At 25.5% G+C, this 57,671-nt stretch carries 52 protein-coding genes, 1 tRNA gene and 4 pseudogenes; 37 read left to right on the forward strand and 20 right to left on the reverse strand.

The genetic code is table 11. The features are described from left to right. The 10 genes and pseudogenes from T324_RS0102265 to T324_RS17975 form a co-directional block, all read left to right on the forward strand. Positions 1–561, forward strand: a 561-nt coding sequence (locus T324_RS0102265) for a hypothetical protein (protein WP_028328777.1), incomplete at its 5' end; no start/stop codon positions are given. 13 nt (positions 562–574) lie between these two features. Continuing rightward, positions 575–840, forward strand: a pseudogene (locus T324_RS16510) (endonuclease). A gap of 81 nt (positions 841–921) precedes the next feature. Continuing rightward, positions 922–1,302 (forward strand): hypothetical protein, encoded by a 381-nt coding sequence (locus tag T324_RS0102275; RefSeq protein WP_051436770.1) that lies wholly within the window; start codon positions 922–924, stop codon positions 1,300–1,302. Continuing rightward, a complete protein-coding gene (locus tag T324_RS0102280) occupies positions 1,299–1,511 on the forward strand; it encodes a hypothetical protein (RefSeq protein WP_028328779.1) in 213 nt (70 codons plus the stop codon). The genes T324_RS0102275 and T324_RS0102280 overlap by 4 nt, the downstream gene beginning before the upstream one ends. 95 nt (positions 1,512–1,606) lie before the next feature. Then, positions 1,607–3,481, forward strand: coding sequence for a methyl-accepting chemotaxis protein (locus T324_RS0102285; RefSeq protein ID WP_028328780.1), 1,875 nt, complete (start codon positions 1,607–1,609; stop codon positions 3,479–3,481). A 145-nt stretch (positions 3,482–3,626) separates the two neighbouring features. Beyond that, positions 3,627–5,466, forward strand: a pseudogene (locus tag T324_RS16515) (methyl-accepting chemotaxis protein). A 198-nt stretch (positions 5,467–5,664) separates the two neighbouring features. Next, positions 5,665–7,492, forward strand: a pseudogene (locus T324_RS16520) (methyl-accepting chemotaxis protein). A gap of 9 nt (positions 7,493–7,501) precedes the next feature. Next, on the forward strand, positions 7,502–8,338 hold the full coding sequence (locus tag T324_RS0102300; protein ID WP_028328781.1) for a hypothetical protein: 837 nt from the start codon (positions 7,502–7,504) through the stop codon (positions 8,336–8,338). Positions 8,339–8,603: 265 nt separating this feature from the next. Then, the gene (locus T324_RS0102305) at positions 8,604–10,244 is read left to right on the forward strand and encodes a Na+/H+ antiporter NhaC family protein (protein ID WP_028328782.1); all 1,641 of its coding nucleotides are present in this window, start codon (positions 8,604–8,606) and stop codon (positions 10,242–10,244) included. A 178-nt stretch (positions 10,245–10,422) separates the two neighbouring features. Continuing rightward, entirely contained in the window at positions 10,423–10,566 is a 144-nt protein-coding gene (locus tag T324_RS17975; protein WP_156920131.1) for a hypothetical protein, read from the forward strand. 168 nt (positions 10,567–10,734) lie between these two features. Here T324_RS17975 and T324_RS18850 read toward each other — a convergent pair whose 3' ends face one another. The 6 genes from T324_RS18850 to T324_RS17980 all read right to left on the reverse strand — a co-directional run bounded on the left by T324_RS18850 (position 10,735) and on the right by T324_RS17980 (position 17,019). Beyond that, positions 10,735–11,244 (reverse strand): methyl-accepting chemotaxis protein, encoded by a 510-nt coding sequence (locus T324_RS18850; protein ID WP_211232572.1) that lies wholly within the window; start codon positions 11,242–11,244, stop codon positions 10,735–10,737. Position 11,245: 1 nt separating this feature from the next. Then, on the reverse strand, positions 11,246–11,722 hold the full coding sequence (locus T324_RS18855) for a methyl-accepting chemotaxis protein (RefSeq protein WP_211232573.1): 477 nt from the start codon (positions 11,720–11,722) through the stop codon (positions 11,246–11,248). A gap of 20 nt (positions 11,723–11,742) precedes the next feature. Further along, positions 11,743–12,576 carry a cache domain-containing protein gene (locus T324_RS18860; RefSeq protein WP_211232574.1) on the reverse strand — a complete coding sequence of 278 codons (834 nt, stop codon included), beginning with the start codon at positions 12,574–12,576 and terminating at the stop codon, positions 11,743–11,745. Positions 12,577–12,881: 305 nt separating this feature from the next. Next, complete coding sequence (aspS, locus tag T324_RS0102320; protein ID WP_028328783.1) at positions 12,882–14,642, reverse strand: aspartate--tRNA ligase; 1,761 nt, start codon at positions 14,640–14,642, stop codon at positions 12,882–12,884. A 253-nt stretch (positions 14,643–14,895) separates the two neighbouring features. Next, a complete protein-coding gene (locus tag T324_RS0102325; RefSeq protein ID WP_028328784.1) occupies positions 14,896–15,795 on the reverse strand; it encodes a cysteine hydrolase family protein in 900 nt (299 codons plus the stop codon). A gap of 132 nt (positions 15,796–15,927) precedes the next feature. Beyond that, the gene (locus T324_RS17980; RefSeq protein ID WP_156920132.1) at positions 15,928–17,019 is read right to left on the reverse strand and encodes a PepSY-like domain-containing protein; all 1,092 of its coding nucleotides are present in this window, start codon (positions 17,017–17,019) and stop codon (positions 15,928–15,930) included. 321 nt (positions 17,020–17,340) lie between these two features. Between T324_RS17980 and T324_RS16535 the strand changes: the two genes are divergently transcribed. From T324_RS16535 to T324_RS0102350, 4 genes are read left to right on the forward strand one after another with little or no spacing between them, the layout of a single operon-like run. Then, entirely contained in the window at positions 17,341–18,117 is a 777-nt protein-coding gene (locus tag T324_RS16535) for a phosphate ABC transporter substrate-binding protein (protein WP_051436771.1), read from the forward strand. A 7-nt stretch (positions 18,118–18,124) separates the two neighbouring features. Further along, a complete protein-coding gene (gene pstC / locus T324_RS0102340; protein ID WP_051436772.1) occupies positions 18,125–19,030 on the forward strand; it encodes a phosphate ABC transporter permease subunit PstC in 906 nt (301 codons plus the stop codon). Beyond that, on the forward strand, positions 19,027–19,857 hold the full coding sequence (locus T324_RS0102345; protein ID WP_028328786.1) for an ABC transporter permease subunit: 831 nt from the start codon (positions 19,027–19,029) through the stop codon (positions 19,855–19,857). Before pstC ends, T324_RS0102345 begins: the two co-directional genes overlap by 4 nt. After that, complete coding sequence (locus T324_RS0102350) at positions 19,854–20,603, forward strand: phosphate ABC transporter ATP-binding protein (RefSeq protein ID WP_028328787.1); 750 nt, start codon at positions 19,854–19,856, stop codon at positions 20,601–20,603. Before T324_RS0102345 ends, T324_RS0102350 begins: the two co-directional genes overlap by 4 nt. Before the next feature lie 95 nt (positions 20,604–20,698). On the opposite strand, the gene T324_RS16540 is transcribed toward T324_RS0102350, so the two are convergent. Together T324_RS16540 and T324_RS16545 are read right to left on the reverse strand one after the other, a co-directional pair. Next, positions 20,699–20,896, reverse strand: coding sequence for a hypothetical protein (locus T324_RS16540; RefSeq protein ID WP_245580610.1), 198 nt, complete (start codon positions 20,894–20,896; stop codon positions 20,699–20,701). A 186-nt stretch (positions 20,897–21,082) separates the two neighbouring features. Beyond that, positions 21,083–22,302 (reverse strand): annotated as a pseudogene (locus T324_RS16545) (phage capsid protein). Between the two features lie 225 nt (positions 22,303–22,527). Here T324_RS16545 and T324_RS18715 point away from each other — a divergent pair. The 6 genes from T324_RS18715 (at position 22,528) to T324_RS17635 (ending at position 25,635) form a co-directional block, all read left to right on the forward strand. After that, positions 22,528–22,653 carry a hypothetical protein gene (locus tag T324_RS18715; RefSeq protein ID WP_281171792.1) on the forward strand — a complete coding sequence of 42 codons (126 nt, stop codon included), beginning with the start codon at positions 22,528–22,530 and terminating at the stop codon, positions 22,651–22,653. A gap of 8 nt (positions 22,654–22,661) precedes the next feature. Next, positions 22,662–22,895, forward strand: coding sequence for a site-specific DNA-methyltransferase (locus T324_RS16550; protein ID WP_051436773.1), 234 nt, complete (start codon positions 22,662–22,664; stop codon positions 22,893–22,895). A 75-nt stretch (positions 22,896–22,970) separates the two neighbouring features. Continuing rightward, positions 22,971–23,165, forward strand: a complete 195-nt coding sequence (locus tag T324_RS0102370; RefSeq protein ID WP_156920133.1) for a hypothetical protein — start codon at positions 22,971–22,973, stop codon at positions 23,163–23,165. Then, positions 23,150–23,449: a hypothetical protein gene (locus tag T324_RS0102375; protein ID WP_156920134.1), complete on the forward strand. Its 300-nt coding sequence runs from the start codon at positions 23,150–23,152 to the stop codon at positions 23,447–23,449. Before T324_RS0102370 ends, T324_RS0102375 begins: the two co-directional genes overlap by 16 nt. An 8-nt stretch (positions 23,450–23,457) precedes the next feature. Then, positions 23,458–24,939: a DEAD/DEAH box helicase family protein gene (locus tag T324_RS16555; protein WP_051436774.1), complete on the forward strand. Its 1,482-nt coding sequence runs from the start codon at positions 23,458–23,460 to the stop codon at positions 24,937–24,939. Between the two features lie 198 nt (positions 24,940–25,137). Next, a complete protein-coding gene (locus T324_RS17635; RefSeq protein ID WP_051436775.1) occupies positions 25,138–25,635 on the forward strand; it encodes a hypothetical protein in 498 nt (165 codons plus the stop codon). 212 nt (positions 25,636–25,847) lie between these two features. Here T324_RS17635 and T324_RS0102385 read toward each other — a convergent pair whose 3' ends face one another. Together T324_RS0102385 and T324_RS0102390 are read right to left on the reverse strand one after the other, a co-directional pair. Continuing rightward, positions 25,848–27,347, reverse strand: a complete 1,500-nt coding sequence (locus tag T324_RS0102385) for a DUF2828 family protein (protein WP_028328790.1) — start codon at positions 27,345–27,347, stop codon at positions 25,848–25,850. A gap of 748 nt (positions 27,348–28,095) precedes the next feature. Beyond that, positions 28,096–28,548, reverse strand: a complete 453-nt coding sequence (locus T324_RS0102390) for a DIP1984 family protein (protein ID WP_028328791.1) — start codon at positions 28,546–28,548, stop codon at positions 28,096–28,098. A 150-nt stretch (positions 28,549–28,698) separates the two neighbouring features. On the opposite strand from T324_RS0102390, the gene T324_RS0102395 reads away from it, so the two are divergent. Continuing rightward, positions 28,699–29,682, forward strand: coding sequence for a D-alanine--D-alanine ligase family protein (locus tag T324_RS0102395; RefSeq protein WP_028328792.1), 984 nt, complete (start codon positions 28,699–28,701; stop codon positions 29,680–29,682). Between the two features lie 52 nt (positions 29,683–29,734). Here T324_RS0102395 and T324_RS0102400 read toward each other — a convergent pair whose 3' ends face one another. The 3 genes from T324_RS0102400 to T324_RS0102410 form a co-directional block, all read right to left on the reverse strand. Continuing rightward, on the reverse strand, positions 29,735–30,559 hold the full coding sequence (locus T324_RS0102400; RefSeq protein WP_028328793.1) for a DinB family protein: 825 nt from the start codon (positions 30,557–30,559) through the stop codon (positions 29,735–29,737). Positions 30,560–30,635: 76 nt separating this feature from the next. Beyond that, positions 30,636–31,163 carry a ComF family protein gene (locus tag T324_RS0102405; RefSeq protein WP_028328794.1) on the reverse strand — a complete coding sequence of 176 codons (528 nt, stop codon included), beginning with the start codon at positions 31,161–31,163 and terminating at the stop codon, positions 30,636–30,638. Then, positions 31,156–31,650, reverse strand: a complete 495-nt coding sequence (locus T324_RS0102410; protein WP_028328795.1) for a hypothetical protein — start codon at positions 31,648–31,650, stop codon at positions 31,156–31,158. The genes T324_RS0102405 and T324_RS0102410 overlap by 8 nt, the downstream gene beginning before the upstream one ends. 602 nt (positions 31,651–32,252) lie before the next feature. Between T324_RS0102410 and T324_RS0102415 the strand changes: the two genes are divergently transcribed. After that, on the forward strand, positions 32,253–33,017 hold the full coding sequence (locus T324_RS0102415) for a sensor histidine kinase (RefSeq protein ID WP_425387417.1): 765 nt from the start codon (positions 32,253–32,255) through the stop codon (positions 33,015–33,017). Continuing rightward, entirely contained in the window at positions 33,014–33,943 is a 930-nt protein-coding gene (locus T324_RS0102420) for a helix-turn-helix domain-containing protein (protein WP_028328797.1), read from the forward strand. The genes T324_RS0102415 and T324_RS0102420 overlap by 4 nt, the downstream gene beginning before the upstream one ends. 107 nt (positions 33,944–34,050) lie before the next feature. On the opposite strand, the gene T324_RS0102425 is transcribed toward T324_RS0102420, so the two are convergent. From T324_RS0102425 to T324_RS16560, 3 genes are all read right to left on the reverse strand, one after another. Continuing rightward, on the reverse strand, positions 34,051–34,344 hold the full coding sequence (locus tag T324_RS0102425) for a flagellar biosynthesis anti-sigma factor FlgM (RefSeq protein WP_028328798.1): 294 nt from the start codon (positions 34,342–34,344) through the stop codon (positions 34,051–34,053). Beyond that, positions 34,334–35,119 carry a 16S rRNA (cytidine(1402)-2'-O)-methyltransferase gene (gene rsmI / locus T324_RS0102430; protein ID WP_038374953.1) on the reverse strand — a complete coding sequence of 262 codons (786 nt, stop codon included), beginning with the start codon at positions 35,117–35,119 and terminating at the stop codon, positions 34,334–34,336. The genes T324_RS0102425 and rsmI overlap by 11 nt, the downstream gene beginning before the upstream one ends. Before the next feature lie 639 nt (positions 35,120–35,758). After that, positions 35,759–36,796, reverse strand: coding sequence for a radical SAM/SPASM domain-containing protein (locus T324_RS16560; protein ID WP_051436776.1), 1,038 nt, complete (start codon positions 36,794–36,796; stop codon positions 35,759–35,761). A gap of 216 nt (positions 36,797–37,012) precedes the next feature. Between T324_RS16560 and T324_RS0102440 the strand changes: the two genes are divergently transcribed. The 9 genes from T324_RS0102440 (at position 37,013) to T324_RS0102480 (ending at position 49,843) form a co-directional block, all read left to right on the forward strand. Beyond that, positions 37,013–37,936, forward strand: a complete 924-nt coding sequence (locus tag T324_RS0102440; protein ID WP_028328800.1) for a hypothetical protein — start codon at positions 37,013–37,015, stop codon at positions 37,934–37,936. Positions 37,937–38,123: 187 nt separating this feature from the next. Next, positions 38,124–40,274, forward strand: coding sequence for a hypothetical protein (locus tag T324_RS17640; RefSeq protein ID WP_028328801.1), 2,151 nt, complete (start codon positions 38,124–38,126; stop codon positions 40,272–40,274). A 112-nt stretch (positions 40,275–40,386) separates the two neighbouring features. Next, on the forward strand, positions 40,387–41,400 hold the full coding sequence (locus tag T324_RS0102450) for a hypothetical protein (RefSeq protein ID WP_028328802.1): 1,014 nt from the start codon (positions 40,387–40,389) through the stop codon (positions 41,398–41,400). 104 nt (positions 41,401–41,504) lie between these two features. After that, positions 41,505–42,611: a glycosyltransferase family 10 domain-containing protein gene (locus T324_RS0102455; RefSeq protein WP_038374955.1), complete on the forward strand. Its 1,107-nt coding sequence runs from the start codon at positions 41,505–41,507 to the stop codon at positions 42,609–42,611. Between the two features lie 196 nt (positions 42,612–42,807). Further along, positions 42,808–43,977, forward strand: coding sequence for an iron-containing alcohol dehydrogenase (locus T324_RS0102460; protein ID WP_028328804.1), 1,170 nt, complete (start codon positions 42,808–42,810; stop codon positions 43,975–43,977). 191 nt (positions 43,978–44,168) lie between these two features. Next, the gene (locus T324_RS0102465) at positions 44,169–45,245 is read left to right on the forward strand and encodes an alpha/beta hydrolase (RefSeq protein ID WP_038374957.1); all 1,077 of its coding nucleotides are present in this window, start codon (positions 44,169–44,171) and stop codon (positions 45,243–45,245) included. Between the two features lie 234 nt (positions 45,246–45,479). Next, entirely contained in the window at positions 45,480–46,325 is an 846-nt protein-coding gene (licT, locus tag T324_RS0102470) for a BglG family transcription antiterminator LicT (protein WP_028328806.1), read from the forward strand. A 113-nt stretch (positions 46,326–46,438) separates the two neighbouring features. Further along, positions 46,439–48,361, forward strand: a complete 1,923-nt coding sequence (locus T324_RS0102475) for a beta-glucoside-specific PTS transporter subunit IIABC (RefSeq protein WP_028328807.1) — start codon at positions 46,439–46,441, stop codon at positions 48,359–48,361. Positions 48,362–48,418: 57 nt separating this feature from the next. Beyond that, positions 48,419–49,843: a 6-phospho-beta-glucosidase gene (locus T324_RS0102480; protein WP_028328808.1), complete on the forward strand. Its 1,425-nt coding sequence runs from the start codon at positions 48,419–48,421 to the stop codon at positions 49,841–49,843. A 100-nt stretch (positions 49,844–49,943) separates the two neighbouring features. Here the strand turns inward: T324_RS0102480 and T324_RS0102485 are convergent, their stop codons facing one another. Continuing rightward, positions 49,944–50,831, reverse strand: coding sequence for a LysR family transcriptional regulator (locus T324_RS0102485; protein WP_028328809.1), 888 nt, complete (start codon positions 50,829–50,831; stop codon positions 49,944–49,946). 126 nt (positions 50,832–50,957) lie between these two features. On the opposite strand from T324_RS0102485, the gene T324_RS0102490 reads away from it, so the two are divergent. The 3 genes from T324_RS0102490 (at position 50,958) to T324_RS0102500 (ending at position 53,599) form a co-directional block, all read left to right on the forward strand. Further along, positions 50,958–51,647, forward strand: a complete 690-nt coding sequence (locus T324_RS0102490) for an ankyrin repeat domain-containing protein (protein ID WP_028328810.1) — start codon at positions 50,958–50,960, stop codon at positions 51,645–51,647. A 169-nt stretch (positions 51,648–51,816) separates the two neighbouring features. Next, complete coding sequence (locus tag T324_RS0102495; protein WP_028328811.1) at positions 51,817–52,755, forward strand: UDP-glucuronic acid decarboxylase family protein; 939 nt, start codon at positions 51,817–51,819, stop codon at positions 52,753–52,755. Between the two features lie 190 nt (positions 52,756–52,945). Continuing rightward, positions 52,946–53,599 carry an Fpg/Nei family DNA glycosylase gene (locus T324_RS0102500; protein WP_028328812.1) on the forward strand — a complete coding sequence of 218 codons (654 nt, stop codon included), beginning with the start codon at positions 52,946–52,948 and terminating at the stop codon, positions 53,597–53,599. Positions 53,600–53,715: 116 nt separating this feature from the next. Here the strand turns inward: T324_RS0102500 and T324_RS0102505 are convergent, their stop codons facing one another. Then, positions 53,716–54,543 carry an EFR1 family ferrodoxin gene (locus T324_RS0102505; protein ID WP_028328813.1) on the reverse strand — a complete coding sequence of 276 codons (828 nt, stop codon included), beginning with the start codon at positions 54,541–54,543 and terminating at the stop codon, positions 53,716–53,718. Between the two features lie 197 nt (positions 54,544–54,740). On the opposite strand from T324_RS0102505, the gene T324_RS0102510 reads away from it, so the two are divergent. Further along, positions 54,741–54,814, forward strand: a tRNA-Ile gene (locus T324_RS0102510). 189 nt (positions 54,815–55,003) lie between these two features. On the opposite strand, the gene T324_RS0102515 is transcribed toward T324_RS0102510, so the two are convergent. Both T324_RS0102515 and T324_RS0102520 read right to left on the reverse strand, forming a co-directional pair. Continuing rightward, positions 55,004–55,321, reverse strand: coding sequence for a hypothetical protein (locus T324_RS0102515; RefSeq protein WP_028328814.1), 318 nt, complete (start codon positions 55,319–55,321; stop codon positions 55,004–55,006). A 160-nt stretch (positions 55,322–55,481) separates the two neighbouring features. Continuing rightward, positions 55,482–57,089, reverse strand: a complete 1,608-nt coding sequence (locus tag T324_RS0102520) for a peptide ABC transporter substrate-binding protein (RefSeq protein ID WP_028328815.1) — start codon at positions 57,087–57,089, stop codon at positions 55,482–55,484. 193 nt (positions 57,090–57,282) lie between these two features. Between T324_RS0102520 and T324_RS0102525 the strand changes: the two genes are divergently transcribed. After that, positions 57,283–57,642 carry a DUF4234 domain-containing protein gene (locus T324_RS0102525; RefSeq protein WP_028328816.1) on the forward strand — a complete coding sequence of 120 codons (360 nt, stop codon included), beginning with the start codon at positions 57,283–57,285 and terminating at the stop codon, positions 57,640–57,642. Positions 57,643–57,671: the final 29 nt, after the last annotated feature.

Consider the following 57,671-nt stretch of genomic DNA (forward strand, 5'->3'; position numbering starts at 1 on the left):
GCTATAAAAAAATATCAAACAGAAATATACAATCTAAAAAACAAATATATAAGCAAAACAATATACATAGCTTTTTTATATATAGTTATTAATTGGGAAGTTTACACACGCAAACTGTTTAGAAAAGTTATTTATAAAAACGGAATAAGCAGATACGAAGGACAAAAATATTCTGAATACAAACAGAAATATATTGATAATATAACACTTGCTTTTAATCAGCTGCTTCAAAAAAGTGAAATTAAAAGTCTTAAAAACAAAGAAATTCAAATAATACTTAATACGAATATGCTTCTTTTTAATATGGAGCTTAATAGAATATTTGATGATATAAAAAACAGACATATAGATGCTGAAAACAATAGAAAAGAAATAAATCTTTCATCAATAAAAACTAATTCTAATAATAAAGAAGTTATTGAAAGCGAGCTTGAAAATATTAATGATTTTAATGAGGCTTTAAGGGAGATTGAAGACAGCATACTAAATAAAGATATTAAAGAATTAAAAGAGTTTATTTTAGGTAATTTTTTGAATATGCTAAAAAATAATTATAAATAAGGATATTAAAAATATGAGTATACGTAATTTTATCAATGAACCTAATGCTAATAAAAAACTTTGTATATATACGAGCATAATAAGTTTTTTGCTAGGCTGTATTTTTGGGTATTTGTTAATCTTATTTGGAGAGGCAGAATAATAACTAAAGAAGAAGCTATAGCTGTTGTTATTATTCTTCTTGGGCTTAATGCTGTTAGTTTCGGTTCTGACTTGAGAGGTTTTTTGAAAATATTAAAAGGCGTAAATAAAAAAAGCGATAAAAATCTGCCCCAATAATTCGATGAATGCGGACAAAGTTATTATTGAGGAGGTTATAATTTTTGAGCATAGCAACAATATATAAAGAGAGTAAAAAAGATGACTGTAATAATTAGTGTTATATTAAACTTCATTAAAAATAAATTATTTGAATTAGCTAAATCTAAATATTTTTTATTAGCATTAATAGCAATTATTACTGCTGTATATATTCTATTTTTAAATATGCAATTAAATAATAAAAATAAAAAAATTAATAATCTTAATAATGAAATTATATCTTTAGAATCCAAAAATTCTGTTTTATACAAAGATCTTGTTTTCAAACAAACTCAGATACATATAAAACAAATTTTTACTAATAGTGATGAAGTAATAGAAAAAATAGCAAGAGAAGATGAAATTAAATTGTCAGATGAGTATATAAAAGCATTAAAAACTATTATTTATGATTATAATAAAGCTATGGAGATAAAATGAAATATATATTAATAATTATTTTAAGTGCTGTTATAGTTTCATGCCAAACTACAAAGTATGTAACCGTTCCATTGTCAGAGCCTCCTAACATTTACAAGCCTAATGATAATATTACAACACAAAAGCAATTGTTAAAAGAATATCAAAGAAGTTTAATAAAAATAACAGAATGGCAAAAATGGTATAATGCACAAATTTATTCAAATTAATTCAACAAAAAACACATTTATATCATTTTAATAATTGATTTTTAGAAAATATTATTTATAATATATCCATAAAAAAACATTATTGAAGTTTTATTATGAAGAAATTAAATATCGCCTCAACATTTAAAGTTGGCAAATTAAACAGTATAATGGTGAAAATACCATTAATAGTTATCATAATGATAATTATATTATCAACAGCAATCATAAGTGTATCTATTAGCCTAGCAACTAAAGAATTAAATAGAGTAACAGCATCAGGTTTTGAAACTTCTGTTAATGGATTTTCATCATTAATAGATAGTATATTATCTTATCAGTCTACACTTATAGAATCATATGCAAACATTCCTACAATAAAAGAATATATGTCAGATCATAGCGAAGAAGTGCAAAATAGAGCTATCAGAACTATGACTGTACTATTTGATAATAATGATTATATAATAGATTTACTTATGCTTGATCTAAATGGAAAAGTAACTGAAAGCTATAATGGAAGCAAAGAATTAACAGGTACAGATATATCAGCAAAATATAATAGATTATGGACATCATTTGTCAGTAAGAATTATCAAACTACATTATCTTACAGCATATATAAAGAGGGAGACAATATAATACTTCCTGTTTTGCAAGGAGTTAAAGATTATAATGATAAAGTAGTAGGTGCTTTTATTGCTTATGTTAATTGGGGAAAAATAATAGATGAAAGTTTGAAAGATTCCAAAGATCAATTTTCTACAGATAAAACTCTTTTTATTATCAATGATTATTTAGAGATTGTTTATCATAATAATAAAGACAGACTATTCAGCAAAGCTACAGAATCATTAGTTATACCAGAAAATGAATCATCAGGACTTCTTTCTTATGTAAGAGATGGAGTAGGAATATCAGCATTTTTTAAGAAATTAACAAATACCAGATGGGTAATGGTTGAAAGAATAACAAATAATTTGTTATATGCTGCAGGAAAAAAGATGATATTTATAGGTATTATAATAGGAATTATAGGAGTAATAGTTTCAGCCTTAATCACAACATTATATATAAATAGAAGTATAAAACCTATAAAGTTTATAGTAAAAGAAGCACATAATATGGCTGAAGGTAATTTTGCTTTGAATACTGTAATAAAAGATAGAAAGGATGAAATAGGTGAATTATCGCATTCATTCCAGATTATGAGAGATAAAATAATAAGCGTTATTACGGATGTTCTTGATGCTTCTACAGAAATAGCCAATTCTGCCTCAGAACTTTATCAAGGAAGTGAAGATTTAGCTCAAAGAACAGAATATCAGGCTTCAAGTCTTGAAGAAACTGCTTCTTCTATGGAAGAGATGGCTTCTACTATAAAATCATCCGCACAAAACTCTGTAGATGGAAATAAAGTTATGATAGATTCTAAAAATGCTGTTGAAGAAGGTGCAATAGTTATATCTAATACAACTAAAATGATAGAAGATGTTTATGATGCTAGTGCTAGAATAAAAAATATTACTAAAGTAATAGAAGATATTGCATTTCAAACTAATATACTTGCACTTAATGCTTCTGTAGAGGCTGCTCGTGCTGGTGACCAAGGAAGAGGTTTTGCTGTTGTAGCAAGTGAGGTAAGAAACTTAGCTCAAAACTCTCAAGCTTCTGCAAAAGATATAACTTTACTTATAGAAGATATATATGAAAAAATCAATAAATCTGCTGAAATGGCTAGACATTCTCAGGAAATATTTAACAATATAGAAATGAAAATAGAAGAGACTTCTAAGATTATGAGTGATATAAGCCAAACAGCTGTTGAGCAGGAAGCAGGAGTTGATCAAGTTAATACTGCTGTTACAAAAATGGACAGTATAACTCAGCAGAATGCCGCTTTGGTAGAAGAAGCTACAGCTGCTTCTAAATCTTTACTAGATCAAGCTAAGCATTTAGAAAATTTAATGTCTTTCTTCAAAATTAAATGATAAAAAGTTAAATATCTTTATTTGATTATTTTTTAGTTTAATAATAATTATATATTGAAAAACAGTTAAAAGTTATATATAATAAATAAGTTTTTAATTGTTATTTTTTGTATATTTAACTATATAATCATTTAAAGAGGCATGCATGAAAAAAATTAACAGCATATCAGTAAAACTTCCATTCATTTTAAATATTGCTACTATAATTATATGTATATTTATAATATTCTCTCTTCTAAGCATTTCCACTAAAGAAATAAGCAGCTATGTAAATAAATATATAGAATCATCGGCAAGCGGATATTGTAATTTTTTAGATAAAACAGTAGAAGAACAAACATTATTGATGGAAAGTTATTCAAGCATGCCTATAATAATAGATTATTTACAGAATGATGCTGTTTGGCTTGAAGGTACTATATATATTACCTTACAAAAAGTACTTAATAATAATAAATATATAACTAATGCTTATATAGCATCAAAAGAATCAGATATTATAATTTCGTATAGCGGCAACTCGTCAAGCTCTTCATCAAAAATATCTGAACAATATCCTGAACTATGGAATAATTTTATATCAAAAAATTATGAAGTAACAATATCAGAAACTATATATAAATCCGATATGAATAATGGATTCTTTTTACCAATAATATGTCCTATTTTTGATTATTATGATACTTATTTAGGGGCATTTATAGGTTTTTTAGATTGGTCTTTAATAATTGAAGATAGTCTTAATAAATTTGGAAACACATTTTCAAAAGACAATACCATATTCATTTTAAATAAAGATAAAGAAATAGTATACCATAATATAAGCTCTGAATTAAAAAATAAAGTTGGAATTAATATTCCAGATAATCAAAATTCAGGAATAATCAAATACAATTATTTTAACATAAATAAATTAGCATTCTTCAAAAAAATGAACTCTATGCCTTGGGTACTTGCTGATGGAATATCCGAAAGGTTAATTTATTCTGCAAGAAATAAAATGCTATTTATAGGAATTATTATAGGTTTATTGGGAATTATTTTATCCGTTTTATTCTCTATATATTATATAAGAAAAACTATTGAACCTATAAAACATATAGTTAAAGAGGCAAAAGAAATATCTATGGGTAATTTTTCTATAACATCTAATATAAAAACAAGAAATGATGAGATTGGTGAATTATCTCAATCATTTGATACTATGAGAAATAGATTTATAGAAGTAATTTCTGAAGTATTAGCTTCATCTAAAGAAATAGCAAATACTGCTGAAGAGGTTCATAAAGGAAGTGAAGATCTAGCTCAAAGAACAGAATATCAGGCTTCAAGTCTTGAAGAAACTGCTTCTTCTATGGAAGAGATGGCTTCTACTATAAAATCATCCGCACAAAACTCTGTAGATGGAAATAAAGTTATGATAGATTCTAAAAATGCTATATTAGAAGGTGGCAGTGTTATAGCTAATACAACAAAAATGATAGAAGATGTTTATGAAGCTAGTGCTAAAATAAAAGATATTACCAAAGTTATAGAAGGAATAGCTTTCCAAACTAATATACTTGCACTTAATGCTTCTGTAGAGGCTGCTCGTGCTGGTGAGCAGGGAAGAGGTTTTGCTGTTGTAGCAAGTGAGGTAAGAAACTTACCTCAAAACTCTCAAGCTTCTGCAAAAGATATAACTTTTGCTTATAGAAGATATATACGATAAAATAAATAAATCTGCTGAAATGGCTAGACATTCTCAGGAAATATTTAACAATATAGAAATAAAAATAGAAGAGACTTCTAAGATTATGAGTGATATAAGCCAAACAGCATTGGAGCAGGAATCAGGAGTTGATCAAGTTAATACTGCTGTTAGCAAAATGGACAGTATAACTCAGCAGAATGCCGCTTTGGTAGAAGAATCTACAGCTGCTTCTAAATCTTTACTAGATCAAGCTAATCATTTGAAAGAGCTTATGAGTTTCTTTAAGCTTTAATAAATATTTTAATCATAAAAACTTAAGAATTTAATATATTATACGATAATATTGCCTTATATATATTAATTAATCTTTAATTAAAGATTACTAATTAACATAATTGACTTTTTTTGTTATTTAAATTATACTATACCCCATTGGTGTTAGTTTCTTTTATTAATTAATATTAATTATTATTTTTTAGTGAGTTTAATTATGAAAAAATTTGATAGTATAGTTGTGAAAATTCCATTAATTGTTAATATAATTATAGTAATATTATCTTTTACAATAATATCCACTTCAATAGCCATAGCAAGAAAAGCTATAAATAATGCAACATACTCAGGATTTGAAACATCCGTTAACGGTTATTCAACATTGCTTGATACAATACTTAACGACCAATTAATAATAATGGATGCATATTCAAGAATACCTGCTGTAATAGAATATATGGAAACAAGAAGCGAAGAAGTAAGAGACAGAGCAATACAAACTATGATTAATTTATTTGATAATAATGATTACATAGTTGCATTAGATTTGATAGATTTAGATGGAAAAGTTATAGAAGCATATGATGGAAATGCAGAAAATGCTGGTACAGATATAAAATCTAGATACCCTCAATTATGGCAAGAATTCGTTGATTCAAAATATGATCATTCTACAAGCGATGAAATATACAAGTCAACTATAAATAATGGATATGTTCTTCCAATACTACATTCTGTTTACAATTTGGAAAATAAACTTATAGGAAGTTTTGTAGCATTTGTTGATTGGTCAAGAATCATAAATGAAACTTTAGAAGATGCTAGAGCAGAATTATCTGAGAAAAAAACCATATTTGTTTTAAATGATGATTTACAATGCGTATATCATAATATTGATTCAAGTATAGGAATTACAGCAAATGAATCTCTAAAAACTCCTGCTGGAAAAATCTCAGGTATATTTATATATACATTTAATGATGTTACTAGAACAGCTTTCTTTAAAAGAATGAAAACTCAGCCTTGGTTTATGATGGCTGGAATTACACATGATTTATTATATGTTGAAAGCAGAAAAATGACTTTAATAGGAATCTTATTAGGAATAGCAGGTATTGTAGTGTCTTCTATAGTATCAGCTTTCTATATAGGAAAACTTATTAAACCGCTCAAAAATATAGTAGATGAGGCTCATCAAATGGCAGACGGTAATTTTATATTCACATCTAAAATAAATAAGAGAAAAGATGAGATTGGAGAATTATCCCAGTCATTTGATATTATGAGAAATAGATTTATAGAAGTAATTTCAGATGTATTAGCTTCATCTAAAGAAATAGCAAATGCTGCTGAAGAACTTCATAAAGGAAGCGAAGATCTATCTCAAAGAACAGAATATCAGGCTTCAAGTCTTGAAGAAACTGCTTCTTCTATGGAAGAGATGGCTTCTACATAAACCATCCGGAAATAATGTAATGATAGCATCAAGAAATGCTGTATTAGAAGGTGGCAGTGTTATAGCTAATACAACAAAAATGATAGAAGATGTTTATGAAGCTAGTGCTAAAATAAAAGATATTACTAAAGTGATAGAAGGTATTGCTTTTCAAACTAATATACTTGCACTTAATGCTTCCGTAGAGGCTGCACGTGCCGGAGAGCAGGGAAGAGGCTTTGCTGTTGTAGCAAGCGAGGTAAGAAACTTAGCTCAGAACTCTCAGGCTTCTGCTAAAAACATCACTTTGCTTATAGAAGATATATACGATAAAATTAATAAATCAGCAGAAATGGCAAGACATTCTCAGGAAATATTTACAGATATAGAAATGAAAATAGAAGAGACTTCTAAGATTATGAGCGATATAAGCCAAACAGCATTGGAGCAGGAATCAGGAGTTGATCAAGTTAATACTGCTGTTACTAAAATGGATAATATAACTCAGCAAAATGCTGCTTTGGTAGAAGAATCTACAGCTGCTTCTAAATCTTTACTAGATCAAGCTAATCATTTGGAAGAGCTCATGAGTTTCTTTAAAGTAAAATAAAATATAATAATGAAATATTTATTATTGTTTATTACAGCATTGATTTTATCATGCAGTAATAATACCAATGAAAATAGTATATCTAATATTATAAGCAAAAATGAAATAGAGCCGAATAATACTATAGAGTATTCTCAATTTATAGATGCGGATACTCATATTAATGCTAGTTTTGATAATTCAAGCGATATAGATTATTATCATATAAGCCCTACTAATGGATTTGCAATGGATTTTAGTATTTCAATTGCAAATAAAGATGCAGCTGTTCAATTAGAATTATTAAACAGCAATAACACTTTATTAAAATTAAATACTAAAGATATACTAAATTATGATTCAGTTATAAATTTAAAAGATATTTTATTTGAAGAGAGCAACTATTTTTTAAAACTTAATTCTGATTTGGAATCAAAATACGAATTAAAATTTACATTTAAAAATAATGTTATAATAAATAATGAAAAAGAGCCTAATAATACATTAAGCAGCCCTGATTACATAAAATCCCCTAATGAACATGTATACGGATATTTCATTAAAAGTTCTTCAAATATAACAATAGACAATATACTAAAACCATATATTAAACCACAAAACATAATAGACATAGATTGTTATAAAATAGAAAATTCTACAGATATAAATACTTCTATAGATATAATTTTGCATGATGCTGATAATGCAGATATGGTTCTATTTGATGAAAATTTTAATTATTTAAAGTATGGAAATAATAATATATCCTCAGATTTTCAATCTGGAAAAGTTTATTATATAGCATTAATATGTTATGGAGATAAATCAATTACAAAAAGATATAGTATTCATTATAAATTTAATTAATATAATTTTATTGTATTGACAAAGCATTATTTTTAATATAAAATAGCTTTACTATTAAAAGTAAAGGTTAATTATAAATGACTAATTTCTTTTTTGATAAAAAGCTAAAAAAACCCTTCTTTCTTTGGGAGTGCTGAATTATTATTTATACAAATATAAAAAATAATTATATAGCTCCCTAGTAAGGGGGTTTTTTTTATTTAAAGGATTTTAGAAATATATGATAACTTATAACCATTAAAAAAATTATTTAGGAGTGAACATTATGGAACATTATGGTTTATTAGGCATCATACCGCCACTTTTAGCTATCATACTAGCCTTAGTAACCAAAGAGGTAATTATTTCTCTTGCTCTTGGTATATTGTCAGGTACTTTAATAATAGCACATGGTAATGTATTTACAGCAATTACAATATTTACAGATAAGGTTGCAGAAATGAGCGGAGACGCTTGGAATATACGCATACTTTTATTCTGTGCATTGCTTGGTGCTTTTGTAAGTATGCTTTCTAAAACAGGAGCTACTAAAGCTTTTGGTTTATGGGCTAGCAAATACCTTAAAACAAAAAAAAGCATATTAATATTTACTTGGTTTTTCGGACTTATAATATTTATAGATGATTATTTTAATAGTTTATCAGTGGGAACAGTTATGCGTCCTGCTTTTGACCAAAATAAAATTTCAAGAGCAAAATTGGCATATATATTAGACTCAACTGCCGCACCAGTATGTATACTTGCCCCAATATCAACTTGGGTAGTAACTGTTATGAGTTATATAAGAGATTCTGAAGGTTTTGAATCATTAAATATGAGTGAGTTTGTTTTCTTTATAAAAATGATTCCTTATTCTGTTTATCCTCTTCTTGCATTAGCTTTTGTTGTTCTTATGTCTTTGGTATTTAAAGATTTCGGACCTATGAAAAGAAGCGAGGATGATGCTTTAAATGGAAAACTTTTCAATGAAGAGTTATACGGAGCATGTCCTGGAAATATGGAAACTTCATCAAATAATAAAGCAAAATGGTATGATATGGTTATAGCTATAGTTATACTTATAATAGTATGTATTACAATGTTCCCAGTAACTACATATATGGGATTAGTTGGAAATGACGGAATAACTACTTTCTCACAAGCTATGTTAAGCGTATCTTTAAATCAGGCATTTTTAGATACTGATGCTTCAAAAGCTTTATTCTATGGTGCGGTAATTTCTCTTATAATAATATATATATACTATATCGCCAGAAGATTGTTAAGCATACGTTCTGCTGGAAACTCTATCATGGAAGGAATAAAATCAATGGTTCCTGCTTTAGTAGTACTTGCATTAGCTTGGTCTATAGGAAGCGTTATAAAATCTTCTCCTGCTGACGGAGGACTTGGACTTGCTGCTTTTCTTTCTGAAGCTGTAAAAGGAGGCGGATTCCCTCTTTGGATACTTCCTGCAATAGGATATTTACTAGGATGTGTTATTGCTTTTTCTACCGGTACAAGCTGGGGAACTTTCGCTATACTTATACCTATAGTTATACCTATAGCTAACGGACTTGCTATGGGTAATGGATACACAGGCGATGCTCTTTTAAATGTACTTTTAATAAGCGTTGGTTCTGTAGTTTCAGGTGCAGTATTCGGAGATCACTGTTCTCCTATATCTGACACAACAATACTTTCTTCTACTGGAAGCAATTGTCCTTTGCTTGAACATGTTGCTACACAAATTCCTTATGCCGGTTTAGTAGCTACAGCAGCATTTATAGGAGTAGTTGTAGGAGGTATTACTTTAAGTCCAATAGCTGCTTTATTAGTAGGATTTATAGTAATGTGCGTACTTGCTATGCTTGCTCCTAATTTTTATGATAAAATATCTAAAATTAAATTATCATCTTCTAAATAATTTTTAAATATAAAAACCTCTGATATGATTAATTTTATATCGGAGGTTTTTTATTATAAAAAATTTTTATCAATATTTTCTATTATAAAATTATTAAACAATATATAAATAGATTACAATTTTTGACGCATGCATTCATTATAATAGAACAAAAATAAATGTTAAAGGAATGTATTTTATGGATATCTTTGAAACTATAATGGATGCGATTGATAATTTTGATGAAGGATTTGAAAATATGCTTCAAGTTTTAAATGAAAAAATTGAAAATATTTGTACGGATGATAGTACAGAAAAAAATAATAAAATAGATAATAATTAAAGTATAAAATTTTATTAACAATCCCCGCCCTTTATACTTTAAAGCTTTATTACAAAATAGCAACTTTTTTATATTTAAAATTAAAACAGTAAAAGCACACCCGTCCAAGTTTTAATTAGTTTTTAAAATTGTATTATTAATTATCTTAACATACTAAAATTATTAAATTTAATGAACTTTGAAGAAAGACATTAAATCTTCTAAATGCTTAGCCTGATCCAATAAAGACTTAGAAGCTGCTGTTGACTCTTCTACCAATGCCGCATTTTGCTGAGTAATATCATCCATTTTTGATACAGCCATATTTATCTGATCAACTCCTGTTTCCTGTTCTAATGCGGTATTACTTATATCATTCATTATCTTTGAAGTTTCTGTTATTTTTATTTCTATATTTGTAAATATTTCCTGAGAATGTCTTGCCATTTCTGCTGATTTATTAATTTTTTCATAAATATCTTCTATAAGTAAAGTGATGTTTTTAGCAGAAGCTTGCGAGTTTTGTGCTAAATTTCTAACTTCAGATGCTACTACTGCAAAGCCTCTTCCTTGATCTCCTGCTCTTGCTGCCTCTACTGATGCATTTAAAGCAAGTATGTTAGTTTGAAAAGCTATATCTTCTATCACTTTTGTAATATCTCTTATTTTAGAACTAGCCTCATAAACTTCTTCTATCATTTTAGTAGTATCTGCTATAACATTCCCCCCCCTCTAATACAGCATTTTTAGAATCCGACATAACACTATTACAATCAATTGAATTTTGTGCAGACGACTTTATAGTTGAAGACATTTCTTCCATAGAACTTGCTGTTTCTTCCAGACTTGAAGCTTGATATTCTGTTCTCCTTGCCAAATCTTCGCTTCCCTGATAAAGTTCATTGGCTGCATTAGTTATTTCTCTGGAAGATATTAATATTTCCTTTATCATATATGAAAATTTAGATCTCATTTCACAAAATGAATTTAATATTTCTCCGATTTCATCATTTCTTAATTCTATATTAGAACATATAGTTAAATTTCCAAGAGATATTTCTCTAGCTTCTTCAACTATATACTTTATAGGTTTAATGGTTCTTCTTATATAGATAAATGAAAATAAAACAGAAATTATTATGCCTATTATTCCTATTATAATTCCATTAAAAAGCATTTTTCTGTTAGCCGAATAAATTAATGACTCTGAAATTCCGTCTGCAATAGTCCAAGCATTGAATTCATTTTTTTAAAAAATGCTAATTTATTTATATTAAAATAATTATATTTAATTACTCCTGCACTTTCGTCTAAAGGTATATTAAAATTAATTTTATTTTTAAGCTCTTCAATTATATTATGATATACATATTCTTTATTATTATTAATAATAAAAATCGAATTTTCCTTTGAAAAAGTATTTCCAAATCTATCCAAACTATCTCTAATTATTAAAGACCAATCAATAAAACCTATAAAAGCTCCTAAAAAATTATTATCATAATCAAAAATAGGATGCAGCATTGGAATTACATATCCATTATTTATATCAGATTTATATATTGTATCAGCTATAATTACATCATAATTTTTAGATATGAAAGTATTCCATAAGTCAGGATATACCCCAGAAACTTTAATAGCTTTTTCAGCATAATCTCCTTTATATGATGTTAAGACAGTTGAATCAGGAGAAAGTATATATGCATTTGTTATATATTTATTATTATCTAAAACCTTTTGCAAAGTAATAAAAATATCAGATTCCATCTCATTCGAATTATTTTTAAGATAATCTATTATTATAGGCATGCTGGAATAACTTTCTACAAGTAATATTTGATCTTCTATAACTTTATCCAAAAAATTACAATATCCATTTGCTGAGGACTCCATATATTTATTAACATAATTCATAATTTCTTTTGTAGAAGCATTGAGCAAAGATAAAATTATAAATGAAGATATGATAACTATGGAAATGCTTAAAATAAATGGTAATTTTACTGATATACTATTAAATTTTTTCATATATAAAAATCCAAAAATATTTTTTATTATATAAAAAATATACTAAAACAGATGCATTAAAATCTTTGATTAAATTAATACTATAAAAATTAAAATTTTATTATATTGATTATTTATTAGACGTTAAAGTAATAAAATAATTCCCAAAATTTAAAATTATGCTTGATTAAACCTAACATATATTCTAATATTAACATAATATTCAAATACCGTCAATATAAAAATATAAAAAAATTTAATTATTTATAAAATATATTAAAAAATCTCCTACTTATTATAAAGATAAAAAGCAGGAGATTAAAAAATTATTCTTCTATTCTTAAATGAAGCTCTTCTAATTGATCATCATCAACAGTAGAAGGACATCCGCTCATTAAACATTGTCCCTTCTGAGTTTTAGGGAATGCTATAACTTCTCTTATGCTGTCTTGTTTTTGTAAAAGCATAACAACTCTGTCTATACCATAAGCCATACCGCACATAGGAGGAGCTCCGTATTTTAAAGCATCAAGTAAGAATCCGAATCTTATTTTTGCCTTCTCATCATCTATACCTAAAAGGCTGAATATCTTAGCCTGTACTTTGCTGTCATAAATACGCTGACCGCCGCCGCCTATCTCATTACCATTCAATACTAAGTCATAAGTATCGCTTCTAACTTTTAAAACATCAGTATCTAGTAGAGGCACATCTTCAGGTACAGGTGCTGTAAATGGGTGGTGAGTAGCTGATATTCTCTTCTCTTTATGATCATATTCAAATAATGGGAACTCTACTACCCATAGGAAATTCAATTTATCTTTATCTATTAAATTTAATTTCTCAGCAACTCTTAATCTTAAATTACCTAAAGCATCAAATGTAACTTTCGGAGTGTCAGCAACAAAGAATAATAAGTCACCTTTTTCTGCTTTTGTAACTTCTAAGATTTTCTTTTGATTGTCTTCAGAGAAGAATTTTACAATGTTAGATTCAAGTCCGTTTTCAGTAACTCTCATCCAAGCAAGACCTTTAGCTCCGAATATGCCGACATATTTAGTAAAGTCGTCAATATCTTTTCTGCTTAATTTCTCTCCGCCTTTAGCATTCAAACATCTTATTATAAATTTGTTGTCTAAAGCATTTTTGAATACTGCGAAATCGCATCCTCTAACAGCATCTTCAACATTGATAAGTTTTAATTCAAATCTAGTGTCTGGTTTGTCGCTTCCGTACATTTCCATAGCATCATAATAATTTAATCTAGGGAATGGTGTAGGCAAATCAATACCATAAACATCTTTAACTATATTAGCAGTAACTTTCTCCATTATAGATAAAAACTCATCAGTATTAAGGAAAGAAGTTTCAATATCAACTTGAGTAAATTCAGGCTGTCTGTCTGCTCTCAAATCTTCATCACGGAAACATTTAGCTATTTGATAGTATCTGTCAAAACCGCCTATCATAAGTATTTGTTTGAATATTTGAGGAGACTGAGGCAATGCATAGAAATCTCCGGCATTTAATCTTGAAGGAACAAGGAAGTCTCTAGCACCTTCAGGAGTACTTTTATTTAATATAGGAGTTTCTACATCTATGAATCCGTTTTCAGCTAAATGCTTCCTAAATGCATTGGTAATTAAAAATCTCTTATATAAATTATCAAATACTTTAGGTCTTCTTAAATCTAAGTATCTGTATTTAAGTCTTATATCTTCCCCAGTATCAATATCATCTTCAAGTAAGAAAGGAGGAGTTTCTGATGTATTAAGCAATTCTAATTTTTCTACCATTACTTCAATTTCACCAGTAGGAATTTTAGGATTAACCATTTCAGCACTTCTAGCCCTAACCTTTCCCTCAACACTAATAACATACTCGCTTCTCAAATTTTGGGCGTCATTATGTGCTTCTTTATTTACTTCCGGATTAAATACTATTTGTACAAAACCAGTTTTATCTCTTAAATCTACGAATATTACTCCGCCATGATCTCTTCTTCTTAAAACCCATCCGGCTAGCTTTACTTCTTTGCCGATATCGTCTTTTGTTAATACTCCATTGTAAGCACTTTTAAAACGCATATTAATTTCCTTTCTAAATAAATGATTTTTAGTTTAAATAACATAATAATTATATTATAAATAAATAGAAAAATCAATGATTTATAATATATAAAAATATAATGTTTACATAATATTTAACATGCCGCATAACTAAATCAGCAAATATTCATAATGTTTTTTAATCGTATTATTTTTAAATTAAAATAATTGAAATCTTCCATACTGATTACATAGATTTTTTATAATATTTATCATCATAGTTTTAAGCCTATTATATATTTATTAATTTTATACCATATTTTTTGGAAAGCTCATGGTATCTTTGCTCGCATACATTGTTATCACCTATAGCACTGCAGCAGTTCATCATTATATTAATTTTTCCAATGATATTTTTATCATTATTGTAAATTTCGCAGAACTGTTTTATAGTTTCATAAACACAGTAATCTTTAGCCTCTCCGCATACATATATATCATCAGCATTTTTTATTTCATAAACCCAAGAATTATCATACTTCATGGAATTTTCTGTAATAACTTCAGCTCTTAAAACCCCATACATTTCCGTAAAAGCATCCTGACCTTTTAATATTTTTTTTACCGATACTTTTTTTGACATCTCAAAAAATAAAAGCATATTTGAAAGCTGTTTCTCTATTAACCATCCGTCTGTATAATGCAGGCAATGATAAGGCCATATCATCAGATTCTGACTGCCCTGTTTTTCTAATGCTCTTACATAATTAATCTGGATATCTCTGTCATAAACAGGTATTATCTCATTACTTTCTATTTTATCCAATGTAACTTCTGTAAAAGGAGATACAACATTGCCAAGCGCATCTTTCCACATAATAGGATGAAAAATAGAATCGTATCTGTGAGTATCTAATGTAACATATATATTGGCTATTCTATCCATATTGCTGTATATAAATCTTGTAATCTTCTTTATATCTTCAATCGCACCATTAACTGCTAAAGCACCTTTTTTAATGTCTACAAAATCTCTTTGAGGATCTACTATAAGCAAATTAATATTTCCTTTTGATAATTCAGCATTATATTGCTGTGATAATTGACATATACTTTGCTGATTAATAGGATTTACTTCTTTTCCTATATACTCTTCATTTACTATGCTTTCATAAGGTATTTTTACAGACATAATGAAACCTCTAAATTTTATTTATTTTTTAATTAGTATATAAATCTTTTTATTAAAATCAAATATATTATAAAAAAAGGAGCCTTTTTATAAAAAAGCCCCTTTAATTAAATAAGTTCTTAAGGAATCGAATTAATCATCAAATTGCTGATATAATAATTTTCCTGTTTTATCAATATAAAGCTCCATCATATTGCTCATTTTTATTTCATAAATATCTATATATTCCATATCTACTGCCCATATTTCAGCATTAGGATAAGTTCTTTTAGCAGTGTCTAAAACAGCCTGAGGTACTTCAAATGGAGCATAGAAATTATTATTTTGAGTATTATTATAACTATCAGCTGCACCATAATTGTTTGCTGCATTATTGTAATTGTCGGCAGCACCATAATTATTAGCGGCATTATTATAATTGTCAGCTGTACCATAATTGTTTGCTGTATTATTGTAATTGTCAGTTGTTCCATAATTATCAGCTGCATTATAATTATTAGCTGCACCGTAATTATTAGGATCATTGTATCTGCCGTTTTGAGCATAATTGTTATTATAAGGATCATTATAATTATTATTTTGTGCCTGTCTGCTTGATTGTTCAGCTGCTTTTATCAATTCCTGTGCCGCTAATTCATAAGGATTTTGAGAAGAATTTACAGGGGCATTATAATTTTGGTATGAATTTGCAGGTGTGTTATAATTTTGATAATTCTGATTATTATAATTATTGTTATTTTGATTCTGTGATGCATTAGGACTATAGTAAGGGCTGTTAGGATTTTGAGATTCTTTTTCAAGCATTTTCATTAATTCTTCATAAGGATTAACTACATTATTTTGACTATTTCCGTAATAACCATTATTATAACCTTGATTATTCTGATTATTATAATTATCAGAAGCAGCATTCATAGCATCCATAACTTCCTGATAAGGATTATTATGTGTTTGGTTTTGAGAATAATTATTATACTGCTGTGCAAAAGTAGGGCTATAATAAATACTGTTAGGATCTTGTGCTTGCTGAGCTAATGTTTTCATAAACTCATTATAATAATTATAATAACTGTTGTTTTGATTGTTATAATTATTTGCTGTATTGTTTTGGGTATTGTAAGGATCATAACTATTGTTGTAATTATTATAAGCATCATATTGAGCAAATAAAACACTTCCTGATATTGCTAAAATAGGTATTGCTTTTAAAATTGAGTTTCTCATAAATACTCCTTATGCAAATATATTGTAAAGCATTTATTAGCTATATTTACATTATAATCTATTTATTATTAAATGTCAATTTTTTTTACAAAAAAATATAAATAAATTTACATTTTTATATAAAAAATAACACTTTTTTAATATTAATCACTCTAAACTACCAACTTTACATAATTATTAAAAAGAATAGCTTCATATTTTTATACCTATTTCTTCAAATTATATTAATAAAAAATAATCATTTCAAAAATAATATTGACTTTATATTTGAAAATGTTAAATTAACTATAATTACAAACATTTATAAGGAAGGATTGTATCATGTCAGACAAATCTAAAACAATTATATCTTTTGAAGGATCATCTTCTCTAGCTCCTATAATATCTTCTATAGGAAAAGACTTTATGCTTTCTAATGAAAAAATATCTATTTCTGTTTCAGCTTCAGGTTCCGGTATCGGAGTAAAAAGCATATTGGATAATAAAGCAAATTTCGGAATGATATCAAGAAAGATAAAAGATGATGAAAAATCTAAAATGCCTAATTACAAGGAATTTTTAGTAATTTCAGATGCTTTAACAATATCCGTTAATGCTAAAAATCCAATAGCAAAAATTAAGGATAATTTAGACAGCGATACCATTAAAAAAATATTTTCAGGCGAATATAAACATTGGAGCGATATTGACTCTTCTTTGCCTCAAAAAGAAATATCAGTTATAGTAAGAGACTCAAACAGCGGAGCTTATGAGGTTTTTCAAAATTCTATAATGAAAGAAAGCAAAATATCATCTAATGCTATTCAGACTTCATCTATGGAAGAGCTTTACAAAAAAATATCAGAAAATGAAAATGCTATAGGTTATGCTTCTTATGGTGTTTATAACAAAAATAAAGATAAATTATTCGCTTTCAAAGTTGATGGAGAAGAGGCTAGCAAAGAAAACATTTTAAGCGGAAAATATAAAATACAAAGACCATTAATGCTTATAAAAAATTCTGATGTTTCAGAAGATGAGAACACTTTTATAAATTACATATTAAGCGATGCTGGAAAAAAAGTTATAGAAGAAAACGGATATATTCCTGTAAAATAATTATTAAATGTTGGAATACTCTTATAATAAATCTAATATTAAAGAAACTGTTTTTTCTTTATTTATAAAATTAATTTCTTTTTTATCTATTATGCTGTTAGCTTTTATTATATTTTTTATAATTAAAGAGAGTATTCCAATATTAAAACATATAGGCTTATATAATTTTGTATTTGGAAAAGTATGGCGTCCCTTAGCTTTCGGAGTTTCTGAGAGCTATGGGATTTTTTATATTATACTTGCCACAATATACACAGCTTTCCTTTCAACTTTAATCAGTTTATTTATAGGCATAGGATTCAGTATATTTTTAACATTTATTGCCAATGACTTTGTACGTTCTTTTTCTCTATCTTTGATGGATTTGATAGTTGCTGTACCTTCTGTTATATATGGATTTATTGGTTTGGTTATAATAGTAAAATTCTTTGAACATATACCAATACTTAATATGTCTGCAGGGGAATCTGTTTTAGCGGCAAGCATATTATTATCTTTTATGATACTTCCATTTATAATATCAACTATTACAGAAAGCATGATGATATTAAAAAAGAGTTATAATGATATTTCTCTTTCTCTTGGAATAGATAAATGGTATATGATATCCGAATTAATTTTACCGAATTCTAAAAATGCAATTTTAGTAGGATTCATACTTGCAATATCAAGGGCTTTAGGAGAAACTATGGCTGTTATGATGGTTATAGGTAATTCTTTAGTTTTTCCAAAATTATTAGGAAAGGCTGAAACGATAGCTTCATTAATTGCTTTGGAAATAGGGATGTCGGAAGTTAAAAGTCTTCATTACAGTGCATTATTTGCAAGCGGTGCTATACTTATGGTTACACTATCCATTATAAATATATCTGTTCATTTTTTAAAAAAATATTTGCTTAAATTGGAATTATGAAAAATTTAATTAAGATATGGGCTGTAATAAGTTTTGCTGTGGTCATTTTTATAATAGCATTTATATTTATCTTTATATTTTATAAAGGAAGAAATGCCATTAATATAAATTTTATTTTTGGAAAGCCTGAGGGTATTATTTTAGGAAAGGAGGGCGGAATATTTCCTGCCATAGTAGGAAGCTTATATACATCTATACTTTCATCTTTAATATCATCTATACTTGGTATATCTTCAGGAATATATTTAGTATTTTATAATAAAAACAAATTTGTTAATTCTTTTTTCGATATAATTTTTCAATGCATAGCAGGAATTCCTTCCGTTGTTTTAGGATTATTTGGATATGCTATGCTTGTATTATATTTAGGATTTGGAAAATCAATACTTTCTATGGCCATAACCCAGTCTATTATGATTCTGCCTTTTATAGCAATAAGAATAAAAAAAGTATTAAAAGAATTAGATAATGATATAATAAATAGTTCTTATGCTCTAGGTATAAGCAAGTCATATACTATAATTCATATAGTTTTGAAAGAAATCGGTATAAAGGCTTTATCTATAATTATGCTTGCCAATGCTCTAGCTATAGGGGCTGCTGCTCCATTGATGTTTACTGGTGCTGTAATAAATGCTCCTTTAACAACTTCTATATTTAAGCCTTCTATGGTTTTGCCTTATCATCTGTATATACTTCTTACTCAGGGAATATCTACAGAAAATGCTTATGCCACAGCTTTTGTTCTTCTTTCAATAGTTTTAATATTAAACTTTTTTGCTGTGCTTTTGAGATTTTTTAAAATTATAAACAGGGTTAAAATATGAATGATATTGTTTTAAAATTAAAAGATGTATATGTATATTATGGAGAGAAGAATATACTTGATAATATAAATATTGATTTTGAAAAAAATAAAATAACATCTATAATAGGTCCAAGCGGATGCGGGAAAAGCACTCTTTTAAAAACTATAAATAAAATCATATTAGAAGAAAATAATGCTATTATAAAAGGGGATATATATTTTAATAATATAAATACTAATAATATTCCTGTTGAAACATTAAGAAAAAATATAGGAATAGTATTTCAAACACCTACCCCATTCCCAATGTCAATTTATAAAAATATAAGCTATGCATTAAAATATTACGGATTTAATAAAAAACAAATAGAAGAAAGAATATCAGAAGTTTTAAATATGACAAGTCTTTATGATGAAGTAAAAAATAAATTAAATATGTCAGCATTAAAATTAAGCGGAGGACAAAAACAGAGACTTTGCATTGCAAGAAGTTTGAGTGTTGAACCGGATATACTTCTTCTTGATGAGCCTTGTTCTTCTTTAGATATTATAAACTCAAATAAAATAGAAGATACATTATTAAACCTTAAAGAAAAATATACTATTATAATAGTTACTCATAACATAGCACAGGCTAAAAGAATATCGGATAATGCAGTATTTATGTATGATGGTAAAGTTTTAACAAACGGAAAACTTGAAGATATTTTTAATAACAATGAAAATCCTATAATAAAAAGCTATATAAAACTTATGGATAGCTAGTATTTTAGATATATCATTAACATTTAAAAATCAAACCTAATTTTGACATTTTTAAAATCCGCGATACATTCTAACTTCTTCATCTAAAAACATTACTAATATATCATTATATTTTTTTCTAATGATATATTGCCAAAATACTTTATAGCTTTAGAATTGCATGCTTTTGTAAGTGCATCTATTTTTGTTTCATAATCATTTTTTTCTATACCCAAAGAATCAAAATATGCTTCTACTTCTTCTTTTGTAGTGCATTTTTGCAATTCTTCTTTACTGAAGAGTTTAACTGCCATAAATGCCCCCTTAAAATGATTTTTATTAATATCGTAAAACAACAAAAAATGATAACTGAATTTATATATAAATATAGTATATACAAAAATTAATTAATAACAACTGTATATACATATAAAAATTCAACACTTATTGGATTTAGCCATATTTTTATATATAAAATTATTCTATTGATAATTATTTTTTTATATAGAATGAGAAATCCTGAAATAATCGCATTCGCCTGACAGTCTTAAACTTTTAAAATTCAAATCAAAATATCTTTTAATAAAACTATTATTTATATAATTTATTATACCTGAAACAATATCGCTTGCCATAAGAAGTGCATTATCCTGAGTAAGTTCCGCCAATGATTTAGTAGCTCCTTTGTTTAAACCAAGTGCTTTAATATCTACACCTTTATTTTTGAATAAGGCTGAAAGCATGCTGTCTCTAAAATTATACCATTCATTAGCATCAATACTTTCTATTTTTTCTATTTTGCCGTACTTGGAAATAAAAATTCCGCCGCCGTTATTTATAAAATTTCTTATCTCACGTTCAGCCTCTTTACGCTTTGAATCATTAAGCTCTGTATTTGCTATAAAATTAAAACTATGCTCACCTATATTTTTTAAATTACGATTAAAACTATTATCCATAGATTCTAAAATCTGCCAAAGCGAATATGCACTGTACAAAAAGGGCTTTCCTATAATGTCGCCTTCAATACTTCCATAACTTGCATATCCTGCTAAAGCTAAATCAAAATCTATATCTATAATACTAGCTTCATCATAATTTAATGAACCATTAAAAATTTCTTTATGTCTTTTTATAATACTTATACTTTTTATTTCATCGCTGTCATGTTCATCAAAATTGAATCTGTATATTGAAAATATTTAAATCCTCTTAAACCGTCAAGTCTTCCTTTAAATCCGTAAGCCCTAGCAGGCAGAACTTCTAATTTAGGAGTAAAAAAACAAAATCCGTAAACTAATGCATTATAAGAAACATTAACTATTAAGTTTTTAAGTCCGCCTGCTCTTTCAAATTGGCTTATAAAAAAGTTATATGCATTATTGACTTTCTCATTATCTTCGCATTCTTTTGGCTTCTCTATAAAATAATTAAAAGAATTAAAAACTCCTCTATAAAACTGAAGTATAGGCTCAAGATAAATAGAGTTCTCCATTCTCTTACAAGTCAATGCCCATTTATGAGGGAATGAAAAATCACCGCTTTCATCTCCCCTATTAGACATCACATTTGGAATGCCTAAATTATAATTGTTAGTTGATACTCTGTTTAATTCATCATTTAATTTTTCTATCTCTCTGTTTTTATCTTTCAATTTATTATCATATTCTTCAATAATTTTTTCTATTTGTGATTGTTTATTTTCTATATTTGGATAAATAAAAACCTTAAAATTAATCTTTATATTAATAATAAAAAATATAAGTGATTATAAGTTTTTATTTTGTAAGTAATAAAGCAAAATACGCACGGTAATAAAAATAAAAAATAAATTTATTTTCAACATAATCAACCGCTATTATTGTAATATATATTTTGATTTAAAGTAATTCATTCTTATATCCGAGAATATCAAATTTAACATAATATTAAATAGGGTTAAAATATGAGTAATATACATATTTATTTACGAGAATTTTTTTCAAAAAATAGTGACTATTTATCTGAGAATAATGAATTATTAATATCAAAGATTGTTGAAGATTCAAGAGTATATGATAAAAAATTATAAAATTACTTTTGAGTGATAGAAGATGTAAAGATTATTTTTTTGAAGATTTAGAAGGAGTAACTATTTTTAAGTCAGAAGAGTTTAGAACGTGTATTAATGATGCTAGGTTTTTAGGAAATAGTTTTACAAAATATATTAATAAAATAGGACTTATTAACTCTAATACGGAAAGATTTATAATGAATGAAGATCACATAGTGCTTAATTACCCTTATAAAGATTGTGTATTAGATGGAGTATGACTAAAGAAGAAACTAAACGTATTAATAGAAAGGAGACAATGATAAATGAAGTATTATTTAAAGAAGATACTTGTTGTGGCTCATAAACTTAATAGAAGATATATAGGTATTGAACAGATTGATGAATATTTTTACATTACAAAAGAAAGACTTAAAAAAGTTATAAAAGGTGAACAAATTGGTATTTCTAAAAAAATTAATTGGAATGGTGGTGGAGAGTTTATTTATTGTGAGATTGCCAAGTACAATGAAACTTGGATAAAAAAATAAATAATATTCAAAATAATGAAGAGTTTGAAAAATTGTTTAATAATATGAAAACAAAATCTGTTATTAATCATAGATTAAAAATAGACTATTTTGAAAATACAAAACTTATGACTGATGATACTGATTTTCTTAATCTAGATCTTGATGAAAAGAAAAATATTTTATTGAATATATTAGATAAAAACATGTTCTATGTTCCTTTTTCTGAAAGGTATGATAAAAATTTCAATTTGAATAAAAATGATATAAAGCTATCAGAAGAATTTTACTCTAAAATTAAATAGGACTATATATGATATTGCAGCAAAAAATTAAAGAAGAGTTTGGAAACAAATATATAAAAGAAATAGAAATACCAAAATCTATTTTAAATAACATTAAATATCCACTAAGAGAATATCAAAAAGAAGCTCTGCAATATTTTATATTATACACAAATGAGTATATAGATTGTCAAAATCAAAATAAACATCTTATGTTTAATATGGCTACTGGAAGCGGTAAAACTCTTATTATGGCTTCTTTAATCCTTTATCTTTATGAAAAAGGTTATAGAAACTTTATATTCTGTGTAAACTTAACTAATATTATTGAAAAAACTAAAAATAATTTTTTTGATTATAATAGCAATAAGTATCTATTTAAACCTAATATTAAAATTAATAATATAGATGTAAATATTAAAGAATCTTTTTATTTTGATGATGATAAATACAATATAAATATCTTTATAACTACAATTCAATCTCTTCATAGTATGTTTAATGAAGAAAGAGAAAACGCTCTTACATTTGAAGATTTAAAAGATAAGGAAATAGTAATATTGGCAGATGAAGCTCATCATTTTAATTCAGAAACTTCAAAAGCTACTTCTTCTTCACAAAGTGTAATGTTTGATGATGAAAATAATTATACTCCAAAAACAAAATCTGCAAGCTGGGAAAACACTATAAAAGCAATTTTAAATCTAAATAAAAATAATTATCTATTAGAGTTTACAGCTACTTTGGACTATAACAATACAAACATTAAAGAAAAATATGAAGATAAAATTATTTATAAATATGATTTAATACACTTTAGAAAGGATTTATATTCTAAAGAAATTAATATTCTTCAAAATAATGTAGTTAATGAATATTTAATGCTTGGAGCTGTTATTCTAAGTGAATATAGAAGAGAAATTGCAAATAATAATAAAATTAATATAAAACCTGTTATATTATTTAAATCTAATCAATCAGTAAAACAATCACTTGAAAATCAAGTAATTTTTAATGAGTTAATAGATAACTTAACTATTAAAGATATAGAAATGTTAGAAAAATCTGATGAAGATAATAATGATATTCTTAATAAGGCTATTAAATATTTTAAAAATAAATATAAGAACTTTGATGACTTTATTATTAGGATAAAAGAAGAGTTTAAAATAGAAAATCAATTAACAACTAATTTTGATGAAGAAAAAAAGACTAAAAATAATGGAAATGAGTATGAAGAGAATATAAAAAAAATGACAGTGAAAGAAAAAAAGCAATTATTATTAGAAAATAAATTATTAAATACATTAGAAAATGATGATAATCCTATACGTGCTATTTTTAGTGTGAATAAATTAAATGAAGGCTGGGATGTATTAAATCTTTTCGACATAGTGAGGTTATATAATTTTAGAGATGCCGATTACAAAAAAAATAAGCAAGGTAAATCTATATTTGGTAAAACTACGATAAGTGAGGCTCAATTAATAGGTAGAGGAGCAAGATATTAGCCTATCAAATTAGATATTGATGGAAATGATGAGCGTACTTATAAGAGAAAATATGATAATGATTTAGATAATGACAAAAGAATATTAGAAACACTTTATTACCATAGCCAAAAAAATAGTAAATATATTTATGAGATAAAAGAGGCTTTAAGGGATTTAGGTCTTATTGAACAAGAAACATATGATAATAAAGAGTTTATGCTTAAAGATAAACTGAAAGCTTTTGCAAAAAATAATTATGTATTTTCAAACAGTCTTGAAGAAAAAATAAAAATATACAATGGGGAAAAAACATTTTTTGGATATAAAAAACCATTTGATGAAGTAGTTGAACTATTACTATTATATAAAGAAGAGTTTAAACATGAATGTAAAACTTTTTCAAGAAAATATGAAAAGATTGTATTTGAAAAAAGTAGTAATTATGAACCTATAGAATCTATGGGTAAAATTACATCTGTAACTTTGAAAGAAATACCAATGCACATAAAACTATATTCTTGGTATAAGCAAAATTATTCATTTTCTGATTTAACTATAGAAATTAATTCTATAGTTGATTTATTAAATAATATAAATATAGAAAATAAACCTTTTAAATTCTTTAATCTTACAAAAGAAAATAAGAATAAAGAATACGGAATTTTTAATTTCATTAAAAAACAGTATCAGTTTAAATCCAAAAGATATTTTTGAATTGAATACAAATGAGTATAAAATTATAGGTATGCCATTTTTTACAAACATAGATAATGCTAATGATTGGATTAAATACTTTAAAGAAGAAATTAATTTATAAATTTACACAACGCACGCAGAATGAATTTACATATAAAAGAAAATGTGAATTTAAATTTTTATTATGAATAAAATATTGCTAACCGTGCGTTAAATAGAATTATATTTAATTAGTCCTTTATATCAATACTATAATCTTTTAAAGTATCAAGTATTAAAAGCATTGATATTTCATCTTGATTTGTTAAATCGTATTTGTCTATATTAATTATATTTTTTATAGCATTCTGACTTCTTCCAGAAACAAATAATACATCATCATTTTTTAAAGCAGGCATTATTCTGCTTAATGAGTTTACATTCCAGAAAATTATTGTAGGAAGTTTATAATTATTTTTATTAAATATTTCTTTCCAATATTCAAAGTTAGTTTTATTTTGCATTTCGCATTGATTAAATTCCATATCAGAAATTATTATTATATATTTAGGAAGTTCTTCCTGCGGTACATGATTTTTTACAGCAGTATCAAGCAAGGCTTTAAATACTGAATCTATATTCGTACTCATATCAATAGATGACCTTAAAACATAATCAACTACATCAACAATATTATTTATATTTGATATATCATGCATTTTAGAATTACCGCAGAAATCTATAAAATGATTGTGAAATGCAGACTTATTTAATTGTGCTATATATATTCCCAAAGCTACAGAACATATTAATGGTTCTCCATTCAAAGCCATTCTCATACTTCCAGATACATCGCATGCAGCAATAGCATTTAAATTATTATCTCCAAAAATGTTTGGAAGATTTTTCCAAGTTAAATCAAATTCTTCTCTTCTTGAGTCTATATCTTCTTTGTTACAGTCTAAAATCTCTCTTATAACATCAAAAGGAGTTAAGACGCTTGTATTTAATTTTACTTTTCCTGACTTTACATCTTCAAAAAATTGTTTGTATCTTTCTTCATCATTTCTAATAAATGCTTTTGAGTATTTTCTCATAGCAAGTGAAGGAACTGAAGAATAATTAAATGTATAATCTTTTTCTCTTAAATTGTTTTCTATTATTTTTATTTTCTTTCTTAAAGCAGATAAAGTTTTTCTATATTCTTTAGTGTTCATATTTAAAAGCTGTATTAATTCTCTTGCAATGTTTCTTGTGTTTTTTGATGAAGTATTTTCACTAGGAAGCCATTTAGCAAGAAGCGAAACATTATCGGTAGCTGTATCTTTTTCTAATTGCTCTAATATTATATTTTTTGTAAAGTCAGAAATATTTTTATTTTCTCTATTCCCATACCATATATAAATAATATCGTCCCATCTTCCAAGCTCTGGTATAGTTTTAAGGATTTCTATTGCAGTGAGAGTATGATTTTGTTTAACCATAATATTAATATATTTTCTGAAAATTTTTCTCTCACCAATGCCGTTTCTTATATCTCTCAAATACATTATAGATTTAGCTGTAAGTTCAGGACTTTCTCTCCAAGCATCTATAAAATATTTTAATAATTCATCATCTTTTTTTAATCTACTTGCTCCCATAGTGGCAAATAAATCTATTACACTGCTTAATGATGAAATATTGCTATCAGCAAAATTCTGTGTATAAGTTTTATTAAAAGAATTTTTAAGCAAATCTAAAAAAGACATAAAATGAATTCTCCTATAATAAAAAGTTCTATAATAAAAAATATTCTATGCCTATGATTAAATAAGCATAGAATTAAAAAAACTAGACACGATATACACCATTAAAAATGGCTAAAGGAGTTGAACCTTCTTACTTACCAGAAAATAAATCGCTGTTCGTGTCTAAAAAAATATTATTTCAAAATAAAAACTAGACACGATTAATAAACCATTAAAAATGGCGAAGGGAGTCAATCCTTCTAATTATGGAGACTTAACTTAAATAACTGCTGTTCGTGTCTAAAAATTATTATTGCAAAATAAAAAACTAGATTCCATTTAATCCAGACTGTGGCTTAAATATATTGCTGTTGGAATCTGTTTTAATTTTATCTTTAATATATTATTTTGTCAATATTTTTTAAAACTAGATACAACTTGGGCGGGTACTGAAAATTCTAAATAGGTTTTAAAGAATAGTGAATATTAAAATTCAAAATTTAGTTATCAAGAATAAAGGGCGGGGTATGTGAATAAAATTTTAAAATCTAATTACACTACCCCACCCTCTAGTTTTTTTGTTTGTTTTGCAATTTTTATTTTATATTTCCTTGACTGCTAAATTATAATTTATTAGCACCCACCCAAGCGTTATTTAATTTTATAGTCTATTCACCGCACGCAGAATGAATTAAAATACAAAATTAAATATGAATTCAAACTTTAATTATAAATAAAGTATTACTAACCGTGCGTTTAAAAATTATTATTATAAATCAACATTCCAATTGGCTGACTGTATAATAACATCAATATCACTATAAGCCTTTGATAGTTTATCAGCCTCTTCCTGAATTTCCTTAACATTGACAAGCACTTTCATTTTAACTTCATTTTTGGCATTTCTGTAATCTTTACTGTTAAGCTCTTTTAAAATAGTTTTATAAATTTCCATTTCTCTATATAATTTATCTCTAATCTTTACAGCATCAGAAATTGATATTCCTATATGAAGTTTAGTTTCATGTTCTTTATTATCTACTTTTAAAATTAAATCCGAAAGCTCATTATTTATTTCTATATATTTTTTTATTAATTCATCAGGATTTTCATTATTTTCATTATCATCCTTTACAGCCACATTGCTCTTTACTCTTTTTTTAAGCTCTTCTTGTTTTTTTATATATTCATCTCTCTTTAATATAGCCTCTCCTAATTTCATAAATATCTCCTTTTTTATTATTATAATAGTATAACAATAAAGATATTTCAATAAATAAAAATTTTAAAATTATAGAATTTTCAAATTATACGATAATTAATAGTATTTAGATTATTTATGAATATACAAAATAAAATTCATGGATGAAATATGATATTAAATGAAGAATTAAAACAGAAAATATTAAATCATTTTAAAAATCAAAAAATAGCTGTCTTATATGGCGGAACAAATGAAGAGAGAGAAGTATCTATTAGAAGCGGAAAAAATGTTTTTAAAGCATTAACAAGTTTCGATGAGCTTAAAGATAATTGTATTTTAATAGATGTTCAGGATTATTTTGAATTGGTGAATATCTTAAAAAAAGAAAAGATAAAATACTGCTATAATATACTTCATGGAACTTTTGGAGAAGACGGAGCTATACAGGGACTTTTGGAAACACTTAATATAAAATATACTGGAGAGAATATTTTAGTAAGTGCCGTTTGTATGAATAAGGTTTATACTAAAAGAATATGGAAATCTTCAAATGTATCAACATCTGATTTTTTCCTTCTTGAAAATGTAAGCTCTGTTAATGATGACGGTATTAAAGCTGATAATAAAGTATTTAATTTCCCTATAATATTAAAACCAATATCAAGCGGATCTAGTGTAGGAGTATCACTAATAAAAAGTAAAAATGAATTTGAAAGTATAGTTGATAAATTAGATAATGTAAGCAATTATTTTATAGAGCCTTATATAAAGGGTAAAGAAATAACTATAGGATTAGTTAAAGAATGTGATGATATTTATGTATTTCCTATATTGGGTATAAATTCAAAAAATGAAATATATGATTATGATGCAAAATATACCCCTGGAAAAACAGAACTAGAAATGCCTGCTAAAATATCAAAAGAAATAGAAAATAAAGTTATAGAAACTGCTAAAAAAGCATATACAGTATTAGGCTGCACAGGTCTTTGCAGAATAGATGCAATCATAGGTGAAAACAATGAAGTTTATCTAATGGAAGTTAATACTCAAAGCGGTATGACTGACACTTCAGATATACCTGCTATGGCCAAATATAAAGGGATGGGATTTGAAGACATTGCTTTATATGTTTTAGGACTGCTTCAATAAAAATTAAAAATCCTCCAAATAAAATTATATTTGGAGGATTATATTATAGAAATCAAATAATTGTCAATAAATTAGAATAATCGTTACTGTATCCCATTTGATCTAAAAGTACAGAAATCTCGCCTCTATGATGCGTATTATGATTAAGCTCATGCATTATTAAATGATATCTTGATTTTTTCACTTCTAAATTAGGAACTGAAACTTTTCCTGTTATATTAAAATCATCTATAGAATTAACTATAGCTATTATAACATCATCAAGTTTCATTCTTACATCTATTAAAGTTTGGAAATCTTTTTCTATATCTTTATTGAAAGTAAAATCATCATTCAAATAAGTTAATAACTCTTCATTTGCAATAGTTTTTTTGTTTGAATATTTTCTATATACACTAAAGAAATACATATCACATTGAATAATATGAACAAATATTCCATATATAGATTTAAAATGAGCTCCTGTATCTTTCTTCAAATCATCCTCTTTAACTTTCTTTAAAATTTCAATAAGATTTGCATTGGCAGTTTTATTATATAAAGCCATCATATTCATAATTTTTTTTGCTGTTTTATCTATAGGCTTTTTGTTTTCAACAGCTTTTTTGCTTGCAGCTATCTTTTTATTTACACCTTTTTCTACACTTTCTTTTTTAGCATTTATAAGATTAGTTTTCATTTGCTTAACTTTATCTGTAATATTTTTCTTCTCTTCCTGAAGTTTCTTTAATTGCTTAGTCTTTAACTCCTTAACATTTTTTTTCAAATCTTTTGTTATGCTTGCCTTTATTTTTTCTATGTCCTTAATTTTTTTATCTAATTTCTTAGATTCCATTTCTATTTTTTTAGTTAATTCTTTTACTTTAGATTCTATCATAATAATAACCCTTAATTTTTATTTTTATATATTATAATATTTTATTTTGATAATTCAATATTCTAGTAAAAATATTTTATTTAAAAATATGATTTCTATAGCAAAAAATCAAACATTCTAAATTAAATGAAAAAGGAAATATTTTTAATATTCTAATAACTTCTTTTAATGTTTCTCCTGAAGCATAAACATCATCTATCAAAAGTACATTTTTATTTATTAAATTATCCTTTTCTATTATTTCAAATGCATCTTTTATGTTCTCATTTCTTTCTTTTAAAGTATTTAAAAATTTTTGTTCTTTTATATCCTTTTTTATTTTTATGCAGTCTAGCTTCAATATATTAAATTCATTAAAAAAATAATCAGCAAAAAAATTCATAATACCGTTATTTTTATTAGAAGGTATATAAATTACAATATCAAATTTATTATTACTGTTAATATAATGTTTTATATTTTCTATTATTTTAACTGGAAAATCAATATTTTTGCTTTTAAAAGCCCTAAGCTCATCTCCAAGTTCTTTATCTAAATCTCCAAGTGCAGTTACTTTTGTATTATCAACATAAAAAACTTTATACGGATTAAAAATATCATTCATTATTTTTTAATATAAGATATGTAATACTTGAAAATAAAACATTTACTATTATGCCTTTATAGCTATTTATGACACCATTAAACCAATCATTAATACTTACATCAAAAATAAAAGTTAATACAAAAGATGATAATCTTGCTGATATAAAAGCCAATAATGCAATTAAAACAAATGATATATTTTTATTTCTTAATAGTACCACAATAGAAGAAAATACAATACCTTCCAATATCAAAAAATACAAAGTTGGAGGCATTGGCATATTAGTAATAAAATAATTCATCAATGGGGAAATTATAGAAAGTATTATTAAAAACAAAGGATTTAGTATATATGCCCCTATAGATAAAGTAAAAAATATAGGCAGAAATTCATTTCCTTTTAATCCTAAAGAATGTGTTAAAATAGGACATGCTAAACTTAATGCACTAAGAATAAATAAAATAAATATATTAATATTTGATTTTCTTAATGATAAACTTGTCATATTAATAATCCAGATATTATTTTGATATATTATACTTAAAATACAATTTTTTTCAAATTTAATCTGCCAAAAAATCAAATATAAAGCTACCCTAGCATATATGTTGATAATTTGTTAATAATAAATAAAAAATTATTAACATTATAAACAAATTTGAAATTAAGAAAAATTATAAATTCTATTATTAAATTCTTTATTTTAAACAAATACTCAAACTGTTAATATAAAAAAAGTTATCAACAATATATTATTAATAAAATTCTATTTTCTTCTTATATGCAAAAACTTATCAACATATAAACAGTTTAATAATAATAAAAAATATATTTAAAAAATTTAATATATAATATTATTATACTAAGACAAATTATACATACTTCAAAATTTAAATTTATCTTATGAAATATTATATGAATTCAATTAATTTAACTATGTTGATAACTTGTTCATAATGTTAATAATTTTAAATATAAAATACTGTATAAATTCATAATAAAAATTCTTTTTATAAATTTAAACATTAAATTCAAATTTTGAATTTAATATTTAAATACATAATTAGCTTTTTTAATTATTTCATGTTATAATTTAAAAAATATATTATGTTTATTTATATTAAGGCTATGAAACAAAGTTTTTATATTAATGATAAATTAAAAGATTTGATATCTAATCTTATATATGAAATACAAAATTATAATTGTGTAATATCAAAATATATGAACTTGGAAAAATATGATGAAGAATATAAAAATATAGTAATGAGGCAGTCTTTTTTTATAGATAGAACTATGGAAGCATTAAACGATTTTAATGATATTAATTCTAAATCTTTTGAGCTTAATATGAACTTTGAAAATGTTGATAATATAATAAATAATGTTATTGATAATTTTTCTGATATATTTAAATCTAAAAGAGTCAAATTTACTATAGATAACAACATAAATAAAGATTGTACTGTTCTTATGGATAGGAATAAATTAATAAGCAGTTTATTTAATATACTAACTTTTATATATAACATAATAAAAGTTAATAGCAATATTAGTATATTATGTAATTTTTTACATTATGATAATGAAGATTTTTTAATTATGAATGACAATGAATGCAGCAATGGATCAGATTGTGTAAAAAAATATATTGATATATCAATAATATTTGAATGCGACAGCATACCTAAAGAAATAAAGAGAAAATTTTTTAAAACACCTTTAATATCTTATGAAAACAGCACTTTTAATAATTTATATTTGTATACTGCTTATAATATTATAAAAATGCATTCAGGAAATATTTGGTTTGAGGTTTTGGATAATAAAGAAAGGATTAATATAATTTTTCCAGCTAAGAATAAGTTATGAATTATATATTAGTTTATGTGCTTTTATTTGGATATTTATTGGGATTTATGATAGGTTTTTCTGTCATACTTTATTCTATTATATATTATATAATAGAAAGAGTGGCATGGCTTAAATATTATATAATATTCTTATTAAGTTTTGCTTTTCTTTTGCTTATAAGGGCTGTAAAACTTTTTAGTTTCCTTACTATACCATCCTTTATGTCTAATAATATATTTAATATATTGTATTTTTTTACCTTTAGTATAGCTATGTCTTTAATGCTTTATTTTATACCTGCATTCTTATATAGATTTTTAAATTTGAAATGGAATTTCAGAGAAAATATTATATATATACTTTTGTCTGTTATACATTTTATTTTAGGAATATTAGGAATATTAATTAAATTTGATATATATATTTTAAGCAGTGTTATATTTTATGCTTCGATTACATATCTATTTATAATAGGCTTTATAAATTATAAGAATATAAAAGATAAGACTATAAAACTTATAGTAAAAATGCTTGGAATAATAACTATAATAATATATCCAATATTAATATACCAGTTAATTTTATATAGAAGAGAAGCTGCTGACATTGGCTCTATGGATATAACTTTGATTCTATTTTATATATGGTGGAATTTAGTTATGCTTGGATATTTATCTTGGTATTTCATAAATATAGTTAAGAATAAAAACATCTTTACTGAGACTGTTATTAATAATGATGAAAGAGAAAAGATTGAAGATAATATAGTTTTGACTAGAAGGGAGAAAGAAATACTTTCTTATTTGCTTGATGGAAAAACTAATAAGGAAGTATCATTAATACTTGATATATCTTTGAATACAGTTAATAATCATGTTGCTAATATATACGAGAAATCAGGGGTAAAAAATAGGGTAGAGTTAGTTAATAAATTTTCTAAATAGGCGAATTCAATTTTACTTGGTTATGATAACTTTAAAACAAAAAATAGTAAGCGAATAAATCCTTACTATTTTAAAATACAAATCTATTATAAAGACCTAAAATGATATTAATCTAAAGGCATAGAATCTATAATAGAGTTAGCAAGAGAATTTAATACTTCTTCTCTTAAAGCTCCATCTTTCATATATAATTCAAGTCTTTGTTTAGCTTCTGCTATTTTTTCTTCTCTAACATCAGGTGCTTCTTTAATGATATTAATAAGTCTTTCATTTTGCAAAGCTAATCTTGATTCGTTAGAAATTTCTATTCTATCAGAACCTGTTTTAGAAACTTTATCATTGTATTTTACATTTGATTTTTGCTGTATATTTGATGTGCCGCCTATTTTATCAATTGTCATAATCTGACTCCTTACATGAATTATTTTCGGCATTAGCTTCGCATACTTTAGATTTTCTATTATCAATAATGATGCAAAATTCACCTTTAGTAAGTATACTACCATCTGTAAAAAAATCAAGAATATTTTTAGCTTCAGACCTTATAATTTGCTCAAATTGTTTAGTAAGTTCCCTTCCGATAACAATATCCGTTTTTTCTCCAAATATGTTAACAATATCTTCTATACAATCTTTTATTCTATAAACAGATTCATAAATTACTATAATACTCTTTTGATTTTTATATAAATCTTTAAGTTGATTTTTTCTCTTTCCTGATTTATTAGATAGAAATCCTACAAATAAAGTATTGCCTGAAAGACCGGATACAGAAAGCAAAGAAGTAAATGCGGATATTCCTCCTACAGGCACAATCTTTATATTATTTTCTATAGCTGTTTTTATAATGCTTACTCCAGGATCGCTTATACATGGAGTTCCAGCATCGCTTATAATAGCAGCAGATTTTCCATCTAAAATATTTTTGATATATTCATTTATTCTGTACTCAGATGAATGACTATGATATGAAAACATTGTATTTTTTATATTATAAAAATTTAATAATTTCAAAGCAACCCTTGTATCTTCTGCTAATATAAAGTCTACATTTTTAAGTATTTTTAATGCCCTTATAGTTATGTCTTCTATGTTTCCTATAGGAGTGGCAACTACATATATTACACCATTTTCAACTTCATTTTTATTGTTATTACTATCTATAATTTCTTCAATAAATTGGGAATCATTTTTTATATTTAAATCTTTATTATTCTTTTTTATAATGAACTCCTTAATTGTTTTTTTTATTATATATTAAAGTTTTTATTAATACAACAAATATGTTATTAAAAAATAGATATATAAACGACATATATTTTTATAATATTAGGCCACTTATAAAAAGTTTTCACGTGAAACATTTGAAAATAATATTTTATAGAAAATATCTTTTAGACATTAACAATATAGCTGTATTTTTGTAATCTATAAGCTATACTGTTATATTTACAGATAAAATAACAAATAAGTTTAAAATTTTTAATTCTATAATTAATGATTATATACAAATTAAAATTATATAATATATTAAATATGATTTTTAATATAAATGCATTGTATTAAAATATACTTGTGCAAAGATAAAAATTTTGAAGAAATATAAACTATGATATAAATAATATGATTATGTTTTTGTTACATTTAAACTGTTATAAAATACGTAATAAATGTTTATATATTTTTTTATTTTATAATTATTATTTTACTATATGCTAAATTTAATTTACATAGATTCTGTTTGTTGGTATATAAATGTATTTTATTATAAAGTAGGTTTATATATAGCAAGTTTTCACGTGAAACATTTTTTAGTTAAAAATATCCAGGCATGTTGTATTCTCCTTGAGTACAATGCATGCATACATGTTTTTTATCTCCAATTAAAAAAATGTCTTTTCTAAAATCTGTCATTTTTTCATTAGTATATACATCAAAAATAGTATCATTTTGTATATTTCCTAATATATACTGTTTATGACTTTCTATATCACTTCTTATTTCACAGCAAGGCGTATAATTGCCGTCATAATCTACTTGTATTCCTATAACCGGCATAAAGCATTGCATAGTTCTTTTATTTAATTTTATATCTGTTATTGTTTCTCCTCTTGGAGTGGCGACATATTTAAAATTTTGTGCTTTATATATTATATTCATATTATAATATTTTATTTTTATATAATATTCATATTCTGATCTTTTTAAGATCTCATATTCTAATTTCAATTTGTTTAATAGCTTATCCATTCCGGGTTGTATTATATTGTCTATATCAAATTCAATATTTTTATCAACTGAATCATAATAATATGATATAATAATATTTTTTACATTTAAATTTCTAAGTAATTCCAAATATTCTATATTTAAATAATCTCCATTCGTAAATATTTGTACATTTGAATTAGGTATATATTCGTTAATTTGTTCTATTCTTTTTCTTAAAAGATCCATATCATAAAGAGGTTCATTATATCTGTGTAAATTTATCATTCCTGAATAGTTTATTTCTTTAAGTTCATTAATTACTTTTAAAAATAATTTTTCATCTAATTGTATATTATTTGATCTTCTATCTACAATTGAATTAGGACAAAACCAACATTTTCTATTACAATATGATGATATTCCAATTTCAACTAAATAAACATTTTCTTTAAATAATCTTTTCTTAATATCATTATCATTTTGAACTGTTAATAACCTGGCTGTTTTATCTATTAAAGTTCTGCATTTTTGATTATAGTCTTTACCAAGTTCTGCAGATGCTGTATATTCTCTTATAAAATTTCTTATTTTTTTACTGGGAATCCACCAAACTATTTTATTAATTTTTTTAAAATCAGCCATTTTTATTTCCTTATTTATGTAATCTTTTCACTATTTGAATATTAAATATTTTTAGATATTATTTAAATTTTAACAAATTTTAAAATATATTGTTTTAAAGTATTGTAATTGAACATATGTTATAGCATTTTGTTATAATGTCAAGTGAAAATGAATTTTATATAAAATGATAAACATAATATTGTAAAATATAATAATTGGTATAAAATACTTATTATGAAAGAAAAGTTTTTGAAATTTAAAAATAGAATAATAAAAAGAAAAGATATAATATTCTCTATTATAGTATCTTTTATATTGCATATATTTATATTTAGTTTTATAAATACATCTATAATGCAGGATGTATTTGCTTATGAAAAATTAAAGCAAGCTGAAGAAGAACAAACTAAGAAAAAAGATGATTATATGTTCTTAGTAGAAACACCTGAGGTTGAAGAAGAGGAAAGTAAAGAGGATACACCTTTTGCTTCTGATAAAACTTTGAGATCTAAAGGAATGACAGATGTAAAACCTTCTAAAACATTTTCTGATACTTCTGTTTTTTCTTTCTTGGGTGACGGAGCAAATAGTCCTATAGTAGAAAGACGTCCTACTGAAAATATAAAGCCTAATAATAACAATATGCCTAATGAACAGAAAAAAGATTTAGGAAAGGATATAAGCAGAGATAATGTAGAAACTTATAAGCCTAAAAATCCTGGTCTTAAAGGTGATACTAAAATTCCTGCTTCTTTTGAGGAAGGTGCGGATAGGGCAGTTGTTTTTTCAAGTGAAACAGGAAGCATACAATTAGGAACTAAAGCTCAAGAGTATTTCTGGTATTTTTATGCACTTGTTGGCTCTATAAGAGATTCTTGGTATTTAACTATTCCTAATCAGGCACATTATTTAGGACTTATAAGAACGGATGAAGTAGAAGTTTTAATTTCTATTGATGATGAGGGAAATATTGGTTTTGAGAAGTTTTTAAAAACATCTGAAAAGGGTCAGACTAGCTTAGATAATTCATGTTCAAAAGCTATAGAATATGCCAAAAAATTAAAACCGCCTCCTCAAGGTTTATGGAATGATTATGCCGAAAATGGAAAAATTTATATACCATTTAAATTTATATATCAAAATTTTTCTAGAGAATAATAATTAATTTTTTAATTGATAATTTTTTATATTTATAGTATAATAAATAAAAATATACTGGTGTTTATCATGCAACACAACACAACACAACACAACACAACACAACACAACACAACACAACACAACACATAATCATTTATTTTTATTTAATAATTTTATTATCTGTAATTTTAGGTAGTTTATCGATATGAAAAACTATGACAATTGCAGAAATAATAAATTATTTATATATATAATTTCCATATCTATTTTATTTCTTCCGATAATCATTTTGTATATATTAGGAAATATTCCTAGAGAAGGTTATATATCTGATTTTCAAACTGAAAGTTATAATATGATTAAAACTTTAGAATTAAATGGTTTGGGTCATTTGAAGAATGATTTTATTGTAAATAATAAAATAAATGAAGATAAACTATTGAATTATATTTTAACTAATAAAAGTATTACAAATTATAGTTATGGTTTTAAGATAAAATATCATACTAAAGTTTTTAAAAATAGCGATATATATGGAGTATATCCCAATTCAGATAAAGCTTTGAAAGAAAATAGTTTTATAAAATATATAACAAATGTAAATGGAAGTCCATTTGGAGAATTAATATCTACTAAAATAATAAACTCAGATGAAAAATACAATATAGAATATAAACTAAATATAAAAATAGGTTTTTTAATATACATTTTGATAATATTTATATATATTAGTATAATATTTTTTATACGTTTTTTAATAGAAAAAGATAAACAAATACTATATGTATATGAAAGTAAACAACTTTTTAGTGATAAAGTATACATAATATTGTTGATTATAATATTTATTTTAGCATCATTTATACGTATACATTATGCATCTAATCAAAAAGATATATATTGGGATGAATATGCTACTCTTATATGCATTTTTAGTCAAGATTATGATACTGATCATATAGGAAGTACTTTAGATGCAGATATGAGCAGAGAAAATAACAATTTACATGAATATTTTAAAGATATAAGTATTATGTATAAATATACTCATGATCCATATATCTCAAATTTTTATTATTCTTTGTTAAGAACAGCACTTATCTTTCGATTCAATTATTCCATAGAGGAAATAATATTAATAGGTACTATATTAAATATTTGTTTCTTTTTAGTATCATATATATTCATGTATAAATTATTAAGGATGCTTATAAAAGATAAAGATATTGTTTTATTTTCTATGTTATGTATATCGTTAATACCATCTTCTATAACATTTTCTATGTTTTTAAGACCATATCAATTGCAAGAAAGTTTATTTATATTTTTTAGTTATTTAATTATTTGTATATATAGAAATAATAAATTATCATTTAAATATTTTGTATTAACTAGTTTATCATGTTCTTTTTTATATTTAACATTAGTTTCTTCAATAATATTCGTTTTTATTTTATCTATATTTATATTTATGTTATTTTTAATAGAAATTAATAGAAAAAATATTTATTTTAATATTAAGAAGCTTATGTTTTTTGCATCATCATTTGTCATAGCTTTTCCTTTATCTCAAATTTTTTATAATAGTTTTTTTAATTCACTTTTAATTTCTAATGATAGAGCAAGAGTTAGTTTTAAATTTCCTGAAAATGTTTTGGGTTATATAAATTATTTAGGTTTTGTAGATATTTTACTTTATTTAATTATATTTGTAGTTTTTTATATATTATTAAGTATTTTTAGAATGATTAAAAATAAAAATACTATTAAATTTAATATGGATATATTTTATTTAATTATTATAGTTTTTGTAGCATTACTTTTTACTATATATTCTAATATTAATGCTCCGTTTAATATACCAAGATATTGTACAACATCTTTTCCGATAATATTTTTATCTTTGCCATTGTTTTTATATTTTATAAAAGAGAAGTATATAAGATATATGTTAATGTTAATTATATCTATAATATACATATATAATATAACTACACCAAAAAATTTTGATTATTATGAGGATGTAAAATCTTATTATAGTGTTGATAATTTATTGTTAAATAATGGTTTAGATTCTATAAATATATATGTAATAACGGGACGTTTTGGATATTATAATAATTCAATACTTGGAGGTACAGGAGCTATTACATTTAAAAAAATGAAAAGTTATGAAGAACTTAAAAAAAATATAAATATGGATTCTCCAAGCAATTTCTTTGTTATAAATAATTTAGATTTGAATTTAAATATGAATTCCAATTTTATTGATGCATGCTATGGATATACAAATATAAGAAAAACATATAGAAACAGGTATATATTTGAATTTGAAAAAATTAAGGATGAAGAATAATAATTGATTATTTGAATATTTGTGATATAATAAAAAAATATATTGGTATATATTATGAAATGCAATAGAATTTATATATCGTATTAGAATTAACACTTTTTAGAGACTAGTAATGTATAAAAATAAAAATATATATCTGCTTTCATTTTATAGTTTAAATTTATACCCTTCTTATTTAAGATTTTTAAATCAAGCAAAAGATTTTGGAATATTTGATAAAATACTTATATATAATCAATATAATTTACCAAAAAATGAAAAATTTGATTCTTTACTTAAAAACCAATTAGTAAAAAGTAGAGGGTTTGGATATTGGTGTTGGAAACCTTTTATAATTTTAAATACATTAGAAAATATGAATGATGATGATATTGTAATTTATTCTGATATAGGATGCCATATAGATAAAAATGGATTAGATTGTTTTTATGAATATTTGGATAAAGTAATTGATAATAAAATATTATTTTTTAATGTAGGGCTTTTAGAAAAATATTGGACTAAAGCAGATTTATTTTCTTTTTTTGAAAAACTTGATGATAAGTTATTTACTGATACAAGTCAAAGAGCAGCAACAGTGTTATTATTTCAAAAGAATCAATTTACATTAAATTTTGTAAAAGAATGGCTTGATGTATTTTATCAAGATTTTACTTTAGCTGATGATACTCCATCCAAAATACCAAATTTTGACGGATTTAAAGAACATAGACATGACCAAAGCATATTTTCCATTCTTACTAAAAAATATGATTTAAAAGATATTAATATTGGTAAATACGATTATACTCCATTTTTATTATTAAGAGACAAAGAAAATATTTATGATTTTATTATAAAAAATGCTTTAAATAATTTGATAAATAAAGTTTCATGGTTTATCTCAAAAAGAGAAGTGAGAGATAGTTTTAGAGAAGTATTAAATATAAATATGATTAATTTTATAAAAAGCTATCTTAAAAAAGAAAATTTTATTTTTACATCATCTAATAATTTTATTTTTGATCTTTTAATAAAGAATTTATTTTTAGTGAAAATCAAAAAATACATAGATAATGATAATCAATTTAATGAAATTTTTAAAAGTATGTTAGAATATGAATCCGTATCTTTAATATTAAATTGATAATTTATTATAATTAATATATAATGATTGCATAAAATATATTAGATTTTTTATGCTGTATTATATGTGTATAAAAATTAATAATTTTTTATTTTGGAATAAAAATGGAAGACAGCAAAAAATATATAGATAAGATATTGTGGTTAATACCATTTAAGAAATTCAGATATTTTTTAAGAGTTTTATTTTATAATATTTTAGATATAAAAGAAATAAAAGATGATGTAAAAACATTAAAAACTGAATTATTTGATTTAAGAAATGAAATAAGATCTATTAATAAAAATGTTAACAATTGTATATTTTTTATGAAGGAAAGTAATCACTATCAAGATATATCAAAAGGATGTGATTATTTTTTAATTTTTCAATCTATTTTATCAAAGAAGAATATCAAATTATTATTTACTAAATATGATCCTGATATAGAATTATTTTATGTTTATGGAGATAGAAAAAATGTCATCTCATCAAAAGCAAAGATAAAAATTTTTTATACAGAAGAGCCTGTTCAAGTATTTAGAAAAGATTATAATGATAATTGTATAGATTTATGTGATTTATCTTTAGGATTTAATCATATATCTAATTCAAACTATATAAGGTTTCCCTTATGGATAAGATGGAATTTTAATATTATAGAACTTAATAAAGATAATATATACAAAAGAATACTTGAACTAAATAATGCTAAATTTAAAAAAACAAAATTTGCTTCATTAATAGCAACTTGGGGAGGAGCTAACAATTTAAGAGGCAGTATATATGATAGTTTATCCAAAATAGATAAAGTTAGCTGTCCGAGTAAATTTTTGCATAATGACGATTCATTAAAGAATGATTTTAATGATAGTAAATACGAATATTTAAAACAATTTAAATTTAATATATGCCCGGAAAATTGCATAGAAGATGGATATATAACAGAAAAATTATTTGATGCTTTTAAAACAGGATGTATACCAATATGGAATGGCGATAAAAATTTAGAAGGCGATATTGTTAATAAAAATGCTGTTCTTTATTGGGATATAGATTCTGATAATAAAGAACTTATTAAAGAAATAAAATCTCTTCATGAAAATGATGATTTGTATGATAAATTTGTTTCACAGCAAAGATTTATTACTGATAATGCACTTGAATATATATATGGTCAAATAAAGCTGTTACATGAAAAGATAGAAGAATTAGCTAATAAATTAATATAGAAATATTTTTCAAATAATATTAATAATCATCATCAATTATACTATAATAATAAAATTTATAATATATAATTATAAATTTAAAAATTTATATGGTAAAATTCTTTAAAAATGTATATATTTAATAATATTATTATTGACACTATATTTTTAAATGTTATAATAGAGAACAATAAACAGATATTTTAGGAGATTAAATATGTCAAGATTTACAATTCCTAGAGATTTATACTATGGCGATAACGCTATGGAAGAGTTAAAAAACTTAAAAGGTTATAAAAAAGCTATAATAGTTACAGGCGGTTCTTCTATGAAAAGGGGAGGCTTCCTTGATAAATGCGAAAAGATATTAAAAGATACTGGTTTGGAAGTTAAAATATTTGACGGTGTTGAACCAGACCCTTCTATAGAAACAGTTTATAAAGGTGCTGAGGCTATGAGAGCTTTTAATCCTGATGTAATAGTTGCATTAGGAGGAGGTTCTGCACTTGATGCTGCTAAGGCTATGTGGGTGTTCTATGAATATCCTGAGAAAAAATTCGATGATATCAAAACTCCTTTCACTATGCCTAAACTTAGAAAGAAAGCTATTTTTGCAGCTATACCTTCTACAAGCGGTACAGCTTCTGAAGTTACAGCTTTCTCAGTTATAACTGATTATTCTACTAACATTAAATATCCGTTGGCAGACTTTGAAATTACTCCTGACATTGCTATATTAGATTATTCTATTCCTATGACAATGCCTGAAACAGTTTCTGCTGATACTGGTATGGATGCACTTACTCACTCTATAGAAGCTTATGTTGCAGGACTTAGAACAGATATAACAGATGCTTTAGCTATGAAAGCTATTGACATGATTGTTCATAATATAGAAAAAGCAGTTAAAGGCGATAAAGAAGGAAGAGCAAAACTTCATGTTGCTCAATGTTTAGCCGGTATGTCTTTCTCTAACGCTTTGCTTGGTATAGTTCACAGCTTGGCTCATAAAACAGGTGCTGAATTCCATATTACTCATGGTAGATGCAATGCTATACTTCTTCCTTATGTTATTCAATACAATTCAAAAGTTTGTGCTAATAGATTTGCAGATATTGCCAGAATGTTAAAACTTTCTGGAAATACTGATGCAGAACTTACAGTTTCTTTAGTAAACAAAGTTAAAGAATTGAATACTAAATTAGGCATTAAACAAACTTACAAAGAAAACGGCGTAACAGAAGATCACTTCAAACAAAAATGTGATGATATAGCTAAAAATGCTGTTGCTGACCCTTGTACTGGTTCTAACCCAAGAGAAACTGACGCTGCTAACATGAAAAAAGTATTAGAAGCAGCTTACTACGGAAAAGACGTCGACTTTTAATTAATATATTCTAATCATAGTTTTCCCCAAGTGTTATTATATAATGCTTGGGGTTTTTTGTATTAAAAAATATTATGCTTTTTAAGTATAAAACTATATAATACATAAGTATTTGATATATATTATAAATCTCCTATAATTAGTACAAACATTAATGATTAGGAGGCTAAAAAACTTATGAAAAAATATTTATGTTAATGCTGTTTTTTATTGTGTCATGCAATGCAAACTATTCTGGAAATTCAGAGAATAGTCAAACAAAAGGAGATAAGAATATGGATACAAGAGTATTTAAAGTTTATACAAATATTGAAATGAAGCAGGTAAAATTTACAAATCGTTTCGGTATAGAAATAGCAGGTCATTTATATTTACCGGAAAATTATACTAATCAAAAAAATCCTGCAATAGTTGTATCAGGACCATTCGGAGCAGTTAAGGAACAATCTTCTGGATTATATGCTCAGGAGATGGCATCAAATGGTTTTGTAGCTTTAGCTTTTGATCCTTCTTTTACAGGAGAAAGCGGAGGAACTGTAAGAAACACATCTTCACCAGATATATTTACAGAGGATTACAGTGCAGCTGTTGATTATTTAGGTTTGCTTGATTATGTAGATAGAAACCGCATCGGAGCAATAGGTATATGCGGACTCTCCGGTATGACTATAACTGCCGCTGGAACTGATACTAGAATAAAAGCGGTTGCAACAGCTTCAATGTACGATATGTCAAGAGATATGAGTAAAGGTCATCAGGATTATTATACTCCGGAGCAAAGAAGAAAAATAAGAGAATATTTAAGCGAACAGCGTTGGAAGGATGCAGAAAATAAAAGTTATGCATTAGGAAATCATGAACCATATTTTGATGAAAATAATAATTTGGTTGCTTCTGCTATGGTTGTTCCGGAAGAATTACCAGAAAATGCAGATCCTGTATTTGCTGCTTTCTACAATTATTATGCTAAAAGAGCTTATCATCCTAGAGCAATAAACTTCGTTACTTCTTGGACAGCTACTATGCCTTTTTCTTATTGGAACTTCAATTTGATGGATAATCTTCAGGATGTATCTCCAACTCCTATATTGTTGATAGCAGGAGATAGAGCTCATTCAAGATATTATTCAGAAGATGTTTATAAAGAGGCTAAAGAACCTAAAGAACTTTTAATAGTAGAAGATGCCGATCATGTTGATTTATATGATAATATGGACAAAATACCATTTGATAAATTGGTTCAATTTTTCAAAGACAATTTAAAATAATGAAACAATAAGCAATTACTTATTTGTAATATCTTAATTATATTAAATAGTTAGGATATTACAAAAAGTTATTGACAATAAATAGTATATAGTTTATTATATTCTAGTTAATTATTGGATAGTTATTGCTGTATTTCGGCAAGCTAAACCTATTTATATAAGAATGAAATATCAGGAAAAGTTATATATTTTATTTTTATATAAGTAGGTTTTTTTATTTTAGGAGAACATGCTATGAAAATAGGTAAAATACTTAATAATAATGTAGCTGTTATTTTTGAAGATGATAAAACAGAAAAAATTGTTATGGGCAGAGGAATATCTTTCAAAAAGAAAGTAGGGGATGAAATAGAAGAGGAAAAAGTTGATAAAATATTTTTACTTGCTGACTATGATAATAACAATAAACTTCAGCAATTACTTAAAGATATACCTATAGAATATTTCAATACAACAGAGAAAATCATAGAATATGCTAAAACTAAAGCGGAGAGAAGTTTAAATGATTTTTTATATATAACATTGATGGATCATATATACATGGCAGTATTAAGATGCAAGGATAATATAAATATAAAAAATATGATGCTTTGGGATATAAAAAAGTTTTATAAATATGAATATGATATAGGCTTGAAAGCTTTGGATATTGTAGAAAATGATTTTAATATTAGACTTTCTGAAGATGAGGCAGGATTTATAGCACTTCATATAGTGAATGCTCAAACTAATGATAATTGCAACTGTATAAAAGAAATGGGAGAAATTACTAAACTTATACAAAAAATTGTTTTGATAGTAGAAAGGCATTTTAATATAAAGTTTAATGAAGATTCTATTTATTATAATAGATTTATAACTCATTTAAAATTTTTTGCTTTGAGGCTATTTCAGAAAAATATTTATAATGATAAAGAAGATGAAGATTTGCTTAGCATAGTAAAACAAAAATACAAGGATGCTTATGAATGCAGTTTAAAAATAGCTGAATATATTTTACTTTCTTATTCTTATGATATAAGCGATGAGGAGAAATTATATTTAACTATACATATAGAAAAAGCCAAAAGAAAGGAATAATTTATTATAAGCAAATATTTATAGGATTTAATATATATTTGGATGGTGACATTAAGTTGGCCAAACCTTCACTATTATAAAATAAAAAATTTATTATATTGGAGGATAAGCTGATGGGAAAGTATGAGACATTGGCAAAAGAAATTATTAAAAATATAGGAGGAAAAGAAAATATAAATTCTCTTAATCACTGTATCACAAGATTGAGATTCAAGTTAAAAGATGAGAGTAAAGCAAATGATGAAGTCTTAAAAAATATGGATGGTATTGTTACTATAATGAAAAGCGGAGGACAGTATCAAGTAGTTATAGGAAATCATGTGGCAGAAGTTTATGCGGATGTATGTACTATAGCAGGTTTAGAAAATATAATTTCAAATAAAGAAGAAATTAAAGATACTAGTTTATTTAATAAAGCTGTTGATATAATATCAGGTATATTCCAGCCTATATTGGGAGTTCTCTCAGCATGCGGTATAATAAAAGGCCTTAATGCTCTTTTCGTTATACTAGGCTTATATACATCAGAATCAGGAACATATACTATTGTAAACGGAATAGGCGATTCATTATTTATGTTTCTTCCTGTATTTTTAGGTTTAACTTCTGCTAAAAAATTTGGATTAAATAATATGGTTGGTTTAGCAATAGGGGCAGCTATGTGCTATCCTTCATTGCAGCTTAGTACATTATCTTCAACTATGGAGCCATTATACACATTGTTTGCAAATAGTATGTTTGCCTCCAAAGTTTATATTAATTTCTTCGGAATACCTATTGTAACTATGAATTATACATCAACTGTTGTACCTGTAATATTCGTTGTGTATTTTGCTTCAAAATGTGAAAAATTTTTTAATAAAATAGTACCTGATGTAATAAAATTTTTCTTTGTACCTATGTTGGTATTAATAATATCATTAATAGCCGGATTTATTATAATAGGTCCTATTACTACATTTGCATCTTTATTAATAACAAACTTTATATTATTTATAAGAGAATTCAGTCCTCTTTTAGCAGGATTTGTACTAGCGTTTGCTTGGCAGATACTTGTTATATTTGGTTTGCATTGGGTTATAGTTCCTTTATCATTGAATAATATGGTAACTATAGGGTATGATACTATTATGACTCCATATTTCGGAACTACATTTGTAATGACAGGTGCTGTTCTAGCTATATATATAAGAACTAAGGATAAACAATTAAAAGACTTAGCTTTGCCTAGCTTCATATCATCATTATTTGGAATAACAGAACCTGCTATGTATGGTATAGTATTGCCTAGAAAAAAGATATTCATTACAAATTGTTTTTTATCAGGAATAATAGGAGGGTTTTACGGATTTTTCAATTTGAAAATGTTTTTCTTAGCATTAGGAATATTCGGTTTTTCCGGAATGATAGATACTATTAATAATAAAAATGTTATTGTGGCATTAATCGGAGCTTTAATAGCATCAATTATAGGTTTTATAGCATCATTTATTATTTTTAGAAATGATAAAGATAATAAAAAAGAAAATAATAATAGTAATTTAAATAATGATTCAAAAGAAAAATCAAATTTATTAAATAAAGAAAATATATTCAGCCCATTAAAAGGAAAATTATTAAAATTAAAAGATTCAAAAGATGAGGCATTCTCTTCTGAAAGTTTAGGTAAAGGAGCTTTGATAATACCTGAAGAAGGCAAAGCTGTATCTCCTGTAAATGGTACGGTTACTACAGTTACTCCTACTCTTCATGCTGTTGGAATAACTTCAAATAACGGAGTAGAAATATTAATACATATAGGAATTAATACTGTGGAATTAAATGGTAAATATTTTAAAAGTAATTTAAAAGAAGGAGATAAAGTTAATATAGGAGATACTTTATTAGAATTTGATATTAATGCTATTGCAAAGGAAGGATACAAAATAGAAAGCCCTATTATTGTAGTAAATACTGATGAATATTTAGATGTGTTGGAAACAGAAGATAAAGACAAAATAAATTATGGTGATTCAATATTAACAGTTATACATTAAATATAATTTTTAAGTGAGAATAAATAATTAAAGAAGAGTAAATAAAAGGAGTAAAATATGGCTTTTCCAAAAAATTTTTTATGGGGTGGTGCTACTGCTGCCAATCAATGCGAGGGAGGTTTTGATAAAGACGGCAGAGGACTCGCTAATGTTGATGTTTGTCCTATTGGAGAGGATAGAATAAAAGTTATATCTGGTAAAATGAAAATGTTTGATTTTGATGATAAGCATTATTACCCTGCTAAATTAGGCATCGATATGTATAATCACTATAAAGAGGATATTAAACTTTTTGCTGAAATGGGTTTTAAAGTTTACCGCTTATCTATTGCTTGGAGCAGAATATTTCCTAAAGGCGATGAAGAAATACCTAATGAAAAAGGTTTATTATTTTATGAAAATATTTTTAAAGAATGCCATAAATATGGAATAGAACCTTTAGTTACAATTACACATTTTGACTGTCCTATGCATTTAATAAAAGAATATGGCGGATGGAGAAACAGAAAATTAATTGTATTTTATGAAAGACTTTGCAATGCTATATTTAATAGATATAAGGGATTAGTTAAATATTGGCTTACTTTTAATGAAATAAATGTTCTTCTTCATATGCCTTTTATGGGAGCTGGCATATGCTTTGAAGAAGGCGAGAATGAAGATAAAGTAAAATATCAGGCAGCTCATCATGAATTATTAGCCAGTGCTGTAGCTGTAAAAATTGCACATGAGGTTGATCCCAATAATAAAGTAGGATGCATGTTTAACTCAGGAATAACATATCCTTTTAATTCTAAACCGGAAAATGTATGGGAGGCTATTTGTAAAGATAGAAAAGAATATTCTTTAGTTGATGTTCAAGTATATGGCAAATACCCTAATTATTTTTTGAAAATGCTTGAAAGAAAAAACTGCATGCCTAATATTGAAAAAGAAGATTATAAATTGTTAGAAGAAAATACTGTAGATTTTGTATCTTTATCATATTATCATACTAGATGTGCGAATGTAGAAGAAAAAAATGAAATTAGTTTAGGTAATATATTTGCTTCTGCTAAAAATCCATATTTGAAAGAAACGGCTTGGGGATGGGCTGTTGATCCTTTGGGATTAAGAATAACTTTAAATGCTGTTTATGACAGATACAGAAAACCTTTATTTATAGTAGAAAATGGAATAGGGGCAGTTGATACTATAAATGAGAACGGAGAAATTATAGATGATTACAGAATAGATTTTCACAGAGAGCATATAAAAGTAATGAAGGATGCAATAGAAATAGATGGTGTTGATTTAATGGGTTATACTACTTGGGGATGTATTGATTTAGTTTCTGCAAGTTCCGGAGAAATGAAAAAAAGATATGGTTTTATATATGTTGATTTAGACAATGAAGGAAAAGGAACTTTAAAAAGAATGAAGAAAAAATCATTTGATTGGTATAAAAAGGTTATAGCCTCTAATGGTGAAGATTTAGACTGACAATATAATTAAATACTATTTTATTAAAAACTATCGGCTTAGTAATATTTATAAAGTTTTTATATTTTACTAAGCCTATAATTTATTATTAATGATAAATTTAAAAATTTTCTTTTAGTTTATCTAAAAATATTTTTGAAGCTCTTGAAAATTCCTGATTCTTTTTCCAAACTATATTAAGCCCTGATTCTAATTTTGGCTTTAAAGGTATGAAGCATATATTTTCATTATTTATATTGTCAATTAATTTATCCAAAGCTAAAGCATAACCCATTCCTTCACGTACCATTATTAAAGCATTATAAATTAAATTATATGTAGCAACTATATTTAATTTTTCAAAAATGTCTCCGAACCATCTCATAAAGTCATTATCTTGAATTTTATTTTCTATAGTTTGTCTTGATACTATTAAAGGAAGATTCAGAAGATCATTTTTTACAATATTTTTTTTATTTGCAAGTTTGGAATCTTTTCTCATTATTATTCCCCATGTATCTTTTGCGGGTATTTTTAGATAATCATACTTTGACAAATCTGCCGGATCTATTAATACTCCGAAATCTAATAATCCTTTATCTAATTTTTCTGTAATATCTTCAAAATTTCCGCTATGAATATTATATCTTATATGAGGATAATTTTTTTGAATGTCTTTCATAATTGAGGCAAGCATACTCATAGCCCAAGTTTCACCCGCTCCTATAAATATATCTCCTGCTATTACCTCATTTGTGAAATTAAATTCTGCTCTGGTTTTATCTATCATATCCATTATTTCTTCGGCTCTTTTTTTCAATAATATTCCTTCAGGTGTGAGTTCTATATTATTATGCTTTCTTTCAAAGAGTTTATGCCCTATATCTTTTTCAAGCATATTTATTTGTCTTGAAAGATTAGGCTGTGTAAGGTTAAGATATTTTGCAGCTTTTGTTATATTGCCTTCTTTTACTGCTGTTAAAAAATATTTTAAAGCTCTAATCTCCATAAATATAATCTCCTTTTTATCATGTTTTAATTTTACAAAACTATTAATTATTATTCAATACTTTAAAGGCATGACTATTGAATAATAATAAATTTTTAATATAATCTATTTAAAGGAGTTTTTTATATGTTAAATGATTTTTTTGAAGCTGCAAAGAATGGTAATTTAGAAATAGTAAGAAAATATATAAAAGAGGATATTGATAATATAAAAAAACTTGATGATGAAGGATTTAATGCTTTAATGCTTTCAAGTATTTTTAATAGAATTGAAATAGTGGAAGAATTAATAATAAATGGGGCAGATATTAACTTTAAAACGGATGAAAATTGGACTGCATTGATGCTTGCTTCTTTTTACGGACATTGTTCTATTGCTGAGATTCTTCTTAAAAATAATGCGGATTCTAGTATTAAAAATAATCAAGGATTTGACGCTTTGCTTATAGCTGTATTTTATAAAAGAACAGATATAATAAAATTGCTTTTGAATTATAAAGCAGATGTTAATACAAAAAACAATGATGGTATGTTTCCTCTAATATATGCATGCAATTATAATAATTCTGATATAGTAAAATTATTATTAGATAATGGGGCATATATTGATAATAAAAATAACAATGGAACTACTGCTTTGATGTATGCCGCTTTAATGCTTAAAGAAGATATAATAATTGAGCTTCTTAAAAATAATGCAAAGATTGATGAGCTTGATAATAATTCAGATGATGTTTATGCTTATTTAAAAAGCAATGAATGTGACAATCCGGATGAAGTGAATAATATAAAGAAAATATTAAAAAATTATAAATAAAAAAATAGGCTAAACTATATAATAGCTAGCCCTTTACATTGGTTGATATCTATAATTATTAAAACATTTCTATAATATAAATGTAAAATATTAAAAAATCAAAATAATACATTGAAATATTTTTAATTATATATATCATTATTTAAAATAAAAATTAGGATTAAAATAGATGAAAAGAATTGTTGTAACAGGAGGAGCTGGTTTTTTAGGCTCTCATTTATGCGAAAGATTATTAAAAGAAGGAAATTATGTAATATCAATAGATAATTTTTTTACAGGCTCAAATGAAAATATAGCACATTTAATGAATAATAAAAATTTTGAGAATATAAGACATGATATAACAGAACCTATACATATAGAATGTGACGAGATATATAATTTTGCATGTCCGGCATCACCTATTCATTATCAAAGAAATCCGGTTCACACTTTCAAAACTAGTGTTTTTGGAATATTGAATATGCTTAATTTAGCAAGGGACTGCAATGCAAGAATACTTCAGGCATCTACAAGTGAAGTTTACGGAGATCCTTTAGAGCATCCTCAAAAGGAAAGTTATTGGGGACATGTTAATCCTAATGGAATAAGAAGCTGTTATGATGAGGGAAAAAGAGGTGCTGAAACTCTTATGATGGATTATCACAGGCAATATAATACAGATATTAAAATTATAAGAATATTTAATACTTACGGACCTAGAATGAATGAGAATGACGGAAGGGTTGTTTCTAATTTCGTTATACAGGCACTTCAAAATATACCTATAACTGTTTATGGTGATGGAAGTCAGACTAGAAGTTTTTGCTACTGCGATGATTTGATTGACGGAGCAGTAAAAATGATGAATAGTGAAAATTTTATAGGGCCTGTTAATTTAGGAAATCCTGCTGAGATGACAGTTATTGAATTTGCTAAAAAGATAATAGAGATGACTAATTCAAAATCTGAAATAGTATTTAAAGAACTACCTAAAGATGATCCTATAAAAAGACAGCCTAATATAAGTTTGGCTAAAGAAAAACTTAATTGGTCTCCTGATTATAAACTTGAAGAGGGGCTTAAGAAAACTATTGAATATTTTGATAATTATTTAAAATCTAAATAAATATTCTTTTTTAGATTTTTTAATTGCTTCAAATTAATTAGGGTTAAAATTTGTAATTTTCATAAAAATATAGAGGCCATGTATTATAATAGATTTTTTGATATGAAATAATCAAAAATAAAATTTGATTTTTTTTACTTTCATGCTAAAATTGTAAGTAAACATAATATATTAAGAGAGATTGTTATACATGAAAGAATTACCAAATTTAATTAGTTTAATCAATTCTATAAAAGGTGAAATTTGCTATTCTTATATAAATAGAATAGTGGCCATAGATAAAGAATATAAAGAAATGGAAGATGTTGAAGGGCAGAAGATTATAGATGTGCTTAGATACGGCGGATATATGCATTTTCAATTTTCACAGGATGCTATGCTTGTGGATTTAGGACCTAACGGCTCATTTGTATTAACTGAAGATGATGATTATGAGAACAGCATTATTAAATTAGAAACGGATCACGGCAATTTTTTTGTAGTTGATGACAGCAAAGATAAAAAAGATAGTACAAAGATAATTCCTATATGGAAAGATTCTACTACTATGCCTCAGGTTGGATATGATCCATTAACAAAACAATTTAATTATAATTTATTTTGCCAGTTATTAGCAGATAATCCTACAACAGTTGAAAAGTTAATCAAAAACCCTTTAATATTAAGCGGCATAGGTGATACTTACGGAGATATGATATTAAAAAAAGCTTCTATAACTAAAAAGACAAAAACTTCAGAGATAAATAAAGCAAAAGCAAGAGAAATATTTGATGCCATAAAACAGGTGCTAAGAGAGGCATCAGGAAATACGGAAGAAGAAGAAAGCGATTCATTAGAAGAATAAATCTTTTCTATATATTTATATGCTGCATTTCTAATAGGTATAATACAATAAACCCAATGAGAAATAACATTGGGTTTATCATTTTCATTAAATATTAAAATCATGGGATAGTCTGATTAATAGAATAATTCAGGTTCTGCTCTTCTTTCAAAAGTTTTTTCAAGATCATGCTGATGGTATAAATATCCTTCATCATCATAATATCTGCAATGCTCAGGACATTTTTTTACACATGCCCCGCATTTTATACATTTTCCTACATACTTTGTAATATCATCAAAATCTATCGATGCTAAAGGGCATACATGAGCACAAGTTTTACAGTTTGTGCATTTGGAAGTATCAACTTTAGGTTTTACTTTTAATATATCAATAGCATGTTCATGTTCATCCTTTGGTATATAGTAAGGTCTTATAGGATCATTGCCTCTTACTTTAACTGCTTCATTTGGAATATCAGTTAGGCTTTTTATTTTATCAGCTACTTTTTTTGCAAACTCATAAGCTATTTGCATATCTTTTTCATCAGGTCTGTTAGCAGCAAGTACATAAGAGAAAGCATGCTCTCCTATGAACCCTGCACCTGCTATAGTATGAAATCCATTTTCTTCCATAGTGTTTCTAAGTTCTATTAATGAATCATCAAAATTTCTATTTCCATATAAAACAATAGGAACAGCCAAAGCATTATCAGCTTTTATATTATTTTTGTAGAAAGGGAGCATTACATTTGGTATCCTTCCAGCATAAGTAGGTGTACCGCATATTACTAAATCATTTTCTTTGAATTGTAATATGGCCTCTCTTTTTTTAGGCATAGAAAAATTATATTTTTCAAATGGTACATTTAATTCCTTTGCTATATTTTCTCCGATAAAAGATACTATTTTTTGAGTTGTGCCTGTTGCACTATAATAGATTGAATATACTTTATTAATTATCATATGTTATATACCTTCGTTAAATTTAAACCATATAAATAATATTATGTAAATTTATATAAACATATTTTTACACTATAAATGCCATATTATTTGATTAATAAATATGTAATTATTTTATATTAATCTATTGACATTTTTTTTATTTTATGATATATTTTTTAAATCTAAAGAGCTTAATTTTTTATTTAGATTTATAGGGGCCAGTAGCTCAGTCGGTTAGAGCAGATGACTCATAATCATCGGGTCCGGGGTTCAAGTCCCTGCTGGCCCACATCCCTATATAATTTTCCTTATTACATAATTTTATATTATTATCTCCTTTAATTAAGGTTAGTAAAATAGGGATAATTAAAAGGCACTTTATTTATAGTGTCTTTTAATTTTGTCTAACCCTAACAATAAAACTTTTTCTATTATATTTATTATTTTAGTACCTAAAATATTTTTTAGGTACTAGTTTTTATATCCTATTTAAAGTAATATTTCTTGTTAAAATAATGCTGTTATTAATTTGTTCAGGCAATGCTATATCTATAGATTCATTAGAATTAAATTTTATATCAAAATTAACATTTTCAAAATTCATACTGTAATTGTCTTTATCATAATCGCTTCCTAATGATATAGTATGGCTTATTTTACCAACAATAGGAGCTAAAGTATTAACTGTAATATCCCCATTTGAAGATATGTTTGCCTCTATATCTAAATCAAAACTTAGGAAGTTCTTCACTTTTGCTTTTCCTCTATAAACTCCATTTCTATCTTTTAATAACATAAATATAATCTCCAAAATCATTTAATTTATATATAATATAATAACATTTTTTATAAAAAAGACAAATTTAAAAAAGTGTCTTTTTTGATTTTTATATAAAAAAATTAAATAAAAAAGGAGTTCCTAAATATTAGAAACTCCTTATATTACAAATTATTAATTATTTTGCTAATTTAGCATAGAAGAATTTATGAGCACCAAGAGGATCATAAATGACATCTGATAATTTTTTACTAATCATAATAGGGTCAGTATAGAAATAAAGAGGTATTAATCCCATATCTTCCATAAGTATATCTTCGGCTCTATGCATAGCATCCATTCTTTCTTTAGCATCCACTGTTGACATAGCAGTGCTTAATTCTTTATCAAAATCTTTATTGTTATATCCGCCGTTATTTTGTACACTATAGCTTAAAAATACTCCCAAGAAACTCATAGGATCATTATAATCAGCAATCCATCCATGACGTGCTATAACAAAGTTTTTATGCTGTCTTGTATCTTGGAAAGTAGCCCATTCTTCCTGAGATATGGTAGAATCTATATTCAATACCTCTTTCCACATCTGCTGAACAGCTTCAAATATTTGTATATGCTCTCCTGAATTTGATTTAAACTCTAAAACAGGAAATCCTGCTCCGTCAGCAAATCCTGCTTCTGCTAATAATCTTTTTGCTTCATCGCAGTTCTTTTGATAATCATTAGATTGAACGCTGTAATAATCTCCTCCAACCTCTCTGAAATCTTTACCGTCAATGTCTTTTACACCTGAAGGCACCCATCCTCCTGCAGGAAGCTGTCCTCCTCTTGTAACTTGTTCAACTAAATAATTTCTGTCTATTGCTAAAGATAATGCCTTTCTTACATTTGGATCTTTTAATATTTCATTAGTAATATTTAAACAATAATAATATGTTCCCAAATAAGGAGATATATGCATTAAGCCTTCGCTTTTTAAATTCTCAATATCCTGAAGAGGCGGATTATTAGCAAAGTGTATAGAACCTTCTTTTATAGCTGCCACAGCTGCAGTACCATTTTGCATAAGTATAAATACGAGTTTTTGTGGAATTATATTTTGAGCATTCCAATAATTAGTATTTTTTTCCATTATTATTCTGTCGTCAGTTCTTCTTTCTTTCAAAACGAAAGGTCCGTTTCCTATATAAGTTTCAGGTGAAAGAGTCCAATTATCTCCATTTTCTTCTATAATATCTTTTCTAATAGGGTAGAATGTAGGAAAAGCGGCAAGCTCTAAAAAGTATGCAGTAGGCGCATTTAATTTTACTTCAAATGTTTTTTCATTTATTGCTTTTACTCCTAATTCGCTCACTTCTTTTTTACCTGCTGTAATATCTATGGCATTTGATACAGGTTCAAATTGATAAGCATATTCGCATGCTGTAATAGGATCAACAGCTCTTTGCCATGCATAAACAAAATCATCAGCTGTTATATTTTTACCATCAGACCATTTAGCATTTTCTCTTATATAAAAAGTATAAGTAAGTCCATCCTCACTTATATCCCATCTTTCTGCAACACCAGGTATTATATTGTTATCTTTATCTCTTGTGGCAAGTCCTTCAAAAGCATGTTGAATATATATGCTTCCATCTACAGCAGAGTTTAAAGCAGGGTCAATAGTTTTAGGTTCAGGACCCACATTAATATATATTGCTCCGTCATCTTTATTACTACCTTTACATGATAATAAGAATATAATTGAAAAAGTAATCAGTATCAAGACTATATTTTTTTTCATAATAGCTGCCCCTTTTATAATTAAAAAATTGAGTTAATAAAAATAATAGACAATATTATTATAGTTTTAATTATATTATTAGTCAATAATTCAAATTTTCATTAATATTTTTTCATATACTATGACTATGTACTTGATATTTTTCATATTTCATATTATATTTACCGGACATTATTTTATAAAAGGAAAGTTTATGGAAAAAGGAAGCGTAAGAAACCCGATTCAAGTTATTTTATTAAGTATAGTTACATGTGGGATATACTATTATTATTGGCTTTATTTAACTACAAAAGAAATTAAAGCAGCAACTAATAATGAAAGTTTGGATCCTATGAAAACTATACTATTTACTATTATTACATGTGGGATATATAGTATTTATTGGTATTATAAAATTTCCCCTATAGTATTTAAAGAAATGGCTGAAAAATCAGGTGCTGCAGTTGAAGAAGATAAGATAAAACTTGTATTTATATTATCTATTTTATTACAGTTAGTTTCTTGTTACTTTTTACAAACTAAGTTAAATGAGATTTGGGAAAAACTATCTTAATAATCTTTTTTACTTAAAAGGCTTGGGTG

The organism is Brachyspira alvinipulli ATCC 51933 (assembly GCF_000518245.1).
Lineage (GTDB): Bacteria > Spirochaetota > Brachyspiria > Brachyspirales > Brachyspiraceae > Brachyspira > Brachyspira alvinipulli.

Coding starts and splice junctions, on each gene's coding strand:
- T324_RS0102275 (WP_051436770.1), top strand. CDS start 922: ATGACTGTAATAATTAGTGTTATATTAAACTTCATTAAAAATAAATTA.
- T324_RS0102280 (WP_028328779.1), top strand. CDS start 1,299: ATGAAATATATATTAATAATTATTTTAAGTGCTGTTATAGTTTCATGC.
- T324_RS0102285 (WP_028328780.1), top strand. CDS start 1,607: ATGAAGAAATTAAATATCGCCTCAACATTTAAAGTTGGCAAATTAAAC.
- T324_RS0102300 (WP_028328781.1), top strand. CDS start 7,502: ATGAAATATTTATTATTGTTTATTACAGCATTGATTTTATCATGCAGT.
- T324_RS0102305 (WP_028328782.1), top strand. CDS start 8,604: ATGGAACATTATGGTTTATTAGGCATCATACCGCCACTTTTAGCTATC.
- T324_RS17975 (WP_156920131.1), top strand. CDS start 10,423: ATGGATATCTTTGAAACTATAATGGATGCGATTGATAATTTTGATGAA.
- T324_RS18850 (WP_211232572.1), bottom strand. CDS start 11,244: ATGATAGAAGAAGTTTATGAGGCTAGTTCTAAAATAAGAGATATTACA.
- T324_RS18855 (WP_211232573.1), bottom strand. CDS start 11,722: ATGCTTTTTAATGGAATTATAATAGGAATAATAGGCATAATAATTTCT.
- T324_RS18860 (WP_211232574.1), bottom strand. CDS start 12,576: ATGAAAAAATTTAATAGTATATCAGTAAAATTACCATTTATTTTAAGC.
- aspS (WP_028328783.1), bottom strand. CDS start 14,642: ATGCGTTTTAAAAGTGCTTACAATGGAGTATTAACAAAAGACGATATC.
- T324_RS0102325 (WP_028328784.1), bottom strand. CDS start 15,795: ATGTCTGTAAAAATACCTTATGAAAGCATAGTAAATGAAGAGTATATA.
- T324_RS17980 (WP_156920132.1), bottom strand. CDS start 17,019: ATGAGAAACTCAATTTTAAAAGCAATACCTATTTTAGCAATATCAGGA.
- T324_RS16535 (WP_051436771.1), top strand. CDS start 17,341: ATGTCAGACAAATCTAAAACAATTATATCTTTTGAAGGATCATCTTCT.
- pstC (WP_051436772.1), top strand. CDS start 18,125: ATGTTGGAATACTCTTATAATAAATCTAATATTAAAGAAACTGTTTTT.
- T324_RS0102345 (WP_028328786.1), top strand. CDS start 19,027: ATGAAAAATTTAATTAAGATATGGGCTGTAATAAGTTTTGCTGTGGTC.
- T324_RS0102350 (WP_028328787.1), top strand. CDS start 19,854: ATGAATGATATTGTTTTAAAATTAAAAGATGTATATGTATATTATGGA.
- T324_RS16540 (WP_245580610.1), bottom strand. CDS start 20,896: ATGGCAGTTAAACTCTTCAGTAAAGAAGAATTGCAAAAATGCACTACA.
- T324_RS18715 (WP_281171792.1), top strand. CDS start 22,528: ATGAGTAATATACATATTTATTTACGAGAATTTTTTTCAAAAAATAGT.
- T324_RS16555 (WP_051436774.1), top strand. CDS start 23,458: ATGATATTGCAGCAAAAAATTAAAGAAGAGTTTGGAAACAAATATATA.
- T324_RS17635 (WP_051436775.1), top strand. CDS start 25,138: ATGCTTAAAGATAAACTGAAAGCTTTTGCAAAAAATAATTATGTATTT.
- T324_RS0102385 (WP_028328790.1), bottom strand. CDS start 27,347: ATGTCTTTTTTAGATTTGCTTAAAAATTCTTTTAATAAAACTTATACA.
- T324_RS0102390 (WP_028328791.1), bottom strand. CDS start 28,548: ATGAAATTAGGAGAGGCTATATTAAAGAGAGATGAATATATAAAAAAA.
- T324_RS0102395 (WP_028328792.1), top strand. CDS start 28,699: ATGATATTAAATGAAGAATTAAAACAGAAAATATTAAATCATTTTAAA.
- T324_RS0102400 (WP_028328793.1), bottom strand. CDS start 30,559: ATGATAGAATCTAAAGTAAAAGAATTAACTAAAAAAATAGAAATGGAA.
- T324_RS0102405 (WP_028328794.1), bottom strand. CDS start 31,163: ATGAATGATATTTTTAATCCGTATAAAGTTTTTTATGTTGATAATACA.
- T324_RS0102410 (WP_028328795.1), bottom strand. CDS start 31,650: ATGACAAGTTTATCATTAAGAAAATCAAATATTAATATATTTATTTTA.
- T324_RS0102415 (WP_425387417.1), top strand. CDS start 32,253: ATGTTTATTTATATTAAGGCTATGAAACAAAGTTTTTATATTAATGAT.
- T324_RS0102420 (WP_028328797.1), top strand. CDS start 33,014: ATGAATTATATATTAGTTTATGTGCTTTTATTTGGATATTTATTGGGA.
- T324_RS0102425 (WP_028328798.1), bottom strand. CDS start 34,344: ATGACAATTGATAAAATAGGCGGCACATCAAATATACAGCAAAAATCA.
- T324_RS16560 (WP_051436776.1), bottom strand. CDS start 36,796: ATGGCTGATTTTAAAAAAATTAATAAAATAGTTTGGTGGATTCCCAGT.
- T324_RS0102440 (WP_028328800.1), top strand. CDS start 37,013: ATGAAAGAAAAGTTTTTGAAATTTAAAAATAGAATAATAAAAAGAAAA.
- T324_RS17640 (WP_028328801.1), top strand. CDS start 38,124: ATGAAAAACTATGACAATTGCAGAAATAATAAATTATTTATATATATA.
- T324_RS0102450 (WP_028328802.1), top strand. CDS start 40,387: ATGTATAAAAATAAAAATATATATCTGCTTTCATTTTATAGTTTAAAT.
- T324_RS0102455 (WP_038374955.1), top strand. CDS start 41,505: ATGGAAGACAGCAAAAAATATATAGATAAGATATTGTGGTTAATACCA.
- T324_RS0102460 (WP_028328804.1), top strand. CDS start 42,808: ATGTCAAGATTTACAATTCCTAGAGATTTATACTATGGCGATAACGCT.
- T324_RS0102465 (WP_038374957.1), top strand. CDS start 44,169: ATGTTAATGCTGTTTTTTATTGTGTCATGCAATGCAAACTATTCTGGA.
- licT (WP_028328806.1), top strand. CDS start 45,480: ATGAAAATAGGTAAAATACTTAATAATAATGTAGCTGTTATTTTTGAA.
- T324_RS0102475 (WP_028328807.1), top strand. CDS start 46,439: ATGGGAAAGTATGAGACATTGGCAAAAGAAATTATTAAAAATATAGGA.
- T324_RS0102480 (WP_028328808.1), top strand. CDS start 48,419: ATGGCTTTTCCAAAAAATTTTTTATGGGGTGGTGCTACTGCTGCCAAT.
- T324_RS0102485 (WP_028328809.1), bottom strand. CDS start 50,831: ATGGAGATTAGAGCTTTAAAATATTTTTTAACAGCAGTAAAAGAAGGC.
- T324_RS0102490 (WP_028328810.1), top strand. CDS start 50,958: ATGTTAAATGATTTTTTTGAAGCTGCAAAGAATGGTAATTTAGAAATA.
- T324_RS0102495 (WP_028328811.1), top strand. CDS start 51,817: ATGAAAAGAATTGTTGTAACAGGAGGAGCTGGTTTTTTAGGCTCTCAT.
- T324_RS0102500 (WP_028328812.1), top strand. CDS start 52,946: ATGAAAGAATTACCAAATTTAATTAGTTTAATCAATTCTATAAAAGGT.
- T324_RS0102505 (WP_028328813.1), bottom strand. CDS start 54,543: ATGATAATTAATAAAGTATATTCAATCTATTATAGTGCAACAGGCACA.
- T324_RS0102515 (WP_028328814.1), bottom strand. CDS start 55,321: ATGTTATTAAAAGATAGAAATGGAGTTTATAGAGGAAAAGCAAAAGTG.
- T324_RS0102520 (WP_028328815.1), bottom strand. CDS start 57,089: ATGAAAAAAAATATAGTCTTGATACTGATTACTTTTTCAATTATATTC.
- T324_RS0102525 (WP_028328816.1), top strand. CDS start 57,283: ATGGAAAAAGGAAGCGTAAGAAACCCGATTCAAGTTATTTTATTAAGT.